Source organism: Nocardia vinacea (assembly GCF_035920345.1).
Classification (GTDB): Bacteria; Actinomycetota; Actinomycetes; order Mycobacteriales; family Mycobacteriaceae; genus Nocardia; species Nocardia vinacea_A.
Map to the genome: position 1 here is coordinate 4,990,647 of NZ_CP109149.1, position 57,671 is coordinate 5,048,317.

The following is a 57,671-nucleotide window of genomic DNA, read 5'->3' on the forward strand; positions in this document are numbered from 1 at the left end:
TTCGAGCGCGAGCTCACCCAATCGGATCGCGGTGAGCGGGGTGAGCTCGGCTGGCTTGAGCACCACCGTATTCCCGGCGGCCAGTGCGGGCCCGAATCCCCATGCCGCGATCGGCATCGGGAAGTTCCACGGCACGATCACCCCGACCACGCCGAGCGGTTCATGGAAGGTGATATCGACCCCGCCCGCGACCGGAATCTGGTTGCCCAGCAGACGTTCCGGAATCCCGGCGGCGAAATGCAGCACATCGCGGACATTGCCCGCCTCCCAGCGCGCATTGCCGATAGTGTGTCCGGCATTGGCGACCTCGAGCTGGGCCAGCTGCTCGAGATTCGCGTCGACGGCCTCAGCGAACCGCCGCAGCAACCGAGCCCGATCCCCCGGCGCGACCGCGCGCCAATCGACCCCGGCCCGCTGCGCCCGTTCGATGGCCGCATCGGTCTCGGCCGCGCTCACCAGTTCGAGTGTCGTGACGACCTGCTCGGTCGCCGGGTTGACCACCTGCGTTGTCGTCACGAATTCCGTTCCTTTCGATAGGTGGCCGCCGCCTGGACCAGTGCTCGCATCAATCGCGTATCGGTCGCATCCGCCTCCGGATGCCACTGCACACCCACCAGGAACGGACCGTCCGGCGCCTCCGCCGCCTCGATCGTGCCGTCCGACGCGTGTGCGGTCGCGACCAGGCCATCGGCCAGGATGGCGACGGCCTGGTGATGGTGGCAATTCACCTTCACCTCCGGTCCGGCGATCGTGGCGACCAGGCTGTCCGGCACCGTCGTGACCCGGTTCGGGTGGAAGCCGCCCGGCGTACCCGAATGGTCGTCGTGGCCGAGCAGATCCGGCAGATGCTGGATCAGGGTGCCGCCGAACGCGACATTGACCAGTTGCAGGCCGCGACAGATCGCGAGGATCGGCAGACCGGCAGCGCGTGCCAGGGCCAATAGCTCGAATTCGGAATCGTCGCGGTCGGCTCGGAGTGGGCCGAGGGCCGCATCCGGCGGCGCGCCGTAGCGCGCCGGATCGACATCGGCGCCGCCGGTCAGCACCAACCCGTCGAGCCGATCCACCAGCTCCGCGCGCGCCACGCCGGTGGGCGGCAGCAGCACCGGTATGCCGCCCGCGCGCTCCACCAACTGCAGGTAGTTGTGCGGCAGCACCGCACTCGGCACATCCCAGGCGCCGAATCGGGCCTGTTCCAGGTAGGTCGGCAGGCCGATGACCGGACGGATCTGCTCAGAGCCGCTCGAAACCACGGATTCGCTCCCAATCGGTGACGGCGGCGTCGAAGGCGTCCAGCTCGACCTGTGCCGCATTCCGATAATGGTCCACCACGTCGTCGCCGAACGCTGTCCGTGCCACCTTGCTCTCGCCGAACAATTGCGCCGCTTCCCGCAGCGTACGCGGCACCCGCGGGCGCTGGGACCGGTAGGCATTGCCGTGGAACTCCGGCTCGAGCGGGAGCGCGTGCTCGATACCGTGCAAGCCGGCGGCAATGGTCGCGGCGACGGCCAGATACGGATTCACATCGCCGCCCGGGATCCGGTTCTCCATCCGCAGGGACAGATCCTCGCCCACCACGCGCAGCGAACAGGTCCGGTTGTCGCGTCCCCAGGCCAGTGCGGTCGGGGCGAAACTCCCTGCCACGAATCGCTTGTAGGAGTTGATATTCGGTGCGAGCAGATAGGTGAACTCGCGCAGGCAATCCAGTTGCCCAGCGAGGAAATGCCGCATGAGTGCGGAGGTGCCGTGCGGGCCGTCACCCGCGAATACCGCCGCACCCGATTCGGCACGCAGACTTATATGAATATGGCACGAATTACCTTCGCGCTCATTGTATTTTGCCATGAAGCTGAGACTGCGGCCCTCCTGAGCGGCGATCTCCTTGGCACCATTCTTGTAGATGCTGTGGTTGTCGCAGGTCACCAGCGCCTCGTCATAGCGGAATGCGATTTCGTGCTGACCCGGATTGCATTCACCCTTGGCCGATTCGACATACAGTCCCGCACCGGCCATTTCATTGCGAATGCGACGCAGCAGTGGCTCGATGCGCGCGGTCCCGAGCATCGAATAGTCGACGTTGTACTGGTTGGCGGGGCGCAGATCGCGATAGCCGGAATTCCACGCGTCCTCGTAGCTGTCGTCGAAGACCAGGAACTCGAGTTCGGTCCCGACATAGGCGCGCAGCCCACGTTCAGCGAGCCGCGCCAATTGCGCACGCAATATCTGCCGCGGTGAAACCGTGACCGGCTGACGCGCCGGTTCGACGTGCTCGACATCACACAGCACCAGCGCGGTTCCCGGCTGCCACGGCACCAGCCGCAGGGTACTCAGATCCGGCCGCAGGACGAAGTCGCCATAGCCGGTTTCCCAGGACGAGATCGCGTATCCGTCCACCGTCGTCATATCGACATCCACCGCGAGCAGGTAATTACACGCCTCGGTCGCGTGCCCGATCACCTCGTCCAGGAAAAACCTTGCCGCACAACGCTTTCCCTGCAAACGGCCCTGCATATCGGTCATTGCCACCAGCACCGTGTCGATCTCCCCTGCCTCGACGAGCGCCCGCAACTGCACCAGCTCCAGCATCCCAGTACGCATCGATAACCCCTCTCGGCAGCAACCTTGCCAACGCTAGAGCAAATGGGTCGAGCGCGTGTCCCGACACACAAAACCCAATGGTCGGTTGGTGTTGAATGGCCTGGTGGACGACCCGACCTTCGATCCGTCACACCATCCGGTGCCGACGCCACCGCGGCGGCGCGCGCTGCTGTTCGGGTCGGCGCAAACGGGTTGGCGGTGGCCGGTGGCGGCGCGGTCCGCGCTCGCATTCGGGTTGCCCGCGCTGATCGTGCTCGCGGCGGGTCATCAGCAGCAGGCGATGATCGTCGCGCTGGGTGCGTTCGCTGTGCTCTACGGCGAGGCGCGCGCGTACCGAATGCGTTGGCGGATAGTGCTGATCGCGGGGACGGGCTTTCTCACAGCGGCGGCGCTCGGTGCCGTGATCGGCGATCTGTGGCACGCGACGGCCGGAATCATCGGTGTGGCGGCACTTTCCGTTGTCGCTCTGGTCGCTAGCTATGTCATGGTCGCGACGCGGGCCGGACCGCCGGGCATGTTCTTCTTCGTGCTGGTGTGCGCGGTGGCGACGCGGATGGCCGCCGCCGGTATTTCGGTACCGGCCATCGTGGGATATACCGCGCTCGGCGTGCTGAGTTCGGTGCTGATCTCGATGAGTCCGATGCTGCGCGATGCGCGTGCGCCGGAAAATGCTGCGGTGGCGGCGGCCTTGCGTGTCGTCGATACCTATGTCGAAAGCCGGAAGGGCGGGCAGCCGTCCGCCGCCGAGCGGCATGCGGCGGGCGCGGCGCTGCATTCGGCGTGGGCCACGGTTCATGATGCGGGTCTGCCTGCCCGCGCACCGGATTCGGAGATCGTCCGCACGCTGCTGGCCGCACATCGCCAGTTCATCGGGATAGCGGACTCCGCACCGGACGTGCTCGACGAGCCGGTGCCGATGACCCGCCCGACTGTCGGTCAGCGACTGCGACGGTCGCTGACGATCCGCTCGCATGCGGCGACCACGGCGCTGCGCACGCTGGCCGCCGCCGTGATCGCGGGTGGCCTCAGTGTGCTGTTGGGCCTAGGCCGGCCGGACTGGGCCGTGATCACCGCCGTCCTGGTGCTGAATCTGGGGCCGGATCGCATTGTCGGCACTGTGCGCGCATTGCATCGCGTCGGGGGCACGGTCGTCGGGTTGATCGTGTTCGCGGGGCTGCACGTATTCGCGCCGTCGGGCGTCGTGCTCGTGCTCGTGCTCATGGCTCTGATGTTCCTGACGGATCTGTTCGTAGTGCGCAATTACGGGATCGCCGTCGTCTTCATTACGCCCTTGGCGCTGCTGATCGGTGGCGCGCTCGGTGGGCCGATACTGGTTCCCATCCGCGATCGGCTGATCGAGACGCTGGTCGGTGCGCTGGTCGCGGTTGGGGCAATGTGGGTGATCGTGCCGCGTGCGCACCGGCACGACCTGCGGTGGAACGAGTCCAGGGTGCTGCGGGTGGCCGCGGACCTGGTCGAGATCCTGCGCACGAAGCCACCAGCCGATCCGGCCGCCATGCGATTGCGTCGCGATCTGCAGTTCGAACTCGTCGGCAATCACCTCAGCGGTGTCGCCGCATATCGCGACGAACCGGCGTGGACGCGTGAACAATGGCCTCGACATGCCGAGATCGGGCGGATCGGATACGACCTGCTCGCGCAATGTTGGCTGATGCCGGCGAAACAATTGCTCACCGATCCCGACGACCTGGCCGGACAGATCGCCCAAATGACAGGTGTCGAGGATTGATCGCTTGCGGCGGCAGTCTCCTTGAGGTGTTCGAGTCGGCCGCGCACCGGCTCACCCGACGGCCCGGACATGACCACCGCGTCCGCGATCATGCGCAGCCGCCTCGCGGGAGCGGTCCCAGGTCGACTATCCGAAGCCCACGGAAACCACACCGGGCGCAATCCGTTGCGCCCGTGCCGGATCCGCCTCCGCGACCGTCACGAGGGAATAGATTAGGCCGCTCATCGACAACACAAGACCGGAATGAACACTCGAACGCCAACAGTTCCGAACCCCTATCGCCCCCTATCGGCAGTCATGCACGACGGCTACAACTACGGCGAGCATCATTGCACCGAATTCGGCATGCGGGCGCTGATCTGCGCGATCAATCGATCGTGCACGGCCACTAGGTCGTTCGCACACATCGGGCAACTCGCCGTAGCCACCTCGAGAGCGGATTTCGGCCATGGCATCGATGGCAAGGTATCCGGACATGAAGACGATCCTGATTACGGGGGCCACCTCGGGTATCGGTCTCGAAGCCGCGCAACAGCTCGCCGCAGGGGGCGATCGGCTGGTGTTGGTCGGCCGGAATCCGCAGAAGCTTGCCGACAGTGCGGAATTGGTGCTGGCCGCGGGGGCGGGAGCGGTCGATACGCTGGAATGCGATATCTCATCGCAGTCGTCGGTGCGCCAACTCGCCAAGGCGGTCGAAGCCGGCTACGACCGCATCGATGTACTTGCCAATAATGCGGGCGGCTATCACCAGACGCGCACCGAAACCGAGGACGGTATCGAGGCGACTTTCGCCACCAACCATCTCGGCGGATTTCTGCTCACCGAACTGCTCATCGATCTGCTGATCCAGAGCGCCCCCGCGCGCATTCTGTTCACCTCCTCGGTGATGCACTACGGCGCAACCCTCGATTTCGACGATCTCGGGTTCCGCGAAGGCTATTCGGGCGAAAAGGCGTACAGCCGATCCAAATTGGCCAATGTGCTCTACGCCCGCGCACTGGCCGATCGGCTGGCGGGCACCGGTGTGACGGTCAATGCCTTCCATCCCGGCGCGGTCGCGACCGGCATCTGGAATTCGCTGCCATGGTTCGGGCAACCGATCGTCGCGCTCGGCAAACGCCTGTTCTTCATCACCGCGGCCGAGGGTGCCGCCGCACTCACCTTCCTCGCGACGGATCCGAGCGTCGCCGAGGTGACCGGTGCCTATTTCCGCAAGACCCGCGAGCGCGAACCGTCGCGGCTGGCCCGCGACGATGCGCGGGCCCGCCAATTGTGCGAGGTGAGCGCGAGTTTGGTCGGGCTGTCCAAATAGGGCGTCTACGACGACAGCGCCGTCGAAACTCCTGGCAACACAGGGAAAAATGCGACACAGAAAGCAGGGGTAATGCTGCGCACACGTTTCGAGTCCATCGGCTCGTACACACCATCCACCGTCCGTTCCACCGAGGAGATCATCGCCGGACTGGCGGTGCCGAGATCCCTTGACCTGGAACGGATTACCGGTATCAAGAATCGGCGCGTCTACGACTCCAGTGATGAGGGCTACGAATCCTCCTTCGATCTGGCCCTGCGCGCCATCGAGGACTGCCTGGCGCACTCCGACTACGCCCCCGACGAGATCGACGTGGTCATCTCCGCCTCCATCACCCGCACTCGCGGGAAAGAAATCTTCTGCTACGCACCGTCTTTCGCGGTCATGCTGGGCAAGGAGATCGGTACGACGAAGGCCCGCCATTTCGACGTCTCGAATGCCTGTGCGGGCATGATGACCGGGGTGCTGGTGCTGGATCGCATGATCAAGGCCGGCGTGGTCCGCAACGGGCTGGTGGTCAGCGGCGAACAGATCACTCCGATCGCCGAGACCGCAGCGCGCGAGATCAACAAGCCGTACGACCCGCAGTTCGCCGCGCTGACCGTCGGCGATGCGGCGGTCGCGGTGATGCTCGACGATCGCGGTGACGATGACGACGAAATCCACTACGTCGAACTCTTGACCGCCGCCGACGGCGCCGAACACTGCATCGGCATGCCCAGCGACCAGGCCCCCGGAATCGCGCTCTACACCGATAACCGCGCGATGCAGAACGAGGGCCGCTACAAACAGGCCATCCACCGCATTTCCACCTTCTTCGAGGAGACCGGACGCACCTGGGAGGGCGAGAAGTTCGACTACTGGATCCACCACCAATTCAGCGCGCCCGCCATCGAGTACATCTCGCACCTCACCGAGCAGCACTTCGGCACCCCGATGCCACAGGCCCTGAACGTGCTGCACGACTTCGGCAATACCGCATCGACCTCGCATTTCGTGGTCCTGCACGAATATCTCGCGCAGCAGAAGATTCCCAAGGGCTCCAAGGTGCTGATGATTCCGGCGGCATCCGGCCTCGTCTCCGGGCACCTCGCCGCCACCATCTCCCGTCTGGAGGCCTGAGCCATGCCGACCACCATCCTCGCGGCCGCCATCAATGCCGATCTCGATACCGGCAGCTATTTCGAACTAGCGGCCCGCGCGGCCACCTCCTGCCTCGAACAGGCGGGCATTGCCCCGGAGCAGGTCGGAATGCTGATCAATGCCGGGGTCTTCCGCGATCAGAACATCTCCGAGCCCGCGGTATCGGCACTGATCCAGAAGCGCGTCGGCATCGGCCTCGAATACGCCCCCGGCCGGGTGCCCGCATTCTCCTTCGATCTGATGAACGGCGGGACCGGACTACTGCACGCGATCGCGACCGCCGAGTGCTTCTTGGTCAGTGGCGAAGTGTCGTATGCGCTGCTGGTAGCCGGTGATACGCACCCGTCGACCGAGCGCCATATCGACGGCTTCCCCTACAGCACCAGCGCGGCCGCGATCCTGCTCGGAACATCCAGTACCACAGGCGGATTCGGCGCGCTGCACACCACCGATACCGCCGGGCCCGCCGATCCGACCGCCTGGGTCGCGTTGGGCGAGGTCGGCGCGAACGGCCGCTCGGCCATGAGCACCAGGGCCGGTGCCGACGATCTGGTCGAATTGGCCGCGGTGGCCGTGCGCGACTGCCTGACCGCCGAAGAACTGGACGTCGCCGATTTCACCGAGGGCCGCGCGGTGCTGCTCGCACCCACCTGGACCCTCGCCTTCCGTGCCCGCCTGGCGGCGGCGCTCGGATTCACACCGGAATCGGTCGTCGGCGTCGATCCCTCGGTGGACAATCCGTACTCCGCGGCCCCGGTGCACGCATACGTGAGCGCGCGCGACAGCGGCGCTCTCGACGCGACACGCACGGTGCTTTTCCTGGCCGCCGACGATACCTCGGCCGCCTGTCTGGCCTACCACCAGCACGCATTCGCGCACGCCGGGAGTCAATGACACGAAAGGCATTGAAACACCTCATATTACGTACGTGTCATCAGTTGTCGTGACAGGATCGGGCCGGCGAATTAACCTGTGTTCACCGGCTGGATCATCGGGCGCGTGGACGCGTCCTTCCCGCTGCGACGATGCCGCATCCTCAGTGCACCCGAGCTGCTCGTTTTCGATGGTGCTCTCCCTCAGTCGGGCTCACCACCTCGACGAAGGGCTCAGAGTATGTGTCAGCCTGTCCCGCCACACAGTGACAACCCAGCGCATCGCGACCACTGGGCCGACTTCGCCAAATCCCGGGTCGGTCAGGCCATGGCCGTGCTCGGCACCGCGAGCACGGTCGGCCTGGTCGCCGAGCTGCTGGAGGTGGACGAGGCCGCGGTGCGGGCCGTCGTCCGACAACTCGCCGAAACCGCGCGTTTCGAACATCCGGAGGTCGGCGAGCGGATCCTGCGCAACACCCCCGACCAGGTCCGGCAGAAGTTGCACGTCCGGGCCGCGGAACTGCTGCACCATCGGGGTTTTCCGGCGAGCACCGTCGCCGACCACCTGGTCGACGCCGGTGCCGCCGGCTGCCCGTGGGCCGTCGACGTACTGCGCACCGCCGCCGAGGATGCGATAACCAATGACCAGATCGAACCGGCGGTCGATCGGTTGGAGTTGGCCTATCGCGCCACCCGGGACGCGGGCGAGCGGGCCACCATCGCGATCCGGCTGGTCTGCCTGGAATGGCGGATCAACCCGTCGACCCGCTCGCGCCAATTCACCCGGTTGAAGGCGGCACTGCGCGCGGGTCGGGTGCCGCACCACGAATTGCCCGCCGCCACCATGTATCTGCTGTGGCACGGGCAGGTGCAGCAAGCCGATCACGCACTCGGCCAGCTCAACAGCGGCGAACCGGATGCGGCGACGCCGGAGATCGACTTCCTGCGCGCCTGGCTGCGGTACTCCTATCCCCCGCACGTCCAACGTCATCCGCGACTCTTCGCGGCCCCGGCACAGCCGCCCAAGGTGCGCACCGACCAGCATTCACCGCATCGCCACGGCGCAGATCTGCTCACCGGCCTGTTCACCCATCCGCTCGACGAGATCGCCACGCTCGCGCAGCGTTTGCTCACCAGCAATCGCCTCACCTCGACCACGATCGAAACCCTGGTCGCGGCGGTGCATTGCCTCATCTACAGCAATCGGCTCGATACCGCGGCGTCCTGGTGCGAATCACTGCTCGCCGAGGCCGATGCCCGCCGCGCCCCGACCTGGCAGTCGATCTTCGCCGGGCTGCGCGCGGAAACCATGCTGCGCAAGGGCAATATTCGCGATGCGATCAGCGATGCGGCGCTGGCACTGAATTTCGTACCCGCCGAACACCTCGGCCTCTGGATCGGTACGCCGATCGCCACAATGGTGCACGCGCTGACCATCGCCGGTCGGCATGCCGAGGCCGCGGCCCAACTCGAAAGGCCGTTGCCCCGAACGATTTTCGAATCGCGCTTCGGCCTGCCGTATCTGCAGGCGCAGGGCCACCATCACCTCGCCGTCGGCCGCGCCGACGAGGCATTGCGCAGCTTCCGCCGCTGCGGCTATCTCATGGACCGGTGGAATATGGACTTCCCCTGGCTGGTGCCGTGGCGCAATGACATTGCCGCCGCCCATCTCGCACTCGGCGAGCATCGGCAGGCACAGGAATTCGCGACCAGACATCTCGAATTGCTCGGCACCGCCGACCGGCACCGCTCCGGCGGCGTCGCACTCCGACTGCTCGCCACCACCAGCGATCGCTACCAAGCGTTCCGCTTGCTGCGTGAGTCGGCCGCCATCGCCCGCACCGGCGGTGACGATGTCGAATTGGCCACGGCCCTCGCCGAACTCGGCAAGGCACACCGCAGCGTCGGCGATCACGAGCGATCTCGCACACTGATCCGCGATGCGGCGCGTATCGCCGAGACCTGCGGCGCCGAGGTGCTGCTGCGCGATGCGCTCGACGGCAAACCCCAAACCGCGACGCAGCCAACCCAACCCATGCCCGCACTGCGCCAGATTCCGGGTGGGCTCGCGACGCTGAGCCTCGCGGAACGCCGGGTGGCGGAGCTGGCGGCCCGCGGCAGGGCCAATCGCGAGATCGCCGACACACTCGCCATCACCACCAGCACCGTCGAACAACATCTCACCCGCGTCTATCGCAAACTCGGGGTGGCCCGGCGCAGCGAGCTGTACTTCGTCCTCCCGATCGGTCCGGCTGATACCGCGGTGTCGGCCACCGGGTAGCGGCCTACGATGCCGCCACAAGGACATACCGGTCCCGCCTGGACTCCGCCAATGCCGCGCAATCATCGATGGAATTCAGCCGGATGATGTCCTTGCTCCCGCCGTGGCCACCGTCGCACCCATCACCATTTTGCACCCGCGATACCGAATTCCCTCCGCAATAGATCTGCGGTCAGCAAATCGAATTCGTGCAGCGCGACAATGCGGTCCGGCGTTCCGAATCGAGCCGCCATTGCGTGCACGGCGTCGGGCGGGTTCGCCATATCTTCGAGTAATTCGGCGGCGGCCGCATGCCGCGGAATTCCGTGGCGGTCCGGCTGGGTCGGCGCGGTTACCGATCTATCGGCAATCCACGGGCTACATTCGATCTCACTCATCCGAGTTCTGGACAATTCCGCTGGACGAAGGAAGTGAGTGGGTCGCCGTGGTAATGAAAGAGGGATCACCGACCAGTGGCGAAGCATTGGTCGAATTGGATGTCTTTCCGCCGGAGCAACACCGCCGCTGGACCGTTCTGCTGCGGCTGCTGTTGGCCATACCCCAGCTGATCGTGCTCTGGTTCCTGAGCATCGCCGCTTTCGTGGTGATCGTCTGCGGCTGGTTCGGTGCGCTGGTGCTCGGCCGATTGCCCGACTGGTGCGGTGAGTTCCTGCGCGGATATTACGGCTACACCGTGCGGGTGCACGGCTATGCAATGTTGCTGGTCGACAACTACCCGCCGTTCGCGTGGACCGCACCGGACTATCCGATCCGCCTGCTGTTCCCCGCGCCGACGCCGTTGAACCGGCTCGCGGTGCTGTTCCGGCTCATCTTGGCCTTCCCGATCCTGGTGCTGTCGAGCTGGTTCACCACCGGATGGGGGATCATCTCGTTCATTCTGTGGCTGATCGTCCTGATCACCGGCCGGATGCCGGGAGCGATCTTCGAGGCCACTGCGGCCGTGCTGCGCATCGAAATGCGAGTGTCCGCCTATGCGTACCTGCTGACCCCGACGTACCTGACGGGAGTTTTCGGCGATAGGCAGACGGCCCCATCCCGTCCGATATATACCGGCGATTCGATGGCGGGTGGTGCTCGGGTGACGGGTGGGCCCGAACCTGCTCAGTCGCCGACTCGCCCGCTCGTGCTCTCCAGCGGCGGCCGGACGCTGCTGATCGTCATACTCGTCGTCGGCATTCTCGGCAGCCTCGCCCAAACCTCCGTGGGCTGGCGCAATGACGATGACACCGACATGGACGCGATCTCCAGTTCACAGCTCGCCCGGCGGGTCGCCATCGACTTCACCGACGACACCGGGCACACGCCGCAGGACGTACATTGCCCCAATTCCCTCGACGCCGATATCGGCGCGATGGAGGTCTGCACGGTCACCGACGACGGCGTCGAATTCCGGGCTCTGGTCACCGTCGACGCGATCACCGACGGGGCGGCGCACTTCCGCACCGTCATCGAGCACTGAAAAGCTAACTCTGCCTGCGGGCCCGGGCCCGGCGCTTGCCCTCGTGCATCGCTTGGACCCGGGCCACCGGGATGGTGTGGCCCTCCTCGATGAGATCGGCGGGCAGGCCCTGCGGCGCGGGCATTTCCTGCGCCCACGGATCCCGATCGCCCAGCTGCTTCGATGCGGTGCACACGGTGAAGTCGCCCGGACTGATATCCGCGAGCTGAGCCCACTCGATCGGGAAGGACACCGGCACACCCGGACGCACGCGCGGGCTGTAGGCCGCGACGACGGTCGCGCCGCCCGCGCGCGTCGAATCCAGGAAGACCTTGCCCGCGCGGTCCTCGCGGATGAATGCGGTGGTGGCCAGATCCGGATCGATGCGTTCGGCCCTGGCCGCGATCGCCCGGGTGGCGGCGGCGACATCCTCGATCGGGATGCACGGCTCGATCGGTACGAAGACGTGCACACCCTTTGCGCCGCTGGTTTTCACCGCTCCCGCGAGTCCGTCATCGGCGAGCGCCTGCCTGATCAGTTCGGCGGCACGTACGACCTGCCGGAAGGGGCCGCCCTCGGGCGGATCGAGATCCAGGATCAGGTGGGTCGGGCCCGCGCTGTGATCGGCCAGCATGAGGGTCGGGTGATATTCGACCGCGCGCTGATTGCCGAACCACAGCAATGTGCGCACGTCATCGCAGAGGGCGTAGGTCACTTCGCGTTTGGAGGTCTCGGCCCACACCGTCACCCGACGCACCCAGTCCGGGGTGTACTTCGGCAGATTCTTCTGCATGAACGGTTCCTGGCCAGGCCGGATGCGCACCACCGAGAGCGGACGGTCGCGCAGTTGCCCGACCAGCCGATCACCGACGAATTCGAGATAGTCGATCAGATCGCGCTTCGTCGCGTCGGCACCGTCGAACAGTGGTGCGTCGAGATTGGTCAGCTTTACACCCGCACGGACCTCTTCGCCGGTCATCGGCCAACCATGCACCGCCGAACCGCACATGGTCAACCATCCCTACATGAGCTTGCGCATGAAGTAGGTGAATTCGAGTGCGCTGGTGCGGGCCTTCTCATCGATATTGGTGCCGCCGCCGTGCCCACCCTCGGTGGCCTCGTAGAACAGATAGGGGTCACCGAATTCGGCGAGCCGGGCAGCGAATTTGCGGGCGTGCTGCGGGCCGACCCGATCGTCCTTGGTGGTGGTCCAGACGAAGGGCTCCGGATATCGCACGCCCGGACGCAGATTGCGGTACGGCGATATGGATTCGAGGAAGGCGCGTTGTACCGGATCGGCGACGCTGCCGTATTCGCCCACCCACGAAGCACCCGCGGCGATCTGCTCGTAGCGGACCATATCGAGCAGCGGTACCTCGATAGCCACCGCTTGCCACAGCTCCGGATGCTGGACCAGTTCGACCCCCATCAGCAGACCGCCGTTCGAACCGCCCTGGATGCCGAGATGGCTCGGGGCGGTGATCTTCCGGTCGATCACATCCCGGCCGACGGCGGCGAAATCGTCGAAGGCGCGCTGGCGATTGGTGGTCAGTGCGGCCTCGTGCCAAGCCGGTCCGAATTCACCGCCGCCGCGAATGTTCGCCAGCACGAACACACCCCCGCGATCCAGCCAGAGCCGGCCCATCAGGCCGTTGTAATTCGGCGTCATGGACGAGCCGAAACCGCCGTAGGCGTACATGATCGTGGGGTTGGTGCCGTCGAACTTCATATCGGCGGCATGCACGACGAAATAGGGCACCCTGGTGCCGTCGGGCGAGGTGGCCTTCTGCTGTTCGACCACGTAGCGGGACGAATCGAATTGTCGCGGACTGGTTTTCACCGGCGCGACCGATCCGGTGGCGGTATCGAGCTGCCACAGCGTGGCCGGGTCGAGGAAGGAGGTGACCGTCAGATAGGCGAGCGAACCGGCCGAATCGGCATCCACCGCGTCGATGGTTGCGTTGTCCGGCAACGGAACCGGTGATCCTGACCAGGAGCCGTCCGGTTGCGGTGTATAGACGGTGGCGCGTCCCTTCACGTCGTCGAGCGAGGTCACGACGATCCGGTCACGCGCTGTCAGCACAGATTCCAGTGTTTGCGACGCGCTAGGGACATAGACGGGCCGCGCGCGCAGCCGCGTCGGGTCCGCGGTGAGTTCATCGGCGTCGAGCGAAACCAGTGATCCGGCGGTGAATGTCGCACCGTCCGTCGTCCAGTCCTGTCGCAGCGACACCAGAATTCGATTGCCGGCGAAGCCCTGCAGATCCGATTTCGGCGGTAACGCCACCCGCACCAGACCGGTTCCGGCAACCAGACTGACCTCGTTCTCCCAGAACGACGGACTGCGCTGCACCAGACTCAACCGTCGGCCGTTGCCATTGTCCAGCAGCACCGGCGAGGTGGCCAGGCCGTCGGTCTTATCGCCGCGCACGAGTTCGACTGCGTCGGTGAGCGATTCTCCGCGGTGCCACTGTTTGACGATGTAGGGATAGCCGGAGGTGGTTGTCTCCCCGGGCTGCCATTCCCGGGAGACCAGCAGGGTGTTTTCATCGACCCAGGACACAGACTGCTTACTGCGCGGCAGCACGAAGCCGTCCGGGACGAATCGATTGGTGATCCGGTCGAATTCGCGGACCGTCACCGCGTCCTCGCCACCCTCGGACAGGCTGATCAGGCAGCGCTTGTGGGTGACCGGATCACAGCCGACGCCCTTCCATACCCAATTCTTGGACTCTCCCGCGGCGAGGGCGTCCAAATCCAGAACTGTGCGCCAATTCGGTTGCGGCGATTCATATTCCGCGACGGATGTGGTGCGCCAGACACCGCGAGTGTGGTCGCCGTCCTGCCAGAAGTTGTCGACGCCGCCGTCGCGCAGTGTCGGAAAGGGCAGGCGGTCGGGGGATTTGCCGAGTTCGGTCGCCTCGGCCAGATTCCCCGCGAAACGCGGGTCCTGCTCCAATACCCCTAGCGTGCGGGCATTTTCGGTGGCGACCCACTGTTGCACGCGCGGACTGTCGAGTTCCTCCAACCAGAGATAAGGATCCGTCGGTGTCGATGCACCCCCGCAGGCCGTGACCAGCGCCGCCGTCAGCGCCAGTACCCCTGCCCGCCATAGGCCCTTGCTTCCCATGCAACCCCCTTGAACACGTTCAGATCCCAGCGTCCATCCGACACTGTACTTCGTGGTCGCACTCCGCTTCGGCACGTCAGGATTCGGCGGCGCGGTGGTAGCCGAAGACGATGCAGGCGAGTGCGCAGACCGCTGCGGAGGTCAGCAAGGACCAGCCGATGCCAGGGGTGACGAGCGCACCCATGATCGCGACACCGAGGGTCGCGCCGACTTGGCGGACGGCATTGAGCAGGCCGCCGACCGAGCCCGCGGTCCCCGGTGGTGCCACGTTGACAATGGCGGTGACCAACGCCGGAAGAGCAAAGGCGACACCGAATCCAGACAGCAGCAGGCCGACCGCCAGCACCGGATAGCCGAGGCCCACGAACACCGCAACGGCCAGCACCACACCACCCGCCGCGAGCAGGCCGAGCCCGGTCAGGATCGGTCGGCGCGGTCCGACGCGGGCCACGAGTTTGCCCGCGAGCGGCGGAATAACGGCGAACGGCACGGTGAGCGGCAAGAAGGCGAGCCCGGTCTGCAGCGGACTCAGGTGTCGCTGCAGCAGCAACGGCAGGACGAAAAGTGCCCCGGTGAGCGCGAAATTCACCGCAGCACCCACCAGCAAACCCGCACGCACCCGGCCCGCACGCAACAGTTCCCGATTCAATACCGGTGCGGCACTGTGTCGTTCGAAATAAACGAAGATGATCGCCGCCAGTACCGCGCCGCTCAGCGACCACGCCATGTGCCCCCACGACTGCGCACCCGCCGCGATCAGCGCATCGGTAGACAGCGCCAGGGCGACGGCCGCGGCCAACTGCGCCGCCCAGTCGATGCGGCGATCACCGCGCGCGCAGGTCACCGCGGATCCCATGCTCAGCGCCAATACGACCACCGCGATGGGAACATTGACCACGAATATCGACCGCCACCCGGCCAGCCCGACCAGTGCGCCACCCACGATCGGCCCCGCCGCGACCGCGGCGCCGCTGATCGCCGCCCACGTCGAAATCGCCCGGGCGCGTCGGCCCGGATCCGGATAGAGCTGGGTGATCATCGCCATCGACGCGGGCACGCACGCCGCCGCCGCGACGCCCAACAGCACCCGCAGCGCGACCAGCACCCACAGCGTCGGCGCGAAGACGCTCAGCAGCGAGACCAGCCCGAAAGCCGCTGTGCCGAAACGAAATATCCGATGCGCACCATGGCGATCGGCGACCGCGCCCGCGGAGAGCAGCAGTGCGGCGAAGGCGACGGTATAGCCGGTGGTCGCCCACTGCAGTCCGGCGATCGAGGTGTGCAGGGACGCCGCCAGATCCGGCTCGGCGACCGAAAGCACCGTCATATCCAACAGGACCATGAAGTACCCGAGGGATATCCCCAGCAGGGCCCTGGTCGACCCGGCGGACGTACTCGCCCGCGATTGCAAAATGCTCATCCGACGCAACAGCTCCTCGGCTCGTTTGATGACCCGATCGACTCTCGCCGGACGGGCACGACGGCTCCACCGGCTGCGGCGTATACCGCATTCGGAATATCCGAATGCTGCGTCGCTGTTGGCCAGGCCATGGAGTTACGTCAGCTGCGGACCTTCGAGGCCGTGGTGCGCCACCGCACGGTCACCGACGCCGCGGTCGCGCTCGAGCTCGCGCCGTCGTCGGTGTCCCAGCAGATCCGCACGCTCGAAGCCACGCTCGGGGTGGCACTTTTCGTGCGCGACCCCAAGGGCATGCGGCTCACACCGGCGGGTCAGCGGCTCACCGGCTGGGCGCGGCGGCTGCTCGAACAGGCCGAACAGGCGATGCGCGACGTGCGGGAGGAACGGCCGGTCCTGCGCCTCGGGGCGCTGGAAACCCTCGCGGGCGCGTATGTGCCGCAGGTACTGGCGCGACTGGCCGAGCGACGGCCCGATATCGAAGTCGAGGTGCGCTCGGATCGGGCCCGCGACGGCCTGCTCGCCGATGTGGTCGGCGGCGATCTCGATGCGGCGCTGCTGCTGGATTCCGGTGGCGCCGTTGGTGATCTGGGTTTCCCGGCCCCCGCCGAACCGCTGGCCTTCCTCGACCTGGATCTGGTGCCGCTGGCCTTGGTCGCCGCGCCGACGCACCCGCTGACGGCGCGGTCCGGCTTGACGGCCGCCGACCTCATCGATGAACGGCTGCTGGTCAATGTGCCCGAATGCTCGTTTTGGATGGCAAGTGAAAAGGTGCTCGGCTCGGGCCCGCGGCGAGTGAAGGCCGGTGCGGTTCCGGTCATGCGGGCCTGGGCCGAGCACGGACTCGGCATATCCCTGCTGCCGGAGTTCGCGGTCGCCGATGGCCTCGCGCACGGCACACTCGTCCGCTTGGACTTCCCGGTGCCCGATCTGAGTCTGCGGCTGGTGTGGCGCGCGGATCAGGAATCACTGCCCGGGATGCGCGAGATCCTCTACGCGGCCGCGCGGACATGATTGCGCCGTTCCCGGCAAACCGGCCGCAATGCCCGCAGCAATGATTAGGCTGACGAAGAAGACGCAGGTCCCCACCTCGTAGGTCGACCGAGAGGAGTCAGGCGATGAGCGCGCAGCGGTTGGCGACCACGCACTTGGCACTGCACGGCGATCTGACCGGCATTGTCGGCAAACACCTCATCTACGCCTACGAGAACGGCTGGAAATACGAGCTGTACGTACGCGATGCGCAGACTATCGAATTGCGGAGTCTGATGGGTCCGATGTTCGGGCGCTGGTCCAAGAATCAGGCGGCGAAGCTGATCCAGCTCAGCGACGATATGTACAAAATCGCCTGGGTGGAGCCGACCGGAACCACCACCGTGCTCATCGTCTGGCTCGGCGACCGTCGGGTGCACACCACGATCTCCTACCCGCAGTGGATGCTCGACTATCCCGACTGCACGCTTACCCGCTACGAGGAAAATCTCGACGCGATCATCGCCGAGCGCGACCGGGGACCGACCTATCCGCTGACCCTGGTCTCCGCATCCGGGCGCATCACCTTCCTCGAATCCAGGGATCTCGACGACGACACGGTGATCAACTGTCCGCCACACAAGCTGCCGCCGGGATACGCCACGCGAACCAACTAGTGCGTCAGGCGAGGTACACCGGGAAGGCGGCCAGGTCGTTCTGGGTGAGCACCGGCAGATTTCTGATCTCCTCGACCGGCACCGCGAATCGCAGCTTCGGAAAACGCTCGAACAGCGCCGGCAGACCGATCCCGGCCTCCACCCTGGACAGTGCCGCACCCGGGCAGATATGCGGTCCGTGACCGAATGCCAGATGCCGGTTGGCCGTTGGGCGAGTGATGTCGAAATCGTCGGCATCACTGCCGTGCACCGCGATATCGCGACCGATGGCGCGATAGGACATGACCACGCCCTCACCACGCTCGATCACGATGTCGCCGACGGTGATGTCCTCGGTGGCGAAGCGCATGAGCAGGTGGGTCACCGGGGTGTCCCAGCGCAGCGTTTCCTCGATCGCCTGCTGCCACTCGGAGTCGCCGTCGCGGATTGCGCGCAATTGCTCCGGGCGGCCCAGCAGGGCGCGGACGGTGTTGAGGAGAAGTCCGACGGTCGTCTCGTGTCCCGCCGCGACGAGGGCTTTCAGATTGCCGACGACCTCCTTCTCGGTCAGCGGCGCACCGCCGTCGGCGGCGAAGATGAGCGCGGTGGTGAGGTCGTCGGTCGGCTTGACGGTCTTCTTGCGCACCAGATCGGTGAAATAGGTATCCAATTCATCGATCACTCGCAACCGCTCGTCCTGCGGGGTGAGGATCGAGAAGAACGCCTTGTACCAGGTCAGCAGCATCGTGTGATCGGCACGGTCGACGCCCATCAGCTCACCGATGACCCGCATCGGCAGCGGATAGGCGAATTCGGTCTTGAGGTCGACCACGCCGTCGCGGCCCGTTCGCTCCAGGTCGTCCAGTAGCTCGGTGGTGAGCCGCACGATCACCGGACGCAGTGCGTCCAGCCGACGCGGCGTCAGCGCCTGCATGGTCTTGTTGCGCAGTCGCCGATGTTCGGCACCGTCCACAGTGAACATGGACCGTCCGGTATCGATCATGCCGATCAGCGGCCATTCCCGCGTTACCGTCCCCGAGGTCCACAGCGCCCACGAATTGATGTCCTTGACCAGCCGAGGGTCGGTGAGCAACCGCCTGGCGGTGGCATACTCGGTGACGGTCCAGGCCGGCACGCCGAGTAGATCGATTCGCGCGAGCGGGCCGGCCGCGCGCAGCCGACCGGTCTCGCCCGCGAGATCACCGACCATCGGGTCGATAACGATCGGCTGCGCGCTGTGCGGACAAACCTGCTGCATGAGATACCCCCTCCAGCCCGTTGGGCTGGTGCCTCAAACCCGCAGCCCATCAAGCGGTTTCGATCTTCCAAACGAGCGTAGTCGTCCGATCAGGGGAAGGGAACACTTCAGTGCGCGGGTTGGTCACCGCGCCGAGGATCAAGGCCGTCGGGTGATTCACCCGCAATCGGATGGGTACCGCTGTGCTGAGGAGGTATCCGCATGACTCGTCCCGTGCCACCGAATCCGAGTCCTATCCCGCCGACGCCGATTCCGGACCCGGTGCCACCGACACCGATCCCGGATCCGGTCCCGCCGAATCCCGGGCCTGAACCGGTGCCCGGGCCGGAGCCGCATCCGGAGCCGGAGCCGATACCCGGGCCGGCGCCGCAGCCGATTCCGCAGCGGCCTGGACCCGAGCCGGTCCCCGGTCCTGAGCCGCTGCCCGGCCCCGACCCAGATCCGAAACCGCCAGTGCCCGGCCCCGCCCCGATGCCCGGCCCCGACCCGGATCCGAAACCGCCGGTGCCCGGTCCTGTTCCCCACCCCGACCCGGTACCAGCGCCGGAACCCGGCCCGAAACCGGAGCCACCGATCCCTGATCCTCGGCCGAATCCGGATCCGATGCGACCGCCACCGATCCCGAATCCCGGCGGTCCGGTCGATCCGATGGATCCCGCGCTGCCGGACCCCCGGTAGGGCGCGGATCAGCGCGGCGACCGCATTCGGGTGCCACTAACCACTCGCGAATAGTGTTGCGCACCAATGTTGTTCGCTAACATTCGCTGCGTGGGTGCCGCCGTAGACACGAATCCAACGCTGCCGGGCCTTCGGTAACGCTATGTGGGATCAGCGCCAGATCAGCGCGGCGACCGCTTTGGGCGCCGCCAGCCATTCACGAAGATTGTTGCGCACCAATGTTGTTCGCTAACATTCGCTGCGTGGGTGCCGCCGTAGACACGAATCCAACGCTGCCGGGCCTTCGGTAACGCTATGTGGGATCAGCGCCAGATCAGCGCGGCGACCGCTTTGGGCGCCGCCAGCCATTCACGAAGATTGTTGCGCACCAATGTTGTTCGCTTGCATTCACAGTATGCGGTGACGCCGTAACCGTCGATGCCCGCGCCGCGGCACAATGCGACCGCCCGTGGCAGATGCCGGTATTGGGTGACGATGATCGCGCGGTCGATACCGAACAGATTCTTGGCTCGTTCGCAGGTCGCTCGGGTCGACAACCCTTCGCCATCGGTGCGCACAACCGCCGGATCGATGCCGTGGTTCACGAGATACTGTGTCATCGAAGCGATTTCGTCACCCGAAGTGCCCGCAGCATCGCCGGACACGAGAATCTCGCGTACCTTTCCGGCTCGCAACAGTTCGATCGCGACATCGAGTCGTCCACGCATATAAGCCATCGGCGCACCATCGGGCCCGACCTTCGCGCCCGGCACGATCACCACCGGAACCATCGGCGCGGCCGCGGGGCCGGACCGATATCCGGCCGATACCAGCCACAATCGGAGATTCGCACCCGCGACGACCAGGGCCGCTCCGGCGACCAGCCCGACACCCGCCCGGCGCACTACCACGCCGAACTCTTCCGGTCGGTTATCAACTGCACCTGCCCGACGATACCGGCGCGGCACTAAGCGATGCGCACACCACCGTCGAGATCACCGTCGAGAAGTGCGATACCCAATGTCGTCGCCTGATGCCGCATCGTATTGCGGTGCCGCCGACTCTCGATGAGCCCCGCCTCGCGCAGTATCGATGCGTGTTCACTGGCCGTCGCGGGTGAAACACCCAGTCGGCGTGCGAGTTCGGTCGTCGTGCAGCCCTCGGCGATCTCCTGTAGTGCGGCTGCGCGCGTCCGGCCGAGCAGTGCGATCAGCGCCGCATTGGTCGCGCGCGGACCCCACGCCGTGGCGAAATCGGCGATACCGCGCAACACCGGGACCACCAGCGTCATCGGCGCGTCCTTATCGATGGTGGACTTCAGCAGCTTCGGTCCAGGCCAGATGAACAACGACGGAATGATGATCAGGCCGCGCCCGTCGAGATGTTCGTCGTGGCATTCGATCGGGGTGAGCACCTCCAGCACGGGCGCCCGCCATCGCGCGAAGGGCGCCAGCCCGGCGAAGAGGCGTTCGACGCCTTCGGTGGCGATGGTGCGGGCCATCCGCTCGGCCGCCACCTCGAGATACGACTGCATATGCGCCCATCGACCGGCGAATGCCACCGCATGGAATGCCTCGACGGCGAGCGCGACATCACGGCGGGCGGCGCTGTCGCGGTCGGACAGCTCGCGCGTCCACGCGGGAAGCGGATGGTCGGTCAGCGCGCGCTGACGAGCGGCGTGCTCCACTTCGCGGCGGAGTTCGTCGCGGGAGGCCAGATGCAATGCCTCGATCCCCGCCGACATCGACCGCGCCCCGCGGGTCGGCGTGATCAAGTCGACGAAGTGGTGCACGCCGGGGAAGACATCCGCGAGCACGCCGAAGTTATCCGGAATCGCGCGCCGAACCTGCCCGCGCCAGCCGTCGTACAGCGGCGCGTCGGTGCGCTGCACCACCCGGGTGGCCAGCATTGTTTCGCCCATCGCGCCGAGCGGTGCCCCGATCCGGATGCGCGTCAGATCCTCGGGTGTGCAGTGGATCTGCTTCATACGCCGCCCCGCATCGTTGTGCCGAGGTACCTCACGGTACCCGCGATCACCGCGGACCTCGCAGCATCACCGCGAGGACCGGATCCAGGCGCAGGATCTGATCCGTGGCCGACTGTGTGGCCGACCAGCGAAACCAGCTCGGCCGCCACCGTTTCCACCGCCCGGCCGGCACCGCACCAACACTCAACCGTCCCAGCACCAGCCCTACGGGCCGGGCCACTACCTCGTTCACCATCGTCGACTCCTGAATACGCACTGTTCAGCAGCCTAGGAATCAGCGGGCCGCACCCCCACCATGTTTCGGCCATGGCCTAAACATGGTTTTGAAACATAGGTAGACCAGACCGCGGCGCAGGTCGACCGCCTGGCCAACTTGTCGAATACGACGTAGCCGCCCTATTCCGGATCAGTTCAACGGGGACGAGCATGACGGCTCGAATTGTGGGCAGCCGGTCTAGGTGAACAGCACTCGAATCTGCCCGTGGCGGCATCGGATCGCGTTCGGTTTGCTCACCGTCGCGTGGGCGGCAGGGTGCGGCACCTCGACGGAGATCGCCCCGCCCGCGTGGTCCGGCCCCGCACCGATCCCCGCCGTCACCATCACCGTCGAACACCAGAACTACACCGGCACGCCCCCGATTACGCCGGGTGCCGTGCTCACGGTGGTCAACCTCGATTCGGTGAAGCACAGCATTACCAGCAAACGCCCCGGCCTCTTCGATTACGAGGTCGGCCCGGGCCAGACCATCACCTTCATCGCACCCGACGAAGTCGGATCGCACCCCTTCTACTGCCGGTATCACGCGCTCATGGAAGGCGCATTGAGCGTCCGGCGTTGAATTCCCGCGCAACGTGCACTGATCCGACCGGGTGGGTCGGCGCGATCGTCGGCCCACCTGTTGCCGCAGCGGGTTCCCGCCGCACAACAGAGCCGCCTACACGCAGTACTGGCAGGTTCCGCTGGCAGGTAGCTGGATGAAGCACTGGTCGCACACCGCCGCCCGGGTCGGCTCGGGCTTGGTCTCCTGCGGGGCGCTGCTCGCCGAACGGCGGCCCGCGACCTTGGGCGTGAGCGGCGGGGCGGTCAGCTCGGCGGGCATCGCGGCACCGTGGTGCTCGTAGCACTGCCACCGGGCGTAGGAGGCGTGCAACTCGAGGTCCTTCGGAACCGGCAGTCCGGCGAGTTCCAGCACGTATTTGTAGGTGTCGCCGACGGTGTGGTTCGCCTGCACGCATAGCGAGGTCAGCGGGGGTTCGCCCGCATTATGGCAACGCCGCGCGACCTTGCGCAGGATCGCCTCCATCCACGTCCGCGTCGGCGCACCCGTATGCACCCCGGACGTTTCCTGCACCCGCTCGGCCAACTCATCGACAGTGATGAAGTTCCCGTACCCCGTGGCGATCTCGGACAGTTCCGCATGTGCCGCAAAGGCCCATGCCACCGTCGCCTCCCGCAACGTCACCGGGACGTCGTCACCTGCCCGCCATGCCCCCGCCGTCGTGGATACCGAACTCTTGATCACCCGCTCAAGTTATCGCGTCGCCCCGCGGCCCGCCGAACGCCCCCACATTCGGGTGTCTGATCAAGATCACCATGCAACCCTCTCGACGTTTGCCACCACCAGCGCAGGACGATCTTGTTACTAGCTTTCTAGGATGCTAGCATCGGGATGTGGGCGACGAGGATGTGAAGCAGTTCAACGTGTATTTGCCGGTGGGATTGATCAAGCAGGTCAAGTTCCGGGCAATCGAGTCCGGCATGTCGCTGTCGGCACTGGTCGCGGAGGCACTGCGCGGATACCTCGACGACACCCACGATCAGCAACCGTGAGCGCGAGAAGGAGAGACGATATGACAACGCAGGGCATCGAAGGCGTGTTCGTCGAGACGCACAACTGGGGCAAGGCGGCGCGGTTCTTTCAGGCGCTCGGGTTCGAACCCGAATTCACGACCGACCACAACTCCGGACTGTTCCGCAATGGCGATGGTCCGTATGTATTCATTGCCGAGATCCCGCGCAGCCAGACCCCACAGACGCAGCTCGTGCTGACGGTGACCGAACCGGATGCGTTCCGGCCGAGCGATGACGTCGAGGTGGTCACGTCGTTCGAGGAAACCCATTACGGGACAAAGGAAATGACGGTGCGCGATCCGGACGGCCGGGTCTGGAGTCTGCAGGTCGGAAAGGTCGGCTGAACAATGCAACAGGTCATCGGCCCCGAGAGCACGGCGGAGCGCGTCGCGCTGTGGCGCGCGTTGCACGTCGAGATCGATCCGGCGCCGCATGTGCTCGAAGACGAGATCGGGCTGCGGCTGATCGGCCCCGACGCCGGATGGCGCGCCCGCGGGGATATGAATCCCGAGACGACCAGCCTCTCGCGCGCGTGCGTCGTGGCGCGCGCCCGTTTCGTCGAGGATCTGGTGGCCGAGCAGGCGGCACGCGGCGTCGATCAGTACGTCATCCTGGGTGCGGGACTCGACACCTTCGCTCAGCGCCGTCCCGAAATTGCTTCCGGCCTAACGGTATTCGAGGTAGACCAGCCCGGCCCGCAGGCATGGAAGCGGCAGCGTTTGGTCGAACTCGGCTTCGGAATTCCGGAGTGGCTGCGGCTGGTCCCGGTCGATTTCGAGGCCGAATCCTGGTGGGACCGGCTCATTTCCGCGGGCTTCGACCCGTCGCGTCCCGCGGTGGTCGCCGAAACCGGCGTCTCCATGTACCTCACGCGCGAAGCGAATGTCCAGACGCTGCAGCGGATCTCGACACTCGCACCCGGCTCCACCTTGGCCATGACCTTCCAACTGCCACTGGACCTGCTGGACGCCGAGGAACGCGCGATACGTCAGGCCGTCGAGAATGCCGCGCGAGCGAGCGGCGTTCCATTCCTCAGCCTGTTCAGCCCCGATGAACTGATCGAGCTGGCCCAGGCAGCGGGTTTCGCATCGGCACAACATATTTCGACATCCACCCTGACCCAGCGGTACTTCGCCGACAGGACAGACGGCCTGCGGCCCCCGACCGCAGAGCAGTTCCTGGTCGCGACGACCTGAACAACCCATGAGCGCGTGCCCCATTGGCCCAGGGGTGGCGGGATTCGACAGCAACCACTCTGCTGATTCCCAGCCGACGTTCAGGTTTGCGTGCGAGGTTCTCCCGTAGCTGCCGGCAGTTGAGGATGAGGTTTGATGAGGGTGATCAATGGTGTCGGCCGGTGGTCGGCCGGTATCAGCGTCGGGTTGGCGGTGCTGATGCTCGGAGGTGGGTTCGCGCATGCGGATACGGTGGTGCCGCTGCCCGACGGCGAGCAGGCATTGACGACGGCGACGGGGATTCCGGTGGATCTGACCAGGACCGATGAGACCGCGATCATCTCCCAGTCCCTCGCTGCCAACGGCATGTCACGCACGGCGCAGCTGTCGGCGACCGCGTACGCCACGGCTCCGGGCGCGACGGCGGGCAGTTTGGAGACCGGTTATTTGATCGGCTGCCAGGTAGATCTGTCCGGCGGGCTGTCGCTCGGCGGTGATGTCTACATGTCGCCCGGCTCGGTGTCGCCGGAATTGACCCCGAGTATCAAACTGGTGCCGGGCGGCGTCGCGGTGGTGAAGTTCGGCACCAAGAAGCTCGATCCCGCGGCGGGTGCCGTCGGCATCTCCTACCGCAATCGCGGCGTTCAGCTCAGCGGGTGCGGCGGATACGCGCAGGCACGCGCGTTCAGCGCGCTGTCGGTGACCAACGACCAGGGTTCGGCCGAGGTGACCTTGTACGGCGACCCGTTCAGCGTCGGATGAGCGGCGTGATGCGATCGAACGAGAGGAACAGCGCGATGCGCCGTTCACTGGGCGCCGCGATCATGACGTGCGCCTTCCTGCCCGTCGTGCTGGTGACATCCGGTGCGGCACAAGCCGATACCTCGATCCCCCTCCCCGATGGCCACGACCGGTTCACCACTCGCGATGGCCTTGTCGTCGCGGTCGACCGCACCGGTGAGCACGCGACGATCTCCGGGTCGATGGCCGCGAGCCCACTTTCCCGCAACGCGTGGGTTTCCGGCGTGACGTCGATGCACGTCACCGTGCCCGCCGATATCACCGTCACCGGCGGTCGGATCGAGACCGGTTACCTCGTTGGCTGCCAGGTCGATCTCGGCAGTGCCACACACGCGGACGGCAGCGGCGATACGCCGCCGCCCCAGCCGAAAACCGACGCGCCCGCGGGTGCCGACAACGGTGGCAACAACGGCGACGGTGGCGGCGGGGGCAACGGCGGCGTCACCGCAGGCGGATACGCCGGTGGTACCGCGGGCGACTCAGGAGTCTCGCCCTATGCCGACCCCTCCCTGAGCATTCAGTTGAAGCCCGGCAAAGTAACCACCAAGGAAATCGAGGACTACACCTTCACCGGCACATCGGGCATCACCCAGTACGTGGACCACACACTGTCCATAGAAGGTTGCGCAGGCGCCGCCGAAGCTCGCGCCTACACCACGGTCACCGTGCACGACAACGTCATCGACGACTCCGAAACCCTTTGGGGCCAACCTTTCAGCCTCGGCTGAGGTCATCGCGCGGAACAGAGCGGCAGTAGGTGCCGGCCATGGTCCGCGCGAACGGTCATGGGATGACGGGAAGACTGGTACCGTCGCACGGCATAACGTCGGCATGACCACCATCCACCGCTGGGGGTAACGATGCGTTCGACCCGATCCGTGACTGCTTTCGCCCTCGCCGCGATGACCGCAGCGGCCGTAACCACCACGGCCGCACCAGCTTCCGCGGACTCGAGCGGCGGCAAGTTCGCGACAATCTACTCGCTGACCAACGGCCCGTGCGTCGCGATCGTCGACTCGTCGGTCAACGGCAACGCCTACCCGGGCATGGCCGCCTTCACTGTGACCGCACAGATGATCGGCGTCGGCCAATGTTCACTCGACATCACCCTGAACTACCGCAATGTCGACACCGGCGAAACCGGCAGCTTCACCGCGCACGCCAACGGCCCCGGCTTTTGGGGCAACAGCGGTTACTCGGCCCTGTTCAGCCCCGGCCACGACAACTTCGTCGGCGCCGTCACCGTCAACGCGGCCCACTTCCCGGAGCCCGGTGCAGTCCAGTTCACCAACCACCCCTACCAGGGTTAACGGCGGCGGAGTCCGTCATCGGGTCGTCGGCCGCGAGCCGCCGCTGCGCGAATGTCGGCCTGTGGTCATCAGTAAGGACGCGCCTGGTTGTCGGACACGCCCGCAGTATTCGGCCGAATACGCCCGAGGCCATACTATTTCGCTATGACTGTCGGATTTGGAAAGGCTTTGGTAATCAGGAGGATTCGGCGAAGCGGCCGATCGATACTCGTGACGGTCGATGCGCCGCAGCCTTTTACGAAACCTGACACGGACTACTTTTGTCGACTACGGATCGAGGGGCTACAGCCTGCCCCGATCATCATCCAAACGACCGGCACCGAACCAGCACAAGCGTTGATGTCCGGGTTGACCGAAGTCAGCGCCCGCCTGTCCGTCTCGCTCCCCGATTTCCTGTCGGAAGCGCGAATCGGCGGTGACCTCGCATCAGCTGTCGGCTAGCCCGAAACACGCTCCATGGGCAAAACCTCTCGAGGCAGGGGCACGAGGGCACCAGCGCCAACAAGTTGATCGAGTTCTGACACACAGCCACCAGCTTCGCGACGACGTTTCGCCGAGCTGGTGGCTGTGGTCTTCAGCGCCGGCCGGTCAAGGAGGGTGCGGATTCACCCTGGGGTGGGTGTTGCGCGATCCGTTCACAGACGAGAATTGGCTCTGTCCACGTCGTGATCGATACCGCGCCCAGGGAAGTGATGCAGATGCCTCTCGCTGTTCAGTTTCTGTCTTCTCGTCCCGGGACCGAGTCGCGGAGGCCGACCTCTGCCCCGCAGAGCTCGGACTCGAGCCACGAATCGATCCCTCGGACGCCCGGCAGGCGGATGTGCTCGCGTGCCCGGCGCGGCATCCTCTTGTCGATGACCCTTATCGGTGGACTCATGCTGTTCGGCCCCAGCGTCTTGGGGATGTCGGGGTCGCTGCCGCTACCGGCACTACCGCCGGCCTCCGCGTCGTTGTTCGATGTCGCCTCGCAAAGCCACGGGCATCCGTTGATGCTCAGCTGCCGTCGCTTCGACTGCTAACTCAGTTCCCGACCGGGCGGCGGAGTCGTTCTCCAGGTCGCGGAGGGGCGGAGGCTCCTGCGAGAACTATCCGAGGTGTCCCGGCCCCAGCCCCGGACCAGAGCGGCCCCAGGCAACCCACCCTGTGACACGAGCGCAACGGCTTCGATGCTGGACATGGTTGCCCCAGCGAGCAACCGAAGCCCAAGGATCCATGGCCAGAGCCACAGCCCCTGCCTCAGCTGCTGGTGCGGATCGCGACGGACAGCAGTCACCGCCCGAACTGACCGAGTTCGCACATCGCATCGGCATCGAACACTAGTTGACTTCGTCAGTCCGCATGACGCGAGTTATCGACGTGTGCTCGACGCTGGTTCGCCGACGCGGTGGCGACATCGGCGTCTACAGCGGGTTCTTTTTGAACCAATCGAACAATCCCAGATCAGTCTTGGGACGGTTGGAGGGGGAATCGGGACGGACGGATACGGCTTGGATAGCGATGTCGCTGCGCTGATCCAACGCAACGAGAGTCGGCATAGGATCGGTGATGCAGGTGAACCGGCCGACAGTTGTGCCATTTCGAATCCACGGTTGCTCGGGAACCGTTGCATCGTCGCACGCGCGCCCGCCGGACCTCCTCATGACACCATCGAAAAACTGGGTCGCGATCGGATGGTTGGGGAATTGGAAAAACCTTGCTGTCGGCGCACCGGACTCGTTGCCGAAGCATAGAACGACGGCGGTCGCATCGCTCTCGGGTGCCTCGTGTCGACAGAATCGTGGGTCGTAGGCTTTGGGCAGTTTGGTGATCAGATCGAGGTCGGCCTGAGTGTAGACGTCCGGGTCCTTCGGAAGGGTCCGGAATTGCGAATTCCCCTCCCCCGTGTCGTGCACTGTCCAGTACAAGCTGGCACTACCGCCCACCGACTCGGTGAAGGAGAAAACCGCCATGCTCATGGCCGCGTCGTCCGTTTGGATCACCCCCGAAGTCGGTGGTGTCGTCGTGGCATTCGTGAAGCAGGCCATTCGCCCGACCTCCCTGCCGCCCCTCGTCGCGGGGCCGTCGGGGCCGGGTGGATAGCCCGGACAGCTGCTGGTCTGTAACACCATGCCGTGATAGGCCTTGCCTAGTGCGTCGGCGTTGGGAAACAGGTAGAACTCCCCGCTGGGCACGCGGATTTCGGGAATCTCGTCGCAGATGAGATGGGCTTTCTCCCCCAGAATCGTCTGTGGGTTCAGGTGGTGACAGATCGTGCGGTTGTACGGGTCTTCGAGGAGCTTCAGCAGGGTGACGTCGTCGTCGGTGAATTCGGATCTCGCCGCCGGCCCTGGGGTCGGTGGTGCGGGCTTGTGGAGCAACGGCCAGGCTCCAACGGCCACAACAGCCGCAACGGCCGTGGCAGCGGCGATCCAGAGGCGGCGTGGCCGGCGCCTGGGCGCCGGGACGGATCTTGCCTCGGGCGTGGAGGTCGCCCGGGGTGTGGGATGCGCCGCCACGGTGGGATCGTATTTGCATACGGCGAGGGGACCATCGTCTTCGACGTCGCCGGGAGGCGATGCAAGTGCGGCGTGGGCGGCGGCGGCCAGTTCGCCGGCGCTGGCATAGCGTTCATCGGGCGACTTCGCCATTCCACGCGCGACGACAGCGTCGATCGAGACCGGGATTCCCGGTGCGTAGCTGCTCGTTCGGGGTGGAAGTTCGATCATGTGGGCCCGCATGATGGCGGCGTCGCCGCCGTCGTTCGAGTAAGGGCGGGTGCCGGTCAGGCATTCGTGCAACACACACGCCAGGGCATACACGTCGACAGCCGGGGTGGCCGGGCCGGCTCGGAAACGTTCGGGTGCCATGTAGTTGAACGAGCCGATTGCCGATCCGGTCTGGGTCAGGCGTTCGTCGGTGTTCGAGTTGGCCAGGCCGAAGTCGGCCAGGTAGGCGAACCCGTCGTGGGTGAGCAGGATATTGTCCGGCTTGATGTCACGATGGATCAGGCCGTCGTGGTGTGCGGCGTCGAGTCCGGCTGCGATCTGGCTGATCACCGAGACAGCCTGCTCGGGCGGCAGCGGGCCGTTTGTTCTCACCACAGTGCGGAGGCTTTCGCCGTCCACGAGTCGCATGTCGATGTAGAGCAGCCCGTCGATCTCGCCGTAGTCGTGGATCGGGATGACGTGGGGCTCCTGCAGCAGCGCGGCGATGTGGGATTCGCGCCGGAACCGGGCCCGATAGACCGGGTCGTCGGCCAGCTGTTCGGGCAGCACTTTCACCGCGACCACCCGGCCCTTGGTGGTGTCGAGTGCCTCGAATACCCTGCCCATCCCGCCGGCACCAATCAGCCGCCGCAGGCGATATTTCCCGAACGTCGACCCTGCCGTCAGTGGCGGCCGCAAGTTGTTCACGACTGCCTTGCCCGCGTTGTGGGTAATCTGCGCAGGTTGGTCAGAATCGAGAATCGGCGCTCGCACATTGTCGACTTGCCCGCTGATTGAGGACGCGGCTTCGGCCCTTTCGGCGAAAACGCGACCGCACCGCCACACGATCTATGTCCCTTCGCATTGTAGTCCGACGGTGTTGGCTGGCGTGCTACGACTGCTCGGGTATCGATAGGCTCTCGCGCCGACACATCCAGCGAATACTGGTGACTCACCGCTGATGTCAGCACCGTCTCGTTCCACAGACTCGCCTGGAGGATTTGGTTCGCCGCATGCTGCGCGCAGCGTGCGGCACGCGGCCGGTACTGCGATCGCTCCGGCGAACGGGCAGCCGAAAAACGCCCGTAGGAACTCGCGTTCGGGCGGATACGGCAACGGCACCGCCCGAGCGGCCTCCGGACGGCACGGTGGCCGGACCGCCACCGCCCGTGCGTCGGGGTCGAGTGCAAAGCTCACCGCCTCCGCGACCAGTTCGCTGCCCTGCTCGCGGAGAAACGTCTATCGCGGTAGGCATCGGCTCGGTCGCGAACATCGGCGACAAAGGTGGACGGCATTCGTGAACTCCTGGGAAGCTGGTTCGGGTATCGGCGCGCGATGGGTGAGGTCTGCCGCTTCGTTGTCGCAGCCTTAACAAGAATCTTCGGCGCTGCCGCCCGTCCCGAATAGCCACCATAGGTGGAGATCGTTTTCACCCCTGGGGCAACATCTCCCGCCCTGGGGGGCGGCACAGAACGGCTGGTCGGCGCCGATTCCACCGCGGTTGTACAACCGGCCGGTCCGCTGCGTGACGCGATTCCGATCAGCAACAGTGACTTGGGCTCCGCATCTGGGGACACCCTCTCTCTCACAGTCTGGTGTAGTCCTGCTGGTCCTGCTCGAACGCGCTCAGGATTTCCGGTGTCAGGGTCGGGCGGGTATCGGCGACCGCGGTCAGGTAGTCCTCGGTGGTCGCGGGTTCGTCTGAGTCCTCGCGCATTGCGCGTTCGAACGCGGACTGCGCGCCTGCACGGGCCGCGTATTCGATGTCGGCGGGGGTGAATTGCGCTGTGGCGCAGACCAAACGGTCGAGGTCGATGGTTTCGGCGGCTGGGCCGAGATATCGTCGCCAGATCGCGTTCCGTGCCGGTGTGTCCGGCGGGCCGACCGGAATCACATAGTCGAATCGACCGGGTCGCAGGAACGCCGAGTCCAATGAGCCGACCGAGTTCGTCGCGCAGATCAGCAGGCGGCTGTAGTTTTCCCGGAACGTCGGTATCAGCTTGAGCAGCTCGTTGGTGACTCCGTGCGCAGGGCTTGTCGCCGTGCCCGAACGCGTGCCTGCGATCTCCTCCACCTCATCGATGAACAGCAGCAGCTCGTCGAGTTCGGCCAGGTCGGCGAATACCTCGCGCAGCGAGGCAGCCAGTCCACCCGTCGCGGCGGCGGCCAACCGGGAGGGAAACAATTCGACGAACGGCCAACCGAGTCGGGACGCGACCGCTTTCGCGAAGCTGGTCTTGCCGGTCCCCGGTGGCCCGAACAGGATGACGCTCTTGGGCGGCAAAACCCGATAACGTTCGGCCACATCGGGATTCGTCAAAGGCAACACGACCCGGCGTTCGATGATCTCCTTCTCTCGGTCCATCCCGGCCATCGACTGCCACAGTCCCGGTGGAAGCAGCCGCCCGCCCAGTTCGGCCAGCAGGGTGGACTGCGCGGGGGGCAACGGTTCCAGCAGCTCGTAGTAGACCAGGCCCGCCCGGCGCAAGTACCCGGAATTCTCGAACGCCACCGATCCGGTGGCGCCCTCGGGTACCAGCGTGCAGATCCGCCGCACGCCGTTCGACCGCAGCCGGCGCTCCAGTTCGGCAAGCAGTGCGCTGCCGATACCACGCCGCCGCCACCGCGCCGCCAGCGCCACCAACAGGACCCAGGCCCGCTCGCCATAGATCTGGGCGACCGCCATCCCGACCATCTCTCCACCGACCTCGGCCACTACCGCCGACTGCCCCGCGCGTGCGGCCGCCATCACCTCCGCCAGCGCGAAGACCGGCTCGCCGGTAGCAGGCGCACGGCTCTGCTCCCAGATCTGGATCCCCTGATCCAGATCTTCGTCACGGAATTCGCGTAGTCGCCATACCGGCATACATACCTCGAACAGCCATCGGCGAGCCTCGGAGAACTCGGCCGTCCTCTCAGTAAATACCCTGGGCGAGCCTCCCGCCATGACGGGAACCGAGTCGGTCGGTGCCCTGGCGCGCCATCGACTACATGAGTGCGGCCAGATACCGCCGCTCAGTGCGACGAACATCAGCAGCTCGGTGTGGGCGCGCCCCCGGCGGGGGTGTGTTCGGCGGTTCCGGTGATGTTGCGAGCCATGCCGCCGAACACGGCGGCGTGAAACGGTGTGATCGCCTTCCAGTAGAGGTGCCCAGCAAGTCCGTGCGGCTGGAAGATGGCGCGTTGCCGATAGCGGGAACCTCCGCCGCGGTCGGGCTCGACGCCGAGTTCGAGCCATGCCAGTCCCGGGACCTGCATTTCGGCGCGAAGCCGCAACAGGTGGGGACGGTCGATGTGTTCAACGCGCCACCAGTCCAGGGCTTCGCCAGGGTGCAGGCGATGTGGGTCTCTGCGGCCGCGACGTAAACCGACCCCGCCGGTGACCCGGTCGATCCAGCCGCGCAGCGACCAGGCAAGCGGAAACGAGTACCAGCCGTTTTCGCCGCCGATGGATTCGATCACCGCCCACAGGGTGTCGGAGTCGGCATGGGTGTGGCGCTCGCGGAAGTCCTCGTAGAGTGAGCCGCCGGACCAGGCCGGGTCAGTGGGCAGCGGATCCGAGGGCGCGCCGGGTGTGCTGGCGTCCGACCAGCGGGTCGGCACCTCGGCGTTGCGGATGCGGGTCAGTGCCAGCTCCATGGCGCGTTCGCAGCGGGTGAGGCCGTCGGCGGGATCGGGGATGTGCGCGGCGATGTCGTGGTCGCCGCACACGACTTCGTGGACGAGAGATTCGATGAGCGGGACGGCCAGGGCGCGCGGTACCGGGGTCACCAGGTTGACCCATTGCGCCGACAGCCATGGCGAGAGCACCGGGACCGGCAGCACCATCCGACGAGTCAGCCCGGCGACCACCGCGTATTCGCGCATCATGGTCAGGTAGGTCAGGACGTCGGGGCCACCGATATCGAACGGGCGGTTGACGTCGGCGGGCAGCTCGGCGGCCCGCAGCAGGTAGTACAGGACATCGCGCACAGCGATGGGTTGGATGCGGTTGCGCACCCATCGGGGGGTGATCATCGCGGGCAGGCGTTCGGACAGGTAGCGCAGCATCTCGAAACTGGCCGAGCCGGATCCGATGATGACCGCCGCGCGCAGTTCCGCGGTGGGGACCCCGGATGCCCGCAGGATTTCTCCGACCTCGGCGCGTGAGGCGAGGTGGCGCGAGAGCGCTGTGTGTTCCGGGATGATGCCGCCGAGATAGACGATGCGCCTGACCCCGGCCGAGGTCGCCGCGGCCGCGACGACCCGCGCGGCGTGCTGGTCGATGTCGGCGAAGTCGCGGCGGGTCAACGAGTGCACCAGGTAGTAGACGACCTCCTGGTCAGCGACCGCGGCGCGCACGTCGTCGTCATCGGTGATATCGCCGCGGAACACCTCGACCTGATCCCGCCACGGCACTTCCGCCAATTTCGCCGGTGTCCGGGCCACCGCCCGCACCCGATGACCAGCCTGCGCCAGTGCGGGCACCAAGCGTCCGCCGATGTAGCCGGTCGCGCCGAAAACCACACACCGCATGCTCAATCACCCTTCTTCCCGGCATGGACGTCGAGATCAGTGGGGACCGCGGCCGCTCCGGCACCAACGCACCCGCGGCGACAAGGATGGGCGTCGCGGGGAATTCCTAACCCGCCGCCGGCACATCGGAGCGGGGCCCGGCGACCCATATCCCATTGTTCACCGCATCACAGTTGCGTGTTCGTCGGCGACCTGTTTCAGGCACTCAACGACGTCGACTTCGTCATTCCCGGCGCGGAGCTATACCCGTTGGAGCGGAGAAGCGATGGGCGGCACCGACTATCGAGATCCGGACACCGTTCTGATCGGATTGCATCTGCCATTAATGTAATGGCGCGCAATGCCGCTCACATCGCGGGCCGGCTGCGTGCTTTGGTAGATCCGCCCTACAAAATGATCAATCAGCTATCGGAATGCGTGTTCATCATCGCTGGTGCTTCCGGCCGCGTCGTTTACGCTGGCACAATTCGGTCGTCGCGTCATCACGATGGCTTGACTGCGATTGAATCGGGCAGCACCCTTGAAATGCAAACAGATAATCCAACGCTCTATTAGAGGAGACGATGGAGCATGTCTAGCGAACATCTATCCGAAGAGCCGCAATCGGCACGAGGAACCAAAAGCTCACGAGACACCGGTTCGGATTCCGGCGGCGGATCGGCGGATCGCCCGACCGGCACATTCGACGAAGAAGAAGTCACCTCGACCCGCGACCACAATCCGACGGAAGAAAACATCGCCACGACCGGGACCCTCCCCCCGGGAGACGTGGAACCGGCCATACCACCCTATGAAGGCCGTCAAACAAGCGCCAAAGGAATTACGACCAGCAGTGCGGGCGAGGGAACCGGCGCCAACACCGGAGGCGCGGTACACCCGGTGATCGACTCGAAGTTCAAAGCACCAGATCCCGATGACACTCCCGGGGGCGCCACCACCTCGCCAGCTGACGAGCAACCCGCATCGCAGGCCCCGGAAACCGAAGCCTCAGACGAGGGTGCAGAAGGTGGCCATCACAGCGGCGTACGCAGGGCCGAGGACCAACCCCGCGAATCCCGGCCGAAGTGACCCCGCCTTGGACGACGGCGAGCACCTGATCGAACTCAACTCGTCATCGGTCCGAACGCCCCCGGAGTCGGGCAACCAGGTCCCGATTGCGCGACACCTGCCACATCATCGGCGTACAGGCCCCCGCCCAGCCCCGGGCGGGGCAGGTCATGCAATCCGATACGCCTTCAGACGCCGACCCGACGACTGAACGCAATGTAGTGGTCACGACTCATCGGTGCTCATGTTCTCGAGCCCCCGACAGCCGGAGAAACCTCAGGATCGATGTCAGGAGTTATGCGACGGGTTATTCGGGGTCAGCCCCCCTGATGCTTCCCACGTGACTTCGAGTCCGGATCGATTTCGTCGGCGCGCTCCCACTCCTTATCCACGTCGGTTCGCGAATCCGCCGCCTCCCTGCGATGCACCTGCGCCTGCTGGGCAAGCTGCTCGGCCTGCGCCGCCTTGACCTCACCTTCCGCCTTTGCCGCCCGGCTCCTGGCAGCGGCCTCCTCTGCCCGCGCCTGCCGCTGACCGACCTCTAATTCCTGTTCCGCCGCGCGGTCACGGATACCCTTGGCTTCGACCCGCTGATGTTCGCGCCGTTTGCCCATCAGCAACCAGGCCCCAAGCAAAATGATCACAACCGCGACGACGATGATCACGATCACAATGGTGGTGCTCATCATTCGACTCCTCGCACTCTCCCCTCTCTACCCTAACGCCACTTCACTAGCCCCGAACTGGGAAAATGAGCGATCAGACGCCCAGCCGGTTCCAGCCCCGTATCTACCGTCAGCCTGTCACTCCGGCGAGTAGCGCATATCGGCCGATCTCATCGATGTCACCGACCGCGCCGTAGCGTGTGGGGGTGTACATCCCTGGTCCCGAGGCGTCTACTGGAATATGCAGGCCATCGGGTTGATCATCGTGGCTTATTCTTCCAGTGGCCATTTGGGGTGGGCGTAGTGAGCGGTGCTGGCATTGCGCACATGACCGATACCAGCACCGGAGGGGTTTCTCGGGCCCTTCGAGTACAGCAGCGAAACCAGGTAGCCGGCCATGATCGTTCTCGGAATCATTCTTCTTATCGTCGGGTTCATATTCGGTATCCCGATCCTGTGGACCATCGGGATCGTGGTCCTCGTCATCGGGCTCGTATTACTGCTGTTGGGGTCGATGGGCCGCGCCGTCGGCGGCCGGCGCCATTACTACTGACCCCTGGACAGCGTCGGCGCTTCTGATCCCGGTCGCCGTACCGCTGCCATGCTGACCGCGCTCAGCGTCGGCGGTAATCACCCCATGTCACAGCTCGCTCTATTTGTTATCCCAACAACGCGGCAACACTGCCGAATAGTCACCCACGGCCCAGCCCGCTGGCACCGTGAACTCGGCCTGCTCCGCACATCCCGCCAGGACGTGCGTTCCCCAGCCGGAATTCTGCTGCCGCACCAGAATCACGTCCTCACCAGCACTCTCGATCGGAGGACCGAGTTCCCGTCGGCGGCAGCGCTTGTCAGGCGACTTCGCGGCGGCTGTCGGCTCCGATCGCTTGCTCCCGCAGCGTGTTCAGAGTCTTGGTGAGAATGCGGGAGACCTGCATCTGGGAGACGCCGAGGCGCTCAGCGATCTGGCTTTGGGTCTTGGATTCGAAGAAACGCATGATCAGCACCCGGCGCTGGGAATCGGGAAGCGCAGCGATCAACGGGCGCACCGACATCGCGTCTTCCAACAATCGGTAGCACGGCTCTACAGCGCCGAGGGTGTCGATGACCGAGGGGCGAGTGCCTTCGTCGTTATCGCCGACACCGATGTCGAGCGAGTTGGTCTGGTAGGCATTGGCCGCGATCAGCGCCTGAGTGACCTCACCGAGTTCCAGATCGAGTTCAGCGGCGATCTCCCGCGCGGTCGGCATCCGCTCGAGCCGCTGCGCCAGCGTCTCCACAGTCGGCCGAATCATCGCCTGTAGTTCTTTGGCCCGGCGCGGTACTCGCAGCGCCCAGGCGCAGTCGCGAAAGTAGCGCCGCACCTCACCCATGACGGTCGGCACCGCGAACGACAGGAACGAACAGCCTCGCGTGACGTCGAAACGATCCACCGCCTGCACCAGCCCCAGCCGAGCGATCTGCTGCAAGTCCTCGAATTCCGTACCGCGGCCGGCGAACTTGCGAGCGATGTGGTCGGCCAAGGGTAGACACCGCCGCACGATCTCCTCGCGCACGACCTGCCGATGAGCATCCCCGGGCGCAAGGGCAGCCAGCTTCTCGAACCATGGCTCGATGTCGTCGTAGCTGTCTCCGGCACCGGTTGCGTGTCGGGATTCTTCGTTTCGAACCGTCGTTCTACTCATCCGAGTCTCCCCTCATTTCATATGAAGTTCGATGTCAGTGGGGTACCCCAGTTGTCGTAATCGAAACGTGACCAACGGGAACCAGCCGCGTCGAGGTCGGACGGATGACGTTGAACCACAACCACGCCGACTATCACACCGAGATCGAACAAGCCGCGTTCGAACCGAGCAATTCGGTGGCCGAGCCCGAACAGGATGCTAGTGGGCCGCTGGTTGTCCTATCCGGATGCCCATCGACAATCGATCGGCGCGAATCACAAAGAGCTGCCGGTCAATTCAGCGCACGCAAGCACAGTGCGGTCGTATTCGAAGGATGGCGCAATACCCCAAGGCCGCCCAGCAGCACAACCCCGCCCGCTCGTCGGCCCAGAACAAAGCCCGACCGACGGCGCCCAGCCGCTAGATCAGCCGACGTCGAGCTGAATATCACAGTGCCACAATGATATCCGTCATTGCAGATCATCACCTGGCGGCCGCCGCACGAGCCGGCTCCCGGGGAAGCTCACCGATGCGGGTCGGCGTGTACATGCGATCGCAGACCCTGCAAACCGAACAGGATGAGCAGCTCGACCGTGCCGCCGTCGGCGCTGCCCAGCCAGTGCGGTAGGGAGGTGTCGAATTCCGCGGCCTCGCCGGGCGGCAAGGTCAGGTCGCGCTCGCCGACTACCAATCGGAGGCGGCCGTTGAGCACATACAGCCACTCGAAGCCGTCGTGCGTCTGCGGGGTCGGCTCCAGCGGTGCCGGACGCGCGGGAATGATCATCTTGAACGCGTGCACCCCGCCCGGCCGCCGAGACAGCGGCACGAAGATCATCCCGAACCGCCGGATCGGTTTCAGATGGATTCGGGGATCGCCGGTGCGGGGCGCACCGACGAGATCGTCCAACGGCACGTCATAGGTGCGAGCGAGCGGCAGCAGCAACTCGAGGGTTGCCCGGCGCTGCCCGCTCTCCAGCCGGGACAGCGTGCTCTCGGAGACACCGGTCGTCGTCGCGAGGGCGGCGAGGGTGATGCCGCGCTCGCGCCGTAACGCACGCAGCCGCAGGCCCACCGCGTCGAGCACGTCATCTGTTTCGGGGTCCATGCGCCCATCTTGCCGGAACCGCAAGATTGCGTGCCACATCGGCGTGCGCCGAATGAGACTGAGCTATTCCGACAGAAGGAGTCTCGATGACTACCCCCGATGCGGTCACGTTCTGGGCCGGCGTGTACGCCGACCGGCCGACACCCGCGGAACCACGCCCGAATGTTCTTCTCGCCGAGACGGTTCCAGGACAGGACCACATGATCACCGCAACCCGGCCGCACGGCTTGCTCCGCTCCACACGCGCGGTCGCCACCATCGCACTCGCGATCCTGCTCACTACGGGGACCGCGGCCTGCTCCACGGCAACCCCCGCCGTCCCCGCCTACGCCGCCGCCACGCACGGGGATCCCAAGTTCGAGAACACTTTTCAGCACAAGTTCGCCAACGTCGACGGCGTCCGCATGCACTATGTGACCGGCGGCCACGGCACGCCGGTGGTGCTGATCCACGGCTGGCCCCAGACCTGGTACGGCTGGTGGCCGATCATGCCCGCGCTCGCCGAACACCACACCGTCTACGCCGTCGACCTCCCCGGACTGGGTGACAGCACCGGCGCACCGACCGGCTACGACAAGGCAACCCTCGCCCGATACGCGCATACCCTGATCGCCGACCGGCTCGGCGTGCGGGACGCCCAAGTCGTCGGACACGACTTCGGCGCCGCCGTCGCGTTCGAGTACGCCGACCAGTTCCCCGCCGACACCGCCCGCCTCGGCTACCTCGACCTGCCGCTCCCCGGCCCCGCGATCGATGCACGCACCTACCGCACGCTGAGCTGGCACATCGCCTTCCACTCCCAGCCACGGGTCCCCGAAGCGATCGTCGGCGACCACGTCCGCGAGTACCTGGCCATGTTCTATCCGCAGGTCTCCTTCGGCGGCACGGCATTCGGCGGCACCTCGGAGCGGTCCCCGTTCACCGACGCCGAGATCGACGAATTCGCCCGCACCTACAGCAGGCCCGCGGCACTGTCGGGCGGCTTCGAGCTCTATCGCGCTCTCGACAAGGACATCCGCGATACCGTGGCGGCCCCACCGACTTCCGTCCCGACCCTGCTCATGACCGCCCAGGGCCAACTCGACGCGATCCGAGCCACTCTCTCTCCGCGCCTGACCAACATCGTGCGAGCCGTGGACGTCCCGCAGGCGGGGCACTGGCTCGTCGAGGAGAATCCCCAGTTCGTCACCGCGGAACTCGAGAACTTCCTCGACTGACGACGCCTGGGCCGGTCCGGATGGCAAATACGTCATGGTCGGCGTCAGCTGAACCAGCTCTCCGCGCCCGGATAACATCCTCGCCGCCTACATGGCCTCGGGCACATGACATCTCGACAAGCACGACTTTGCCGACGAGAGCGCATTCACGAATATCTCTCGGGCGATCATGTGGGAGGGACTGTAAGTCTGCGCGGAACTTGGTCGCTACAGCTTCCTGCTCGTTGCCGCGCCACCACGCATTCATGGCATGACGGGAGTCCCCGTCAACCCGGTCGCGATCCTCTGAACGTATCACCGGGTTCACCCGCACCTGGCCCGGCCAGTTATGGCCCGGGCAGGTGTTCCTCGCCCACTGCAAGCGATCCGCGCATCAGCCATACTGTTGACAGCCTTTGTCTCCCAACATATTTGACAAAATGCTAAAGCGTGATCGATCAGTGTAGCCCGCCGATCGGCGGCCGAGAGAGGGAAATCATGGGATTGCCAAGTGCATTCGGCAAGGCGGCCGGTGTGGGCATCGCGGCGCTCGCACTGCTCGCGCCGCTAACCGGTACCGCGCAGGCGGCCATTGGCCGGGCCTCCTACGTCACTGTGACGGGAAAGATCTTGTCGATCGAACGGCCGGACAGCGGCGCCTGTATCCAATTGCAGGATGCCACAGTACGTTTCGAGAACGGCACCAGCGACCGGGCGTACCTGTTCGGTGATTCCGCGTGCGGTGCGGGATCCGAGATCGAGGGTGTCGATCTCATCTGGAAGGCTCCGGCCGGGGTGCAGGCCCTGTCCGCGCGCTTCGAGCCGACCGGGTAGCCCGCGACATCGACGCCGGAAAGACCCGAAAACCAGCCTCCCGCAATGAATTGTGCGGCGACGGCGCCGTGTTCGCTAGGCGACCGTGAGCACGATCTTGCCTTGGATATGCCCTCGTGCGGCGCGTTCGTGCGCCGCCCTGGCGTCTGCGAGCGGGAACGCGCTGTCGATCGCAACGGCAGCGTGCCCGCGTCGAGCAACCGACCCAATTCAGCGAGCTGCGCACCGCTCGAACGGACCTAACCTGTTCGACTGCCAATTCCTGCTGATCTCGAGCAAGCATTGGACCGCGAAGACCACGGCCAACTTTGGCGGCGACGAGGAATGTCTCGCCGCGAGGATCAGCTTGCCGCAACCGGTCGCTCTCGGCCTTTCCCGACTGTGATCTGCCTCTGCCGTACCCGCCGCCAGTGGACCAGCCGGTCGGCGCAGTCGCTGATGCACTCGCATCGCAATTATGTTGCGGGGAACGGGAATAGGACCGCCTCGTGTGCGGCGCGCGCTCAGTTCATGGCGGTCGCCATCGCCGCCGGGTGGGCCTGGAAGCCGGCGCGGAAGTGTTCTTCACCAGCCGATTCGGGGTGGGGACGGCACTTGTCGGTGCCGTCACATATCTTGGGCGCATCGTGATCGACCGGGAGGGAGAACGATGGCCTCGAATCCGAGTGCCACGCCGGATGAACCGGCATGGGAAAGCGCTTCTGTCGTGCGGGTTTTGCCCGCCGTCGCACCGCGCAAACTGAACAAGGTGCCGTTCGTGGAGCTGGCCGACGGACGCCTCCAGGGCGTGGTGTCGAGTGGCTCCGACATTTCACGCGTGTACGTGGCGTCGGTGACCGCGGGGACGCATGGGCTGAGCTGTAGCACCAATAACAACCGGCCGTGCGGCGGGTTGAACCAGGGGTGGGTCTGCAAGCACCTGGACGCACTCATCGAAGAAGCGGTGCTCCAGTACGGGCAGGACCGGGTGGCGCGGTTCCTGCGTGTCGAGGTCCCCGAGGGCACCCGACTCGCGAACTGCCTCAGCGGAACTCGCGACCCGGCTCCGGCCGCCGTGGTGTTCAGCCGGTTCCTGCGGCATCTGACCTACCTGGAACTGCCGGGTAGCGCGACGCCGATCCCGGAACTGCACTGGTTCCCGGCGGGGGTGGGTCGCTGATGCAGGCTGTACAACTGGCCGCGCTGGCGGTTACGCCCGATGGCGTCGCGGCGGCCCTGGAGGCGGTGGGCGGCTTCGATACCGCGCTGGTCAACGGCTTCGCCCGGGTTTCCGAACCGCAGAGCGCGGCACTGGCGACGCTGGCCGCCGCCGTGGCGGGTTCGCCACTGGCCGAGGCGGTTACGGCGGCGGTGTCGAAGGTGAGCACGGGAGCGATCGGCACGGACGAGCTGTCAGCGCTGGCCGCCGCCCGTGCCGCCCTGCTGGGCGCGGTGCACGACGCACTGGTGGACCAAGCCGATACGGCCATGGGCCGCAATCGATCCGAGTGGTCAATTGAACTGGATCAAGCCACCCCGAGCCCACTCGCGGCGGGTTCCCGCGCCTGGCTGGGCGAACTGGCCGTCGCCGGATGGCGCGGCGTGGACCACGACCTGGTGGCAGCCGCGGATCAAACCGTAGAGTCGCTACTGGCCGAACCCGCGCTGCGACGGCTGGCGGTGCTGCTGGACGGCTTCACCGCCGAACTGGGCGCTTCCGCGCCGATCGCCACCATGGATCGGGTGCCCGCGCGACGCTGGGCCGATCTCTGGACGCGCGCCCTGCTGCTGTCCTGGCGCGGCGCGGAATCCGCGACGAGCGAGCCGGTTTCGGGTCGCCTGCTGCCGCTGGGCGTGGACGTGCACGAACACGGGACCGCGGTGCAGGCACAGGTGCACGGTGTGCTGGAGGTCGCGGGCACACCGGCCCGTCGGGTGCGGGTATCGGTGGCGGCGGCCAAGGTGGACACCATTGTGGGACCCGCGGTTTGGCAGTTACTGGGCGCGCATCGGCAATTGCTCACCGCGCTGGCCGAGCAGCGCGCGCTGGAGCTCACCGAGATGCCGCTGACGGCGACCGGTGACCTGCTGTGGGATGACGATCAGGCCAAGGCCGGGGATGCCGCCGATCCGTTCGTCACCGCCACCGTGCAGCTGCCGCAGGCGCAGGCCCCTGCCGTCGCGCCGCTGAATCGCGATCCGGTGCACATCGCCGAACCGGTTCTGCTCGAGGGGTATCGGTTCCGCGACGGTGCGCTGGAGTTGGGTGAGCAGCGGATTCGGGTGGAACTCGACGCGCTGCCGACCGCCGGTCCGCTCACTCCGGCCGGGGTGACCGGCTCCAGCACCATGATCGGATTGCTGCGCTGGGATGCCAGTGGCTGGTCGGTGCGACCGCTGGCCGTGCGGCGCAAGGTCAAGAGCGCACTCACCGCCTTCCACAACGGTGATTGGGCGCTCGGCCCGACCGATCCGAAAGTCGCCAAGGCACAGGCCAAGTCGGGCGATGCCGTGGCCGTGTTGCGTGAACGCGCGGGACGGTTGTTGCGCGAATGACTACAGCATCGCGAAGCGATTCCATGGGGGTGACAGTCGGGTGACGGGTGGGCCGAATCATGAGACGCGACGCCAGATCCTGTACTGGCGTCTACTGGCCGGCGTCTTCAATGCGGATCAGCAACCGACGCTGGAACAGGCGAGCGCGGGCATCGTCGACGATCTGGGGTTGCCGCTGGCCGTGCTCGATCCGGGCATTTCCATCGACAATGTGGTGCAACGCTATCCGGAGATGGAGGCGGAGTTCGAAAGCCTCGACTTCTCCGAGACAGTTGACTCCACAGCCGAGGACGACGGGAACGAGGCCGAAGCCGTTTCGCCCCGGCCCGTCGGCGCGGCCGATGTCCGCACCGCCGCGCTGGTTTCCAAGCTGCTGCTGAACGTCTTCGCCACCGGCTCCGGTCAGGTCAGCGCCACCCAGCTGGCGGGCTGGCAGTCCGATGCCACTTGGCTGCGCCGCTGCCTGGGTGAGGAGCAGGCCGACGCCGTGCAAGGCGTGCTCACCGGTCTGGAAGGCGAACTGGTATCCCGCATGCGGCTGCGCGAAGTGCTGGCCGATCCGCACCTGGCCGCCCAGCTCACCCCGAGCATGTCGCTCATCGAACAACTGTTGCGCGACAAACACAATCTGTCCGGCGTGGCCCTGGCCAATGCCAAGCGCCTCATCCGCCGCTACATCGACGAGGTCGCCGAAGTCCTGCGCACCCAGGTGCAGCAGACCAGCATCGGCACCGTCGACCGCTCGGTCCCGCCCAAGCGCATCCTCCGCAACCTGGACGTGGACCGGACCATCTGGAAGAACCTGCCCAACTGGAACCCCCGAGACGAGCGCCTCTACGTCGACCGGCTCTACTACCGCCAGACCGCCAAGCGCACCGTCCCCGCGCGCATGATCGTGGTGGTGGACCAGTCCGGTTCCATGGTCGACTCCATGGTGAACTGCACCATTCTGGCGTCGATCTTCGCGGGCCTGCCCAAGGTGGATGTACATCTCATCGCCTACGACACCCGCGCCCTGGACCTCACCCCATGGGTGCACGACCCGTTCGAGGTGCTGTTGCGCACCAATCTCGGGGGCGGCAACGACGGCCCGGTCGCCATGGCCATGGCCCAGCCCAAGATAACCGACCCGAAAAACACTGTGCTGGTGTGGATTTCAGACTTCTACGAGTTCGACCGCTCCCAGCCGCTGTTCGAGGCCATGGAGGCGGTGCACCGTTCCGGGGTGAAGCTCATCCCGGTCGGCTCGGTGAACAGCTCCGGCCACCAGAGCATCAACCCGTGGTTCCGTGAACGGTTCAAAAACCTTGGCACTCCGGTGATCTCCGGACGCATCCAGAAGCTCGTGCACGAACTCAAGAACTTTCTCGACTAGGAGACCAGCCATCATGAACGACGTTTTGCGCGCCCCCGCCGAGGTCAAGTACGCCGACGAACTGGATTGGCTGGAGTCCATCGACGACGGCCCCAGGCCGTTCGCGTGGCGGCTGAGCCCGAAGATGGTGCGGCTGTTCATCCTCGGCTCCGAACGCGCCGACGGACTGGACCGCGAGGTGGAGCAGAAGTGGTTCGGCGACCGCAGCTTCGTCGAGCGCAGCATTGTCACCCTGGCCTCGGACCGGGGTCTGCTGCTCATCGGCGATCCGGGTACCGGCAAGAGCTGGCTGGCCGAGCTGCTGGCCGCGGCCATCAGCCGCAATTCCACACTGGTGGTGCAGGGCACCGCCGGCACCACCGAGGACCACATCAAGTACTCGTGGAACATCTCCATGGTCATCGCCAAGGGGCAGTCGAGAGAGTCGATGATCCCGTCGCCGATCATGACCGCCATGGAGCAGGGCGTGATCGGCCGCTTCGAGGAGCTCACCCGCTCCACCAGCGACGTGCAGGACGCGCTGATCTCCATCCTGTCGGAGAAGTACGTCTCCATCCCCGAGCTCGACGACGACAATGTGGTGTTCGCACAGCCTGGCTTCTCCATCATCGCCACCGCCAATAGCCGCGACCGGGGTGTGAACGACCTGTCCTCGGCACTCAAGCGGCGCTTCAACTTCGTGCGCATTCCGGTGGTGTCCAACAAGAAGAGCGAGGCGGAGATCGTGCGTTTCCGCACCGCAGAACTGCTGCGCCGCCATTCCCTCGAACTGGAACTGCCACCCACGCTGCTGGACATCCTGCTGGAGAGCTTCGCCGATCTGCGCGCCGCCGCGGCGGCCGCCACCAGCGACGACGACAAGCTGGAGTCGGCGCTGTCCACCGCCGAGCAGATCGGTGTGCTCGAGGACGCCATCCTGCACAGCCAGTTCTTCGGTGCGAAGCAATTGCGCGCCGAGACCCTCGCCGGTTCGCTGGTCGGGTCCCTGGCCCGGCGCACGCCCGAGGACCTGGCCATTCTCAACAAGTACCTGCACGGCGTGGTCGAGCCGCGTACCAAGGACAAGAAGGGCAATGCCGCCTGGGGTGAATTCCTGGAGGGCGGCCGGGCGGCGATCGCGAGGCTGTCGTGATCGTCTCCGATACCCGGTCCACGCCGAATACCTTTGCCGCGCTGCGGGATCAGTTGGCGGACGCGGCCGTCGCGTTCGCCGGGATGCCGGGGGCGGCTGGCGACATCCTGACGGGCATGGTCGACGATGTCGACCGGGCGCTGTCGGAGCGGCTGGAGATCTTCCCGGTCTGTCACCACTCACCCGCCTCCGGTCTGGCCATGGTGCGGCGGCTGCGCGAAAAGCAGCCGAGCGTCATCTACCTGGAACTGTGCGAAGACATGCGGCCGCTGCTGGACGAACTGCGCAACTGCCGGTTGCCGGTCGCCTTGCAGGCCTTCGCCACCGATGTCGAGGGTTTCCCGGCGGAATGGGCACCGCTGTCGGTGGTCGCGCCGATCACCGAATCGTCGGCCGAGTACCAGGCCATCGCCTATGCGCTCGATACGCCGGGTGTCGAACTGGTGCTGGTGGATCGGTCCACCGATCACGTCTTCCAGTGGGCTCCCAAAAAGGCGGAGTCGGAAACACCTGCCGACGACGAGCCGCCCGAGGACGAGGGCCTGCACGGCGCCGCGGTCGGCATCGAAATCGGTGATCTGCGACCGCGTTTCGCCGAACTGGAAGAACACCTGCTGCACCACGGCAAGGTCCGGCATTGGTCGGAATGGTGGGACCAGTACGTGGAGCAGCCCCTCGTGGACGCCGATTACGACACATACCGCCAGGTCATGGTGATGATCGGCAGCCTGTTCCGGCGGCTGCGGCGCGGCAGCACCGTCGAGGACGAGGACCGCGAGCGGTACATGTGGACCCGCATGCGGGAACACTTGGCCGCCAACGACATCGATCCGGCACAGGTGTTGTATGTGTGCGGCGCCGCCCATGCGGCCAGCCCGGTCGAACAGTTCGGACTGGAGTCGGACGCGGCGTTCGAGATCTCGTCGCGCTCGGCCACCAAGTGGCACTACGGGCTGATCCCGTCCAGCCATTCCGCCATCGAGGCGCAGTTCGGGCTGGCCGGCGGCGCGGTGTCGATCGCGGCAGCCACCTGGGCGAAGGGTTTGCGGCGCGGCAGATTGCAGTCGTTCCAGCTGGAGGGCCAGCAGGGAACGAAGAAGCGCGCCAAGAAACCGCCGCTGCTGCCGGTGGAACCGGAAGCCGAAGTGACGGACCAGCTTTCGGGTTTTCTGTCCCAGCCGCCGGTGCTGGACCCACTCGATGAGGCCGAACTGCTGGAATGGTCGGTGGATATCGTCCGGCTGGCCAGGCGCAACGGCTACCTGGCCAGCACCGCCGACGCCATCGCCATCTTCGAGACCTCGATCCTGCTGGCGGGCTTGCGCAATCGTGCCCGTCCGACGCCGTACGACTTCCAGGACGCGGCCGTCACCTGCCTCGAGAAGGACCGGGTGCCGGGGCGGCGCGATGTGCGGCGGCTGTGCGAAATCCTGCTCGGCGGCGACCGCATCGGCCAGGTCGGATACGCGGCGCTGCCACCGCTGGCCCGCGATGTGCTCGACCGGCTGGAACCGCTGGGGCTGGATCTGTCCAAGCGGACACTGCAACGCGCGCTGCTGGACCTGAAGGCGAATCCGGACCTGCGGCCGTGCTCGGATCTGCTGTGGCTGCTGCGCAGGTTGCTGCCACAGGACGCGCTGCGGCCCATCATGGGCTCACGCGGACTGGGCGAGACCTCGATCCAGGAGAGCTGGGATATCGGGCTCGGCAAATACCAGCGCTCGCTGGTGGAGCTCGGCTACGAGGGCGTGTCGGTGGAGCAGGTGCTGGAGCAGCGCCTGCGGCGTGCGGTCGCCGCACCGGACGCGACAGCGGCGGTGGCGCTGGGCGCGGTCGAGGACGCGCTGGCGTATCTGGGATCAGTCCGGCTCGCCGACGAGCTGGGCAATCGCGCGGTCGAACTCCTCGCCGCCGAGCGAACGGTCGACGACGCGCCCGTCGTGCTTCGGCGTATCCGCCTGCTGCTCAACTACTTCCGCTCCACCGAAGCCGGCCTGCCGGCGTGGTGCGAACGGTTCGTGACGGCCGGGTACGCGCACTACTGCACCCTGCTGCCCACCGCCTTTGCCGCCGAGGAGACCGGACCGGCGCAGGTGGCGGCCATGCTGGGCTTCCTCTTCGGGATGGAGAACCTGGCGCTGTCGCTGGGCTGCGATCACACCCAGCTGGAATTGGCGGTGCTGCAATCGCACCCGGAGGCGCCGGCCATGGTGGCCCTGCTGTGGGCGGCGCGTTTCCAGCTCGGCCTGCTGACCATGGCCGAGCTACGCGAGCGGTGCGACGGAATGCTGGCCAATCCCCTGGTACTGCCAACGGTTCCGCAGTACGTGAGCGGTTTCGTGCAGGCCATCGACCCGGCTCCGGCATTGAAACCCTTTGTAGTGGAGCTATTGTCGAAGGCCTTCGGCACGCTGCCGGACACGGTGCTGCTGCCGTGGCTGCCGAAGCTCATCACCACCCTGAAGGATCAGGCGGGCGGCCTGATCCCGGGACTGGTCCGCGAAGCAGGTCGCACCTTCCCCGGCGCACTGCCCGCCGTGGACGCCTTCGTGCCGCCCTGGTCGGTCGAATTCACCACGGCCGCAACGCCGGTGGCGGCACCGCGCGGGCCGGTCACCGAACTACTGGCCGCCCACCCCGCCGCCTGCGACGCGCTCGCCGGACTGCTCGGCGTCGAGGGCGGCTGGCAGGAGGCCGGACCGGCCGGAAACCGCGAGGTAACCGATTTGCTCGACCGGTTCCCCGCAACCGCCGCCGCACTGGCAGTGCAGCTCGGAGTGTCAGCCGCGCGGAGCTGACGCGGGCCCGGCCGGTTCGTCCCCGAAATGGGCGGCCGGGCTGCCGCCGAACTGGACAGAGCGGTCGGCAGTGGGACTGATCTCGGGGCGCACCCGGGAGTGGGGTCCGGGGGCGAAGCCCGCCGGGTGGGGTGTGGGGGCTTCGCCCCCACAAAACACGACGAAACGAGAAAGGCTCATGCTCTCCATGAGCGTGAGCCGCCTACGAGTGGAGTGGACCTTGGGGGACCTTACTCGAACACGAACACGCAGGTAGAAGCCCTGGAAGCCCTGATCAAGAAGCTGCCCGACACCACGACAACTACCCAGCCGCCTGCGGAACGGCCATCCTGACCGCACTCCGCCAACACGGAATACCCACCCGAGACACCCACGGAAGACCTCGGTAGCGGGCGCATGACCGTGCCCCTCCATCCGAGTAACAGCACTGGGCCAGCCCGATCGCGTGCTCGACTATGACGCTGCGAGATTCCCCCGGAACCAGATCGAAGGGATCCCACACCAGTGCGGAGATCTGTTCTGCACCCGCGAGGACCGGCCGCTCACGCTCGCGTGATTTGAGTTTCAGCGAGGTCGCATCGACCATCACAATGCGCGGTTGGGGTCCTCGGGGGCGCCGATGTTCCAGCACCCACACCGTCTTATCCACCGACGACACCGGGTACAGGTCCCTCGACAAGTGAATGACCGCGCGCGCACCGCGCCCCGGTCCACCAACTCCTTGCGGACTGACTGTTCATGTTCATCCGATGACGTCGCCGATACCGACATCAGCACCGATGCCCGCCCCCTGCTCCGCTCTTGCTTACAGCGCGGCCTGCAGCCAGGCGAAGTTAGCGTTTAGCTCGCCACCAGCAGGCCAGCTCAGCCACCTGGACTGCGGCCTGGAGGGCAGCGCACGAAGCGGGATCAACCGGAGCTTCCGGCATCGGAACCGCCCACCGCGTCAGATCGTGACGCGGTGGGCGGTCATGGTCGCATCTATTGGTTGTAGCCGAAGATTGCGTTCCAGGCCCGTTGGTCGGTGGCGGCGTTGCTGATCGACTCGGCGGGCGTGATCCGGTGCACCCTGGGGTCGGTGAAATCTGGCAGTTGCACGCCGCGCACATTGGGCGCGGCGATGTCGGTGCGGACCGAATACTCACCCATGTCGGCGAAGACTTGCTGGCCGCGTTTGGCGAGGTTCCAGTTGAGGAACAGCTTGGCGGCAGCGGTGTTCGTCGCGGTGGAGGCGACCCCGGTGTAGTAGTCGTATGCCGTGACGCCCTCCTCCGGGACGACGAACTTCACCGGCGCGTTCGCGTTGTTCGCGATATTGACGGCGCTGACGACAACAGTGCCCGCGTCGATCTGGCCGCGGGCCAGCGCGTCGAGCTGGGCACCGATTGAATCGAAAACCCTTGCCCCGGAAGCATATTGACGGAGGTAGTCGTCACCGAGCGTCGCCCGCTGGAACCGTGTCAGTGCGAGAGCGCTGCCACCGGCGCCGGCTTGGGCGATGCCCCGCTTGTTGGACCACCGGTTGTCCAGTAGTGATCGCCAACTGGTCGGCGCCGCGTCGGCGTGGACCAGCGCGGTGTTGTAGCCGAAGGTGTAAACAGGGTCGAAGGTGCGGTAGTACGAGCCACCGTCGAAGATCACGTCGTCGTGTAGGTTCGTCGCGGTCGATGGCTGGTATGGCTGAAAGACGCCCCGTTCGGCGAGGCCGTGCGCGAATCCGGCGTCGGAGATGCGAACGATGTCGGCGTTGAGTTTGCCCGCGCCGTGCTCGGCGACGATTCGCTCGTACAGGCGGTTGGGGGTCAGCCGGATCTGTTTGACCTTGATGCCGGTATCGGCTTCGAATTGGTGCAGAAGTGTGGCTTCGCTGGCTTGGGTGTAGCCGCTGTAGAGGGTGAGCTTGCCCTCGGCCCTGGCTTGTTTCCACAGGCTCTGGTCGGCGATCTGCTCGCCGTTGATGATCAGCGCGTCGTCTCGTTGGATGCTCTGGGCCGGTCGGGCCAATGGTTGGCCTCCCGGGGGCGGTGCACAGGCGGTCAGTGCGGCTAGTAAGGCGGCGCTCAGCCCGATCACGATCTTCTTCATCAGACGGTTTCCTTGGATCCGAGGCGGCGCGACAGCACGGCGAGGGTGGCGATGACGACGCAATACAGCAGGCTGAGTTCGGCTGCGGCTTGGAAGGAGCCGTTGTCGTAGGCGTCGAAGATCGCGATCGACAGCAATCGCGTGTCCGAGGTGAACAAGAACAGCGCCGCGGTCAGTTCCCGCATGGACAGCATCAACAGCAGCAGGAAGGTGGAGGAGAGTCCGACCCGCAGCAGTGGTGCGGTGACGAAGCTGATGGCTCTATACCTGCGTGCGCCGAGCATCACCGCGCTGTCTTCGAGGTCCTTGTCGAGCTGGATGATCGAGGCCGACACGCCGCGGTATCCCTGCGGGAGGAACACCGCGACGAAGGCGATGACCAGGACGGCGAGGGTTCCGTAGAGCGGTATCGGCATAGCCAGCCAGGTCCACAGCAGACCAAGTCCGAGCACGACGGCGGGTACGGCGAGCGGGAGCATGGCAACGTATTCGAGTAGCTTGCGGCCGGGCGCGTCGGTGCGATACCGGGTGTAGGCGAGGGCGAAGCAGAGCGCGGTTCCGATCGCGGCGGTCGCGACACCGACGGTGACGCTGTTGACCACGACGTGGTGGAAATCGGAACTCCTCAGTGTCTGTCCCATACCCCACAGGGACAACGCGCCGGGGCGGCCCAACTGCCCGAGGTCGGCGACATAGGGACTGGTTTGCAGGCTCGCGAGAATGAGCGCGAACACCGGGAGCACCACCGCCAGGGCGCAGTACACCCAGGCGAAGACAGCGGCGGGACGGCGCCAACCGCGCAGCGGAACCTTGCGGGCCCGCACACCTTTACCCGTGACGGTCGTGTACTGCTTGCCGGCCATCGCCCGCTGTTGGAACGCGACCACGACTACCAGCAGCACCGTGAGCACGACGGCGACGGCAGCCGCGTCATTGGAACGGGCGGGCGAGGCGTTCATCAGTCGGTAGATCATGGTCGGCAGCGTGTCGATACCGCCTGCCACACCGATGACCTGACCGACCGGAAAGTTCTCGACGGACAGGGCGAAGACCAAGATGCCCGAGCCAACGACGGCAGGCATGACCAGCGGGAACGTGACCTTGCGCAGCATCTGGGTGAGTTTGGCCCCATGCAGACTGGCCGCGTCCTCGAGATCGGGATTCATTAGCGACAGCGCCGAGTGCACCATGAGAAACGGGTACGGCGCGTAATAGAGGCCGAGGACGAAGATCATCCCGCCGAAGCTGTAGATATTGATCGCATTGGGCAGGCCGATGCTGTTCAAAGCCAGATTGAGGTAGCCGGTGGCGGGCCCTCCCAACAGTACCCACGCCAGCGAGCCGACGAGTGCGGGCAGGAACAGTGGAGCGATTCCGATGCCATAGATGAGTTTCCGGCCGGGGATATCGGTGCGGGCTGCCAAGAAGGCGAGCGTGCAACCGATCGCCAGCGCCAGCAGCGACGCGCCGATCCCGACGGCGGCCGAGTTCAGCATCGCCGACCGTGCGGTACCGGAGCCGAGCACCCGGAAGTTGTCCAGGGTGAAGTCGCCGAAGTCGAACAGCGAGGTGCGTTCGGACTTGTCGGTGAACGCGCCCATGACGATGAAGAACATCGGGCACAGCACGATGAGGGCGAGCAGAGCCAATTGCAGCAGCACCGGGAGCCAGCGCCGCACTCGGGGCCGCCGGTATCGGGACGCTGTGGATTTCCTTGCGGGCTCGATACTTTCGGAGCGGGGCTGATCCGTGGTCGGCCCGGTGGCGAGGGCACTCATGCGGGCACCGCCGTCGCCTCGACGCGGTCATCGCGCAGGACTTGGGCTCCGCCCGGGACGGCGGTGACCACCGCGCGCTCGCCGATCCCCAGGACCCGGCTGGTGTGGCCGGTGGCGATGGCTTCTACTTCGGGACCGTCATCCAGTGTCACCCGGTACCGGATCGACGCGCCCTGATAACTGGCGACTTCGACGCGGCCGGTCCAGGACTGCCCGTCGGGCCTGGTGTCGTCGGCCGCGGTGACCAGCAGATCCTCCGGGCGCAGACAGACGATGATCGGGCCGGACTCGGTTGGGGTGGCATCCACCCGGACCGCGATGGACGGGTAGTCGGTCAGCTCGACCGCACCGCGTTGTCCCGTGCCGGTCGTGCAGCGGAAGATATTGCCGACACCGAGAAAGTCCGCGATCGAGGCGCATGTCGGCTTGGTGTAGATCTCCTCCGGAGTACCGATCTGCACGATGCGCCCCTGATGCATCAGCGCGATGCGGTCGGCCAGGGCGAACGCTTCGACCTGGTCATGGGTGACGTACACGGTCGTCAGTCCGAGTCGCAGTTGCAGCTCGCGCAACTCCATCCGGAGGCGCTCGCGCAGGCGAGCGTCGAGGTTGGACAGCGGCTCGTCGAGCAGCAGCACGCTCGGGCGCATCACCAGACTTCGCGCGAGCGCGACCCGCTGCATCTGCCCGCCGCTGAGCAGGCTGGCACCTCGGTCGGCCAGCTCCCGCAGGCCTACCAAGTCCAATGCCTCGAGCACCCGCGTGCGGATCTCCTGCTTTCCGACCTTCTGCATCTTCAACGAGAACGCGACATTCTCGAACACGGTGCGGTGCGGCCACACCGCGTACGACTGGAACACCATCCCGACATTGCGTTTGTGGGGCGGAACGGTGCGGCCTTTCGTCGAGTCGTGGACGACTCGATCACCGATGGCGATACGTCCGGCGTCGGGGGTTTCGAGGCCGGCGACGCATCGCATGGTGCTGGTCTTACCGCATCCGGATTGCCCGAGCAGAACCAGTGATTCGCCGTCGGCGATATCGAGGTAGAGGTCGCGTACCACGATGTTGCCCGCGTACGCGAGAGTCAGGTTGTCGATCGTGACTTTCATGTATTTCCTTCATCCTGGACAGCGATGTCCACGGGGTGGCCGACTGTTCGCCCGTTCGTGTTGGTTCCGCTCGGGCTATGCGGTCTGCCTGGGGGCGATTGTGGTCGACTACCGCGTCGAGTTCTGATGATTCGGCGGTTCGGATCAGATTTCTCGGCCGTCCGCCGGTGCCTGGCCGTCATGCGGATCCGGCCAGGACCGTCGTCGGCGTGATGAAGAGCTCTGCGGTAGCGATGCGCCGGGCGGCTCGATACAAGGTGACGGACTCGGGGACACCATCCGGTGTCGAGGTCATGTCGAGCTCGAGGATGCCGGCCGGGGTGCCCAGTCGCAGGGATCCGGGCCACCCGATGCGGGCGTTGTCGGCGACTATGCTGCCGGGCACGGTCGCCGCGGCTGCCACGGCGACGGCTGAGGTGAGTCCGATCGCGGGATGCGGCGCGAGCATGGAGACCATCCGGACCGAAACGTCGTATTCCTCCGCGGTGGTATATACCCCCGTGCTGGTGCGGTAGTCGTGTGGCGGCCCGACGATGCCGACCTTCGGGATCGCGTACGAGACGGGATCACCGGCGCGGCTGAGCCCCATCCGCAGCGAGGACGCGGTGCGTAGCGCGATGAGCAGGGGTAGGCGCTCGGCGATCAGATTGTTGTCCTCGGTGCCGGTCAGTCCTAGGTCGGTGGCGTGGAACAGGGCGGCAGGGGCGCCGGCGATCACCAGTGTGGCTCGATAGTTGTTGTCACCGACCGTGATCCGATCCGACGCCGCACCGGTCGGTAGCAATGATCGGTGGTCGGCGGCCAGATCGGTGAAGGTCAGCGAGACCGGGACGCCGAGAGCGCTCGTGCCCGGGACGGCGGCAGTGCCCTCGGCGGGCACGATTCCATTCGGGGTGGCGATCTCCGCGGTGAGGATCGCTCCGGTGTTCTGGTTGCGCATGCGCACCGTCGTGGTCGCGGTGTCGACCGCGACGAGCCCTGCCTGCAGCGCGTACAGACCGATCGCTGTCGCGCAGTTCCCGCAGTTGCTGCCCCATTCCACTCGCCGGTCCCCGATCGCCACCTGTGCGAATAGGTAGTCGATGTCGATACCACGCGTGCTGGAGCGTCGGACGACCGCGGCCTTCGATGTAGTGGAACTGCCGCCGCCGACACCGTCGAGTTGGCGGGGATCGCCCGAGCCGAAGGCCGATGTCAGGATGGCGTCGAGCCCGCCGGCCCGTCCGATCAAGGGGTCGACGTCAACCGCGTTGAAGAGCCAGCATTTGCTAGTCCCTCCGCGCATCCAGGTTCCGCGGAGTGTGAACACCCGTCCGGCCCGCCTTTCGCTCGTGAAGAGGATCTGTGAACCACCGCGCGACTCCCAGCTGTTCGTGAGCCGGGTCACGGTGACACAGACAAGCGTGCAGCCTCGGACACTGGAGTACAATTTCGAAAACCTTGAGGAGGTTTAACTTCTACTAAACTCTGGAGCCGCACCATGCTCGACCCTCGTCGCCTGTTGTTGCTGATCGATGTGGTGCGCGCCGGCTCCATCACGTCAGCCGCGGCACAGCTGAACTACACGACCTCGGCGGTCTCCCAACAGATCGCCAAGCTCGAGACCGAGGCCGGCCAACCGCTGCTGGAACGGCACGCGCGCGGCATTCGACTGACCGAGGCGGGGGCCATGTTGACTCGTCGTGCCGAGCGCATCGAGACTCAACTGCTTGCCGCGCGCAGGGAGCTCGACGACATCGCCGGACTCCGCTCGGGCACCGTGCGGATCGGGACTTTTCCCACGGCCGGATCGAGTCTGCTGCCGTCGGTGGTCAAGCTGTTCAAGGCCCGCCATCCGGCCGTGGCCCTGACCGTGCGCAGCTCCCGATTCGCGCAATTGCGCGCAATGCTCGACACGCGCGAAGTCGAACTGTCGCTGCTCTGGGACTACGCGTGGGCTCGCGTCGACGATCAGGAGCTCGCGGTGCATGAACTCCTGATCGATCCACCGACGCTCGTCGTATCGGTCAACCATCGCTTCGCCGATCGGAAGACAATCGCGATGGACGAACTCGCCGATGAGCAATGGATCACCCGTGAGGACAACCATCCGGTCGGGTTAGCCTTGGAAAAGGCCTGCAACGCAGCAGGATTCACCCCCTCGGTAGCATTTGCGGCAAACGACTACCAGGAAGCCCAAGCCATGGTGGCGGTCGACCTCGGCGTATCGCTGGCGCCCCGACTTGCGCTGTCGAACCTGCGCGAGGACGTCCGCGTCATTCCGCTGACCGGCGGGGCCCCGTCCCGGCGAATTCTGCTTGCGCACATGGCAGAGCAGCGTCTCACTCCGGCCGCGAACACACTCCTGAGGACCTTCGAGGAAGTCGCCCAGGGGTTCGTGGAGGCGCCCCTCGCGAGCCGATGATACGAAGAGTCGAGGGACAAATTCTGTTTCGCCGCAGGTTGATGGACGTTAGCCCATCGCGCATTCGGCTCGAGTCCACCGCCGACAGCTAACGCTTGCTCTTACGGGCGCGGGACACCTCGCAGGCTTCGCGGAGCGTTTGGTCACCTTCCGAGCGCGGCTCGACGGGGCCCGGACGACCGGCAGCCTGGTCGCGACGCTCTCGTCAGGGCGGCATACACCTTCGGCGCCGCGAAGACGCGGCGCTCAGCGGCCAATCGGCCCGCTGGGGCGTTCACTGCGACCTGGGCGTCGCGACCGGGCCAGCACATTCAGTCTGACCACCGCCGCGTCGGCAATGTTCGGTACCGAAAAGGCGGTCTAAGACCGTCCGGGCCGGTCGAGAATCGAGAGTTCTCCCGCCCGTTGGCAAGAACTTGGCAAGATGGCCGAAACGCGAAAGGCCAGAACCGAATGGATACCGGTCCTGACCTGCGATTTTCGAGTGGAGCTAAGGGGACTCGAACCCCTGACCCCCACATTACGAGAACTCATGACTACCGCAGACAACTACGAACGACTCTACCGTCGGAAAAATATCATCTGACCAGCTCATACGACGACAATCGACTACTCAGGACTATCGAACACACATTCGGTAGATCGCTACGTTGGTGGGATTTGTTGGGACTTAGTTGGGAGCATCCTGCGGCTGGCACCGGCGTGTCTAATCCGTGACACGCCATGACTTTCCACTATTGGTTAACCATCAGCTACGCGGACCGGTTTTTCACCTGGTTGCCGGGGCAGCGGTCAATGCGGGTAGGTGCGGCGGTTTGGTTGTGACGGCTGACGGCGAGTTCGCCGGTGTAAGCACAGAGTACGGCTGCACCATCGGTTTGAAGGTGGCCCGCGCGACGCTGACTCACCGAGACCAGGCCGAACACCGGCATTTACGGCGGGATGGAGCACAGCTCGCGGGGTGACATTTCGGTTACGCACTCCTTCTATTGCTCGCCTGGACCAGTGACCGATGGCGGGCGGGTGTATGGGAGTCTGCGCAGGTCGGCGCAGGATTTTGTTAGCAGCGGGGTTGTTCAACTGCAAGCCATCCCGCGAGGGATGGTGCGGTAGCACCGGTGGATGGCCACGAACATCTCCCCGAATATCGACACGAGCCCGAGAACCTATGTAACGCTTGCTCATCAAGCAGGGATAGATGCGAAGTGCAGTCCGGCACAAGGGGTTAGGCGCAGGTAGCCGGGTGCCGATCTATGTCTAAGCGGCGGACGAGAGGGAGGGCCAATGGTCAGGCGCCGGAACAAGAGGTCGAAGCAGGTGGCATCCGCTAAGGCCGGCACTCCGGCTCCAACCGCAACGCCTGATCTCGTTCAATCTGCTCCTCAGATCGTCCCGAAACTGCCCAAAGACGCGATAAAGCGAATTAATATCGGCCAGTCCTTCGCTGAGTATGATGCGGCATTAGATGATCCATCGATCTACGTTCATACACCAGCACTTGCCGCCGCAGCAGACCCTGCGAGCGGAAAAGTCTTCTTTGTGGGTCGCCGAGGAACTGGAAAGACTGCTATTCGGAGGTACTGCGACCTCAACGGCGGCGAAACCAAGGTGATTGTACCGGAAATATTCAGCCCTTCATCAACTCTGCAGGATGTTGAGCTTCTTAGAAACGCAAAGCAGAAGCCATTTCGTTCACTGGTATCAGCTTTCCGAAGAGCGCTTCAAGTTGAGGTGATTTCGATCTGGCTGGACAGTTATTCCGCACGTCTGGTAATCCCCGTTGAGGTTCAGCAGGAGTTAGATACTTTTGCTGACCTTGACTTTGACTTGCGCTGCCTTCAGGCGATATCGCGTATTGGCGGAGCTTTAGCGGACGGTGACGATGAAAGATGGCTGCGTGAGAACAAGGTGGCCAAACAGGTAGCCGATGGAATCAAAAAAATGTGGTCTAATGTGCTGACCACACAAACCGTTTTGATTGATAGCATAGACGATTACTGGGAAGGAAGCGACGAAGGGCTCGTCTACCTGACGGCGTTCATGCACGCATGCCAGGAAGTGTCTACCCAGATTCCCAAGGCTCGTACGATTCTATTTTTGCGAGAGAACATATTCGAACGGGTCAGAGCATTG

General features: G+C 65.6%; 52 protein-coding genes and 1 pseudogene (2 of these 53 cut by a window edge). 30 read left to right on the plus strand and 23 right to left on the minus strand.

Annotated features, from left to right (window positions below; all coding sequences use genetic code 11):
* The 3 genes in view from OIE68_RS22840 to OIE68_RS22850 are tightly spaced (each overlapping or abutting the next) and all read right to left on the minus strand, a layout consistent with a single transcriptional unit that may run on beyond the window.
* On the minus strand, positions 1-516 hold the 5' end (the start) of the coding sequence (locus tag OIE68_RS22840) for an aldehyde dehydrogenase family protein (RefSeq protein ID WP_327101373.1). It extends 843 nt beyond the left edge of the window; the window shows 516 of its 1,359 coding nt (coding positions 1-516); the start codon lies at positions 514-516; its stop codon lies off the left edge, out of view.
* On the minus strand, positions 513-1,253 hold the full coding sequence (locus OIE68_RS22845) for a gamma-glutamyl-gamma-aminobutyrate hydrolase family protein (RefSeq protein ID WP_327101374.1): 741 nt from the start codon (positions 1,251-1,253) through the stop codon (positions 513-515). Before OIE68_RS22845 ends, OIE68_RS22840 begins: the two co-directional genes overlap by 4 nt.
* Positions 1,234-2,598, minus strand: a complete 1,365-nt coding sequence (locus OIE68_RS22850; RefSeq protein WP_327101375.1) for a glutamine synthetase family protein — start codon at positions 2,596-2,598, stop codon at positions 1,234-1,236. Before OIE68_RS22850 ends, OIE68_RS22845 begins: the two co-directional genes overlap by 20 nt.
* 103 nt (positions 2,599-2,701) lie before the next feature.
* On the opposite strand from OIE68_RS22850, the gene OIE68_RS22855 reads away from it, so the two are divergent.
* The 5 genes from OIE68_RS22855 (at position 2,702) to OIE68_RS22875 (ending at position 9,956) form a co-directional block, all read left to right on the plus strand.
* Positions 2,702-4,348: an FUSC family protein gene (locus OIE68_RS22855; protein WP_327101376.1), complete on the plus strand. Its 1,647-nt coding sequence runs from the start codon at positions 2,702-2,704 to the stop codon at positions 4,346-4,348.
* A gap of 475 nt (positions 4,349-4,823) precedes the next feature.
* Positions 4,824-5,660, plus strand: a complete 837-nt coding sequence (locus OIE68_RS22860) for an SDR family oxidoreductase (protein WP_327101377.1) — start codon at positions 4,824-4,826, stop codon at positions 5,658-5,660.
* 72 nt (positions 5,661-5,732) lie between these two features.
* On the plus strand, positions 5,733-6,782 hold the full coding sequence (locus OIE68_RS22865; RefSeq protein ID WP_327101378.1) for a 3-oxoacyl-ACP synthase III family protein: 1,050 nt from the start codon (positions 5,733-5,735) through the stop codon (positions 6,780-6,782).
* A 3-nt stretch (positions 6,783-6,785) separates the two neighbouring features.
* A complete protein-coding gene (locus OIE68_RS22870) occupies positions 6,786-7,697 on the plus strand; it encodes a hypothetical protein (RefSeq protein WP_327101379.1) in 912 nt (303 codons plus the stop codon).
* A gap of 219 nt (positions 7,698-7,916) precedes the next feature.
* Positions 7,917-9,956, plus strand: a complete 2,040-nt coding sequence (locus OIE68_RS22875; protein WP_327101380.1) for a LuxR C-terminal-related transcriptional regulator — start codon at positions 7,917-7,919, stop codon at positions 9,954-9,956.
* 122 nt (positions 9,957-10,078) lie between these two features.
* On the opposite strand, the gene OIE68_RS22880 is transcribed toward OIE68_RS22875, so the two are convergent.
* Complete coding sequence (locus OIE68_RS22880; RefSeq protein WP_327101381.1) at positions 10,079-10,333, minus strand: hypothetical protein; 255 nt, start codon at positions 10,331-10,333, stop codon at positions 10,079-10,081.
* 53 nt (positions 10,334-10,386) lie between these two features.
* Between OIE68_RS22880 and OIE68_RS22885 the strand changes: the two genes are divergently transcribed.
* Positions 10,387-11,415, plus strand: coding sequence for a DUF4389 domain-containing protein (locus tag OIE68_RS22885; protein ID WP_327101382.1), 1,029 nt, complete (start codon positions 10,387-10,389; stop codon positions 11,413-11,415).
* 4 nt (positions 11,416-11,419) lie between these two features.
* Here OIE68_RS22885 and ligD read toward each other — a convergent pair whose 3' ends face one another.
* The 3 genes from ligD to OIE68_RS22900 all read right to left on the minus strand — a co-directional run bounded on the left by ligD (position 11,420) and on the right by OIE68_RS22900 (position 15,944).
* Positions 11,420-12,373: a non-homologous end-joining DNA ligase gene (ligD, locus tag OIE68_RS22890; RefSeq protein ID WP_327101383.1), complete on the minus strand. Its 954-nt coding sequence runs from the start codon at positions 12,371-12,373 to the stop codon at positions 11,420-11,422.
* Positions 12,374-12,415: 42 nt separating this feature from the next.
* A complete protein-coding gene (locus OIE68_RS22895) occupies positions 12,416-14,524 on the minus strand; it encodes a prolyl oligopeptidase family serine peptidase (protein ID WP_327101384.1) in 2,109 nt (702 codons plus the stop codon).
* Between the two features lie 76 nt (positions 14,525-14,600).
* Positions 14,601-15,944 carry an MFS transporter gene (locus OIE68_RS22900; RefSeq protein WP_327101385.1) on the minus strand — a complete coding sequence of 448 codons (1,344 nt, stop codon included), beginning with the start codon at positions 15,942-15,944 and terminating at the stop codon, positions 14,601-14,603.
* Positions 15,945-16,073: 129 nt separating this feature from the next.
* Between OIE68_RS22900 and OIE68_RS22905 the strand changes: the two genes are divergently transcribed.
* Together OIE68_RS22905 and OIE68_RS22910 are read left to right on the plus strand one after the other, a co-directional pair.
* A complete protein-coding gene (locus OIE68_RS22905) occupies positions 16,074-16,955 on the plus strand; it encodes a LysR family transcriptional regulator (RefSeq protein WP_327101386.1) in 882 nt (293 codons plus the stop codon).
* Between the two features lie 104 nt (positions 16,956-17,059).
* On the plus strand, positions 17,060-17,590 hold the full coding sequence (locus OIE68_RS22910; RefSeq protein WP_327101387.1) for a phenolic acid decarboxylase: 531 nt from the start codon (positions 17,060-17,062) through the stop codon (positions 17,588-17,590).
* Between the two features lie 4 nt (positions 17,591-17,594).
* Here the strand turns inward: OIE68_RS22910 and OIE68_RS22915 are convergent, their stop codons facing one another.
* Entirely contained in the window at positions 17,595-18,827 is a 1,233-nt protein-coding gene (locus tag OIE68_RS22915) for a cytochrome P450 (RefSeq protein ID WP_327101388.1), read from the minus strand.
* A gap of 201 nt (positions 18,828-19,028) precedes the next feature.
* On the opposite strand from OIE68_RS22915, the gene OIE68_RS22920 reads away from it, so the two are divergent.
* Positions 19,029-19,505: a hypothetical protein gene (locus tag OIE68_RS22920; protein WP_327101389.1), complete on the plus strand. Its 477-nt coding sequence runs from the start codon at positions 19,029-19,031 to the stop codon at positions 19,503-19,505.
* Between the two features lie 302 nt (positions 19,506-19,807).
* On the opposite strand, the gene OIE68_RS22925 is transcribed toward OIE68_RS22920, so the two are convergent.
* From OIE68_RS22925 to OIE68_RS22935, 3 genes are read right to left on the minus strand one after another with little or no spacing between them, the layout of a single operon-like run.
* Positions 19,808-20,395 (minus strand): SanA/YdcF family protein, encoded by a 588-nt coding sequence (locus tag OIE68_RS22925; protein ID WP_327101390.1) that lies wholly within the window; start codon positions 20,393-20,395, stop codon positions 19,808-19,810.
* A gap of 56 nt (positions 20,396-20,451) precedes the next feature.
* Complete coding sequence (locus OIE68_RS22930; protein ID WP_327101391.1) at positions 20,452-21,471, minus strand: winged helix-turn-helix domain-containing protein; 1,020 nt, start codon at positions 21,469-21,471, stop codon at positions 20,452-20,454.
* Positions 21,472-21,517: 46 nt separating this feature from the next.
* Positions 21,518-21,706: a hypothetical protein gene (locus tag OIE68_RS22935; protein WP_327101392.1), complete on the minus strand. Its 189-nt coding sequence runs from the start codon at positions 21,704-21,706 to the stop codon at positions 21,518-21,520.
* Positions 21,707-21,929: 223 nt separating this feature from the next.
* On the opposite strand from OIE68_RS22935, the gene OIE68_RS22940 reads away from it, so the two are divergent.
* Positions 21,930-22,310 carry a plastocyanin gene (locus OIE68_RS22940; protein ID WP_327101393.1) on the plus strand — a complete coding sequence of 127 codons (381 nt, stop codon included), beginning with the start codon at positions 21,930-21,932 and terminating at the stop codon, positions 22,308-22,310.
* A gap of 96 nt (positions 22,311-22,406) precedes the next feature.
* Here OIE68_RS22940 and OIE68_RS22945 read toward each other — a convergent pair whose 3' ends face one another.
* A complete protein-coding gene (locus OIE68_RS22945; protein WP_327101394.1) occupies positions 22,407-22,994 on the minus strand; it encodes a hypothetical protein in 588 nt (195 codons plus the stop codon).
* 149 nt (positions 22,995-23,143) lie between these two features.
* On the opposite strand from OIE68_RS22945, the gene OIE68_RS22950 reads away from it, so the two are divergent.
* The 8 genes from OIE68_RS22950 (at position 23,144) to OIE68_RS22985 (ending at position 27,628) form a co-directional block, all read left to right on the plus strand.
* On the plus strand, positions 23,144-23,302 hold the full coding sequence (locus OIE68_RS22950; protein ID WP_062985155.1) for a ribbon-helix-helix protein, CopG family: 159 nt from the start codon (positions 23,144-23,146) through the stop codon (positions 23,300-23,302).
* A 20-nt stretch (positions 23,303-23,322) separates the two neighbouring features.
* The gene (locus OIE68_RS22955; RefSeq protein WP_327101395.1) at positions 23,323-23,667 is read left to right on the plus strand and encodes a VOC family protein; all 345 of its coding nucleotides are present in this window, start codon (positions 23,323-23,325) and stop codon (positions 23,665-23,667) included.
* A gap of 3 nt (positions 23,668-23,670) precedes the next feature.
* Positions 23,671-24,519, plus strand: a complete 849-nt coding sequence (locus tag OIE68_RS22960; protein ID WP_327101396.1) for a class I SAM-dependent methyltransferase — start codon at positions 23,671-23,673, stop codon at positions 24,517-24,519.
* A 135-nt stretch (positions 24,520-24,654) separates the two neighbouring features.
* Positions 24,655-25,260 carry an MspA family porin gene (locus tag OIE68_RS22965; protein WP_327101397.1) on the plus strand — a complete coding sequence of 202 codons (606 nt, stop codon included), beginning with the start codon at positions 24,655-24,657 and terminating at the stop codon, positions 25,258-25,260.
* A gap of 35 nt (positions 25,261-25,295) precedes the next feature.
* Positions 25,296-26,027 carry an MspA family porin gene (locus OIE68_RS22970; RefSeq protein ID WP_327101398.1) on the plus strand — a complete coding sequence of 244 codons (732 nt, stop codon included), beginning with the start codon at positions 25,296-25,298 and terminating at the stop codon, positions 26,025-26,027.
* 150 nt (positions 26,028-26,177) lie between these two features.
* A complete protein-coding gene (locus OIE68_RS22975) occupies positions 26,178-26,609 on the plus strand; it encodes a hypothetical protein (RefSeq protein WP_327101399.1) in 432 nt (143 codons plus the stop codon).
* Between the two features lie 210 nt (positions 26,610-26,819).
* Positions 26,820-27,050: a hypothetical protein gene (locus OIE68_RS22980; protein WP_327101400.1), complete on the plus strand. Its 231-nt coding sequence runs from the start codon at positions 26,820-26,822 to the stop codon at positions 27,048-27,050.
* 413 nt (positions 27,051-27,463) lie between these two features.
* On the plus strand, positions 27,464-27,628 hold the full coding sequence (locus OIE68_RS22985; protein ID WP_327101401.1) for a hypothetical protein: 165 nt from the start codon (positions 27,464-27,466) through the stop codon (positions 27,626-27,628).
* Between the two features lie 381 nt (positions 27,629-28,009).
* Here the strand turns inward: OIE68_RS22985 and OIE68_RS22990 are convergent, their stop codons facing one another.
* From OIE68_RS22990 to OIE68_RS23000, 3 genes are all read right to left on the minus strand, one after another.
* Positions 28,010-29,920, minus strand: a complete 1,911-nt coding sequence (locus OIE68_RS22990; protein WP_419150736.1) for a serine/threonine-protein kinase — start codon at positions 29,918-29,920, stop codon at positions 28,010-28,012.
* Positions 29,921-30,878: 958 nt separating this feature from the next.
* Complete coding sequence (locus OIE68_RS22995; RefSeq protein WP_419150737.1) at positions 30,879-32,240, minus strand: ATP-binding protein; 1,362 nt, start codon at positions 32,238-32,240, stop codon at positions 30,879-30,881.
* 83 nt (positions 32,241-32,323) lie between these two features.
* Entirely contained in the window at positions 32,324-33,808 is a 1,485-nt protein-coding gene (locus OIE68_RS23000) for an SDR family oxidoreductase (protein ID WP_327101404.1), read from the minus strand.
* Between the two features lie 177 nt (positions 33,809-33,985).
* Between OIE68_RS23000 and OIE68_RS23005 the strand changes: the two genes are divergently transcribed.
* The gene (locus OIE68_RS23005) at positions 33,986-34,363 is read left to right on the plus strand and encodes a hypothetical protein (RefSeq protein WP_327101405.1); all 378 of its coding nucleotides are present in this window, start codon (positions 33,986-33,988) and stop codon (positions 34,361-34,363) included.
* Positions 34,364-35,172: 809 nt separating this feature from the next.
* Here OIE68_RS23005 and OIE68_RS23010 read toward each other — a convergent pair.
* Positions 35,173-35,544, minus strand: coding sequence for a hypothetical protein (locus OIE68_RS23010; protein ID WP_327101406.1), 372 nt, complete (start codon positions 35,542-35,544; stop codon positions 35,173-35,175).
* 373 nt (positions 35,545-35,917) lie between these two features.
* Between OIE68_RS23010 and OIE68_RS23015 the strand changes: the two genes are divergently transcribed.
* Positions 35,918-36,073 (plus strand): DUF6131 family protein, encoded by a 156-nt coding sequence (locus tag OIE68_RS23015; protein WP_327101407.1) that lies wholly within the window; start codon positions 35,918-35,920, stop codon positions 36,071-36,073.
* Positions 36,074-36,371: 298 nt separating this feature from the next.
* Here OIE68_RS23015 and OIE68_RS23020 read toward each other — a convergent pair whose 3' ends face one another.
* Positions 36,372-37,205 (minus strand): RNA polymerase sigma factor SigF, encoded by an 834-nt coding sequence (locus tag OIE68_RS23020; protein WP_327101408.1) that lies wholly within the window; start codon positions 37,203-37,205, stop codon positions 36,372-36,374.
* Between the two features lie 104 nt (positions 37,206-37,309).
* On the opposite strand from OIE68_RS23020, the pseudogene OIE68_RS23025 reads away from it, so the two are divergent.
* Positions 37,310-37,628 (plus strand): annotated as a pseudogene (locus OIE68_RS23025) (catalase).
* Positions 37,629-37,707: 79 nt separating this feature from the next.
* Here the strand turns inward: OIE68_RS23025 and OIE68_RS23030 are convergent.
* Positions 37,708-38,289, minus strand: coding sequence for an XRE family transcriptional regulator (locus tag OIE68_RS23030; protein ID WP_327101409.1), 582 nt, complete (start codon positions 38,287-38,289; stop codon positions 37,708-37,710).
* A gap of 86 nt (positions 38,290-38,375) precedes the next feature.
* Between OIE68_RS23030 and OIE68_RS23035 the strand changes: the two genes are divergently transcribed.
* Positions 38,376-39,506 carry an alpha/beta hydrolase gene (locus tag OIE68_RS23035; RefSeq protein ID WP_327101410.1) on the plus strand — a complete coding sequence of 377 codons (1,131 nt, stop codon included), beginning with the start codon at positions 38,376-38,378 and terminating at the stop codon, positions 39,504-39,506.
* 477 nt (positions 39,507-39,983) lie between these two features.
* Positions 39,984-40,319 (plus strand): hypothetical protein, encoded by a 336-nt coding sequence (locus OIE68_RS23040; RefSeq protein ID WP_327101411.1) that lies wholly within the window; start codon positions 39,984-39,986, stop codon positions 40,317-40,319.
* Positions 40,320-40,394: 75 nt separating this feature from the next.
* On the opposite strand, the gene OIE68_RS47135 is transcribed toward OIE68_RS23040, so the two are convergent.
* Positions 40,395-40,529, minus strand: coding sequence for a zinc-binding dehydrogenase (locus tag OIE68_RS47135; RefSeq protein WP_419150787.1), 135 nt, complete (start codon positions 40,527-40,529; stop codon positions 40,395-40,397).
* Positions 40,530-40,968: 439 nt separating this feature from the next.
* Between OIE68_RS47135 and OIE68_RS23045 the strand changes: the two genes are divergently transcribed.
* From OIE68_RS23045 to OIE68_RS23065, 5 genes are read left to right on the plus strand one after another with little or no spacing between them, the layout of a single operon-like run.
* Positions 40,969-41,478: a hypothetical protein gene (locus OIE68_RS23045; protein WP_327101412.1), complete on the plus strand. Its 510-nt coding sequence runs from the start codon at positions 40,969-40,971 to the stop codon at positions 41,476-41,478.
* Complete coding sequence (locus OIE68_RS23050; RefSeq protein WP_327101413.1) at positions 41,478-42,854, plus strand: hypothetical protein; 1,377 nt, start codon at positions 41,478-41,480, stop codon at positions 42,852-42,854. The genes OIE68_RS23045 and OIE68_RS23050 overlap by 1 nt, the downstream gene beginning before the upstream one ends.
* A 40-nt stretch (positions 42,855-42,894) precedes the next feature.
* Entirely contained in the window at positions 42,895-44,229 is a 1,335-nt protein-coding gene (locus tag OIE68_RS23055) for a vWA domain-containing protein (protein WP_327101414.1), read from the plus strand.
* Positions 44,230-44,242: 13 nt separating this feature from the next.
* On the plus strand, positions 44,243-45,361 hold the full coding sequence (locus OIE68_RS23060; RefSeq protein ID WP_327101415.1) for an AAA family ATPase: 1,119 nt from the start codon (positions 44,243-44,245) through the stop codon (positions 45,359-45,361).
* Positions 45,358-48,159 (plus strand): DUF5682 family protein, encoded by a 2,802-nt coding sequence (locus OIE68_RS23065; RefSeq protein ID WP_327101416.1) that lies wholly within the window; start codon positions 45,358-45,360, stop codon positions 48,157-48,159. Before OIE68_RS23060 ends, OIE68_RS23065 begins: the two co-directional genes overlap by 4 nt.
* A gap of 981 nt (positions 48,160-49,140) precedes the next feature.
* Here OIE68_RS23065 and OIE68_RS23070 read toward each other — a convergent pair.
* The 4 genes from OIE68_RS23070 to OIE68_RS23085 all read right to left on the minus strand — a co-directional run bounded on the left by OIE68_RS23070 (position 49,141) and on the right by OIE68_RS23085 (position 54,419).
* Positions 49,141-50,244 carry an ABC transporter substrate-binding protein gene (locus OIE68_RS23070; protein ID WP_327101417.1) on the minus strand — a complete coding sequence of 368 codons (1,104 nt, stop codon included), beginning with the start codon at positions 50,242-50,244 and terminating at the stop codon, positions 49,141-49,143.
* Positions 50,244-52,022 (minus strand): iron ABC transporter permease, encoded by a 1,779-nt coding sequence (locus OIE68_RS23075; RefSeq protein ID WP_327101418.1) that lies wholly within the window; start codon positions 52,020-52,022, stop codon positions 50,244-50,246. The genes OIE68_RS23070 and OIE68_RS23075 overlap by 1 nt, the downstream gene beginning before the upstream one ends.
* Positions 52,019-53,134 carry an ABC transporter ATP-binding protein gene (locus tag OIE68_RS23080; protein ID WP_327101419.1) on the minus strand — a complete coding sequence of 372 codons (1,116 nt, stop codon included), beginning with the start codon at positions 53,132-53,134 and terminating at the stop codon, positions 52,019-52,021. Before OIE68_RS23080 ends, OIE68_RS23075 begins: the two co-directional genes overlap by 4 nt.
* Before the next feature lie 178 nt (positions 53,135-53,312).
* Positions 53,313-54,419: a PrpF domain-containing protein gene (locus OIE68_RS23085; RefSeq protein ID WP_327101420.1), complete on the minus strand. Its 1,107-nt coding sequence runs from the start codon at positions 54,417-54,419 to the stop codon at positions 53,313-53,315.
* A gap of 195 nt (positions 54,420-54,614) precedes the next feature.
* Here OIE68_RS23085 and OIE68_RS23090 point away from each other — a divergent pair, with 195 nt between their 5' ends.
* Together OIE68_RS23090 and OIE68_RS23095 are read left to right on the plus strand one after the other, a co-directional pair.
* Complete coding sequence (locus tag OIE68_RS23090; protein ID WP_327101421.1) at positions 54,615-55,538, plus strand: LysR family transcriptional regulator; 924 nt, start codon at positions 54,615-54,617, stop codon at positions 55,536-55,538.
* A gap of 1,317 nt (positions 55,539-56,855) precedes the next feature.
* Positions 56,856-57,671, plus strand: partial view of a P-loop ATPase, Sll1717 family gene (locus tag OIE68_RS23095; protein WP_327101422.1) — the 5' portion only. Its footprint extends 1,284 nt past the window's final position; 816 of the gene's 2,100 nt are visible here — the first part of the coding sequence; it begins with the start codon at positions 56,856-56,858; its stop codon lies beyond the right edge, outside the window.

Coding starts and splice junctions, on each gene's coding strand:
- OIE68_RS22885 (WP_327101382.1), top strand. CDS start 10,387: ATGAAAGAGGGATCACCGACCAGTGGCGAAGCATTGGTCGAATTGGAT.
- OIE68_RS22900 (WP_327101385.1), bottom strand. CDS start 15,944: ATGAGCATTTTGCAATCGCGGGCGAGTACGTCCGCCGGGTCGACCAGG.
- OIE68_RS22915 (WP_327101388.1), bottom strand. CDS start 18,827: ATGCAGCAGGTTTGTCCGCACAGCGCGCAGCCGATCGTTATCGACCCG.
- OIE68_RS23045 (WP_327101412.1), top strand. CDS start 40,969: ATGGCCTCGAATCCGAGTGCCACGCCGGATGAACCGGCATGGGAAAGC.
- OIE68_RS22960 (WP_327101396.1), top strand. CDS start 23,671: ATGCAACAGGTCATCGGCCCCGAGAGCACGGCGGAGCGCGTCGCGCTG.
- OIE68_RS23015 (WP_327101407.1), top strand. CDS start 35,918: ATGATCGTTCTCGGAATCATTCTTCTTATCGTCGGGTTCATATTCGGT.
- OIE68_RS23070 (WP_327101417.1), bottom strand. CDS start 50,244: ATGAAGAAGATCGTGATCGGGCTGAGCGCCGCCTTACTAGCCGCACTG.
- OIE68_RS22990 (WP_419150736.1), bottom strand. CDS start 29,920: ATGGGCAGGGTATTCGAGGCACTCGACACCACCAAGGGCCGGGTGGTC.
- OIE68_RS22930 (WP_327101391.1), bottom strand. CDS start 21,471: ATGAAGCAGATCCACTGCACACCCGAGGATCTGACGCGCATCCGGATC.
- OIE68_RS22910 (WP_327101387.1), top strand. CDS start 17,060: ATGAGCGCGCAGCGGTTGGCGACCACGCACTTGGCACTGCACGGCGAT.
- OIE68_RS22935 (WP_327101392.1), bottom strand. CDS start 21,706: ATGGTGAACGAGGTAGTGGCCCGGCCCGTAGGGCTGGTGCTGGGACGG.
- OIE68_RS23075 (WP_327101418.1), bottom strand. CDS start 52,022: ATGAGTGCCCTCGCCACCGGGCCGACCACGGATCAGCCCCGCTCCGAA.
- OIE68_RS23090 (WP_327101421.1), top strand. CDS start 54,615: ATGCTCGACCCTCGTCGCCTGTTGTTGCTGATCGATGTGGTGCGCGCC.
- OIE68_RS23010 (WP_327101406.1), bottom strand. CDS start 35,544: ATGATGAGCACCACCATTGTGATCGTGATCATCGTCGTCGCGGTTGTG.
- OIE68_RS22870 (WP_327101379.1), top strand. CDS start 6,786: ATGCCGACCACCATCCTCGCGGCCGCCATCAATGCCGATCTCGATACC.
- OIE68_RS22920 (WP_327101389.1), top strand. CDS start 19,029: ATGACTCGTCCCGTGCCACCGAATCCGAGTCCTATCCCGCCGACGCCG.
- OIE68_RS22860 (WP_327101377.1), top strand. CDS start 4,824: ATGAAGACGATCCTGATTACGGGGGCCACCTCGGGTATCGGTCTCGAA.
- OIE68_RS22875 (WP_327101380.1), top strand. CDS start 7,917: ATGTGTCAGCCTGTCCCGCCACACAGTGACAACCCAGCGCATCGCGAC.
- OIE68_RS23000 (WP_327101404.1), bottom strand. CDS start 33,808: ATGCGGTGTGTGGTTTTCGGCGCGACCGGCTACATCGGCGGACGCTTG.
- OIE68_RS23040 (WP_327101411.1), top strand. CDS start 39,984: ATGGGATTGCCAAGTGCATTCGGCAAGGCGGCCGGTGTGGGCATCGCG.
- OIE68_RS22970 (WP_327101398.1), top strand. CDS start 25,296: ATGCGCCGTTCACTGGGCGCCGCGATCATGACGTGCGCCTTCCTGCCC.
- OIE68_RS22895 (WP_327101384.1), bottom strand. CDS start 14,524: ATGGGAAGCAAGGGCCTATGGCGGGCAGGGGTACTGGCGCTGACGGCG.
- OIE68_RS22985 (WP_327101401.1), top strand. CDS start 27,464: ATGACCCTTATCGGTGGACTCATGCTGTTCGGCCCCAGCGTCTTGGGG.
- OIE68_RS22850 (WP_327101375.1), bottom strand. CDS start 2,598: ATGCGTACTGGGATGCTGGAGCTGGTGCAGTTGCGGGCGCTCGTCGAG.
- OIE68_RS22905 (WP_327101386.1), top strand. CDS start 16,074: ATGGAGTTACGTCAGCTGCGGACCTTCGAGGCCGTGGTGCGCCACCGC.
- OIE68_RS22995 (WP_419150737.1), bottom strand. CDS start 32,240: ATGGCGGGAGGCTCGCCCAGGGTATTTACTGAGAGGACGGCCGAGTTC.
- OIE68_RS23030 (WP_327101409.1), bottom strand. CDS start 38,289: ATGGACCCCGAAACAGATGACGTGCTCGACGCGGTGGGCCTGCGGCTG.
- OIE68_RS22880 (WP_327101381.1), bottom strand. CDS start 10,333: ATGAGTGAGATCGAATGTAGCCCGTGGATTGCCGATAGATCGGTAACC.
- OIE68_RS23035 (WP_327101410.1), top strand. CDS start 38,376: ATGACTACCCCCGATGCGGTCACGTTCTGGGCCGGCGTGTACGCCGAC.
- OIE68_RS23050 (WP_327101413.1), top strand. CDS start 41,478: ATGCAGGCTGTACAACTGGCCGCGCTGGCGGTTACGCCCGATGGCGTC.
- OIE68_RS23085 (WP_327101420.1), bottom strand. CDS start 54,419: ATGCGCGGAGGGACTAGCAAATGCTGGCTCTTCAACGCGGTTGACGTC.
- ligD (WP_327101383.1), bottom strand. CDS start 12,373: ATGACCGGCGAAGAGGTCCGTGCGGGTGTAAAGCTGACCAATCTCGAC.
- OIE68_RS23060 (WP_327101415.1), top strand. CDS start 44,243: ATGAACGACGTTTTGCGCGCCCCCGCCGAGGTCAAGTACGCCGACGAA.
- OIE68_RS23080 (WP_327101419.1), bottom strand. CDS start 53,134: ATGAAAGTCACGATCGACAACCTGACTCTCGCGTACGCGGGCAACATC.
- OIE68_RS22965 (WP_327101397.1), top strand. CDS start 24,655: ATGAGGGTGATCAATGGTGTCGGCCGGTGGTCGGCCGGTATCAGCGTC.
- OIE68_RS22865 (WP_327101378.1), top strand. CDS start 5,733: ATGCTGCGCACACGTTTCGAGTCCATCGGCTCGTACACACCATCCACC.
- OIE68_RS22955 (WP_327101395.1), top strand. CDS start 23,323: ATGACAACGCAGGGCATCGAAGGCGTGTTCGTCGAGACGCACAACTGG.
- OIE68_RS23020 (WP_327101408.1), bottom strand. CDS start 37,205: ATGAGTAGAACGACGGTTCGAAACGAAGAATCCCGACACGCAACCGGT.